Origin of the sequence: Salipiger mangrovisoli (assembly GCF_015223355.1) — a bacterium.
GTDB lineage: Bacteria > Pseudomonadota > Alphaproteobacteria > Rhodobacterales > Rhodobacteraceae > Salipiger > Salipiger mangrovisoli.
Map to the genome: position 1 here is coordinate 113,649 of NZ_JADFFK010000010.1, position 55,597 is coordinate 169,245.

A 55,597-nucleotide genomic window follows, 5' to 3' on the forward strand; every position below is an offset into this window, starting at 1 on the left:
CCTTCATGCGAGTCATCTCCAGTTGCGCGCGACCACTTCCGTCAGCGCGCCGGACAGCACCGCGCCGGCGATCATCAGGCCGATGAACCCTCCGTCGATCAGATGCGCACCGAAATCAAGGAAGAGTTGGAACACCGCCATGACCGCCTCCATCATGCTGTCGTACCTGTGGCGCATGGCCAGGCGGAACATCTCGTTGAGCGCCTGGACCATCACCCCCCAGAACACCAGCGTCGCCGTCGCGGTGATCCCCGCCGAGATGCCATTCGCCATGCCGCGCCCGGCCCGCGCGCCGAGCACCCGCCAGCCGCACACCAGACCCAGCATCACGTTCACCCACAGGAAATAGCCGAACACCGTGGTGTCGGGCATCAGCGAGGTCATGATGTACCGCGAGGCGATGAAGGCCAGCAGCGCGAGGCACAGAGCGGCGACGAGGCGCGCAGCGGTGGTCATACGGAGGCCCTCCGAACCCTAAGCAATTGTTAACCGGTAGCTAACGCCGCCGCGCGGAAGGATGCAAGACAGAGACCGCCGAAGCGGCGCTGACGTCACCCGTCTGCGTCCTCCCGGTCAACAATGCGCGCAGGCCTCCGGGCTGCGCGCGGGATCAGAACTCGCGCTGCTCGTAGGCCGCAAGCGCCGCCGCACGGCCTTCCTGCGCGGAGACCACGGGCGCGGGGTACTCCGCCGCGGGGTCCAGCTGCCAGCTGCGCGGCACCGCCGCAAAATAGTCCAGCGCGCTCTGCGGCGGCTGCGCCTGCCCCTCCGCGATCCATGTTCGGCGATAGGCCCCCTCGGGGTCGAATTTCTCGGCCTGGGTCTCGGGATTGAAGACGCGGAAATAGGGCGCCGCATCCGGCCCGCAGCCCGCCACCCATTGCCAGCCCATCGCGTTGGCCGCCGGGTCCCAGTCGATCAGGCAGTCATCGAACCAGGCCTGCCCGATGCGCCAGTGCACCATCAGGTGCTTGGTCAGGTAGCTCGCCACGATCATCCGGGCGCGGTTGTGCATGTAGCCGGTGACATACATCTCGCGCAGCGCCGCATCGACCACCGCCATGCCGGTGCGCGCCTGTTCCCACAGCCGCACCTCGCGCAGCCGCCGGTCCTCCTTCCAGGGGAAGGCCCGCCATTCCTCGCGCCAGTTCTCCTCGAGGATATGGGGCGTGTGCCACATCAGGTGATAGGCAAACTCGCGCCACGCCAGTTCCGAGAGAAATTTTCCCGCACCTGCCTTGCCCTCGGCCTGCGCCCGCAGCCCCGCGTGCCAGCAGCGCGCCGGGCTGATCTCGCCAAGGCTGAGATATTCGGACATCCGCGAGGTGCCTTGCTGGTCGAGACGGTCGCGCCTCTCGCCGTACTCCGCCACCCCGTCACGCATGAAGGTTCCAAGCCGCGCCTGCGCCGCCGCCTCGCCCGGCAACACATGGCCCGACAACACCGTCGCGCCTCGGTTCATCGCCGCGCCGAGGTGCCAATCCGCCAGCGCCGCGCTCTCCGGCCAGTCCCGCGGCACCGGGATCTTCGCCGGCGCGGCCACCGGCGCCGCCACCTCGCGGTCCTTCACCGCGCGCCAGTAGGGGCTGTAGACCTTGTAGTAGGCCCCCTGCTTGGTCTCGACGCTCCACGGCTCGAACAGCAGGTGCCCGCTGAAGCTCTCCGCCGCGATCTCCGCCGCCCTGAGGTCCGACTTCACGTCCGTGTCGCGTGCAACCGAGGCGGGATCATAGGCGCGCTGCCAGTAGACCGCGCCGGCACCGGTCTCGCGCACCAGCTCGGGGATCACCTCGCGCGCCGGCCCGGCGCGCAGGATCAGCCGCGACCCCTTCTCCTCCAGCGCCGCGATGAAGGCCTCGAGCCCCTGCTCCAGCCGCCATTTCGGCGCCGCACCCAAAGCGTCCACGGTATGGTCTCGCACGAAGACCGGGATCACCGGCCCGCCGCGCGCCACCGCCGCGCTCAGCGCGGCATGGTCCGACAGGCGCAGATCGCGCCGGATCCAGAGCAACGTGGGGGAAACATCGGCCATGCGGGCACCTCCTTGACTGACGCAAAACTGTCCCGCCGCGGCGCGAGGTCAAGCCCGGTGCCGCGGCGGCGGCAGGGCCGCAGCCTGCCGCTTCTTCTCTTTCCAAATACGCACATCCGGCGGTGCCGGAGGCGCCCAGCTCAGAGCACCGCGTCGAGCGCCTCCAGCAGCTTGGTCATCTCGTCCTGCGAGGTGTAATGGGTGAACGACAGCCGCAGCACGCCCTTTTCCGGGTCGACCCGCTGCGCCTCGAGCGCCCGCACCGCGTAGAAATCGCCGCCTCCCGCCATGATGCCGTGCCCGGCCAGCGCCTCGGCCAGCTCGAGCCCCGGTCGGGCGTGTTCCAGCGCGATGGTCGGAGCGCGGCGTTCGGCGTCGGCCGTGCCCAGCACCCGCACCGAGTTGCGCCCGGCGAGGTAGTCGAGCAGCGGCTGCGTCAGCGCCACTTCCTGCGCCCGCATCAGCGCCGCGACGCCGCGCGCGTCGGTGCCGTGATGGGCGGCCTGCGCATCGATGTAATCGGCCATGCCGGCGCAGGCGGCGACCTGCGCGTGGTCCGGCCCCGCCGGGGTGAAGCGCTTGTAGAGCGTGCCGCCGTTGAAATAGTGCCCCTGGTTCGGAAGTTCTTCGCCAAGCGTCCGCCGGATCACCATCAGCCCCTGGTGCGGACCATAGGTCTTGTAGGCCGAGAAGAGATAGATGTCGGCCCCGAGCGCATCCACGTCCGGAAAGCCGTGCGGCGCGTAGCTGACGCCATCGACGCAGGCAAAGGCCCCGGCGGCGTGGACCATCGTGCAGATCTCGGCGACGGGGTTGATCTCGCCCACCACGTTCGAGCAATGCGGGAAGCACACCAGCCGCACCTTCGCGTCGAGCAGATCCGCAAGCGCCGCCGGGTCAAGATGGCCGGTCTCGGGATCCATCCGCCATTCGCGGATCTCGATGCCCTCCTCGGCCAACCGCCGCCACGGACCGGAATTGGCCTCATGGTCCTGGTTGGTGACGATGATGGCCTCGCCCGGCTTCAGGAACCGGCGGAAGGCATTGGCCAGCACGAAGGTGTTGGCGCTGGTCGAGGGACCGAAGCTGAGCTCGTCGGTGTCCACGCCCAGAAGCGCCGCCATGCGAACCCGCGCCTCGTCCATCTCGGCGCCGCCATCGCGGGCGGGCGCGTAGGGCCCGTAGGGCTGCATCTTGCGCGCATGGTAAAAGCGCGTCAGCCGATCGATCACCGGCGCACAGGTATAGGAGCCGCCCGCGTTCTCGAAAAACGCCAGGCCCTGCAACGACGGCTCGGCAAAGGCGGGAAACAGGCTGCGGGTGTAATCGACGTCTAGCATTTCGGCTCCTTGAGGTTTCGGCGCAGAAAAGCGCTGGCGGCGCGCAGGGTCAAGGCGCCCATCTCGCGCAGGTCGGCGCGCGTGCCGGAACGCCATGTGCCGCGCCCTGCGCATCGCCCGCCTGCATGTGAAACCTTCCCGGATGTGGGAAGCCTGGCCTGCACGTTCCTCGATCGCCGCCTCGGGATCCCTGAGGTGACCTGCATCGCACAAGATGGCATGATCGCCGCGAAGGGCTCGCGCGAGCCATTCCCGATGCCGTGGCGCAAGCGGATCACCGCTGGCGCGTCCGGCAGCGCCGGGCGTTTCCCCGAGCGCGGGCGGTGCCCGTGCCGAACATTGTGAGTGAGGAGGAGCACCATGCACATCAGGACCGAGGGACCGGAGGAGACCGAGGCGATTTCTGCCCTTACCACGCACGCCTTCGCCAGCGCCACCCATGCCGAGGGCACCGAGGCCGCCATCGTGGAAAGACTGCGTGCCGCGGGGGCGCTGACCGTCTCGCTGGTGGCCGAGGAAGAGGGCGCCCTGCTCGGGCATGTGGCCGTTTCGCCGGTCGAGGTCGCCGGGCATCACGGCTGGCAGGGGCTCGGGCCGATCTCGGTCACCCCCGAACGCCAGCGCTCGGGGATCGGCACGGCGCTGATGCGCGCGGCGCTGGCCGAGCTGCGGGCCTCGCATTGCAAGGGCGTGGTGCTGGTGGGAAACCCCGAGTTCTACCGGCATTTCGGCTTCCGGCAGGCACCGGGACTGACCGTCGAGGGCATTCCCCCCGAGGTGGTCCTCGCCCTGCCCTTCGGCCCCGACCTGCCCGAGGGTGCGTTGCGCTTTCATCCGGCCTTCGGTCTGGACTGAGCCGCAGATAAAGAAGCGCGGGCCCCGAGGGGGCCCGCGCCTGTACCGTTCCGCCTGCGCCTCAGGCGCGGCGCTCTGCCTGCAATCCGCGCCAGATCGCCAGGCACATCACCAGAAGCACCAGCGTGAATGGCAGCCCGGTCGAGATCACCATCGACTGGAGAGACGACAGTCCCCCGGCCGAAAGCAGCAGCACGATCGCCACCGCGCCCTCGAAACAGGCCCAGAACACCCGCTGCGGCACCGGCGCATCGACCTTGCCGCCCGCGGTGATCGTGTCGATGACCAGCGAGCCGGAGTCCGAGGAGGTGACGAAGAACACGATCACCAGCACCACCGCGAGCACAGAGGTGATCGACGACATCGGCAGCGCCTCGAGCATCGCGAAGAGCGACAGCGGCGGGTTGTAGCTGTCGATGACATTGGCCTTCACCATGCTGGTCGCCGGATCGCTCAGTACCTGATCGATGGCAACACCGCCGAAGACCGCCATCCACAGCACGCAGACGAGGCTCGGGATGATCAGCACGCAGGTGATGAACTCGCGCACCGTGCGGCCACGGCTGACGCGGGCGATGAACATGCCGACGAAGGGTGACCAGCTGATCCACCACGCCCAGTAGAACGAGGTCCAGCCCTGCACGAAGTCGGTGTCCTCGCGGCCCACCGGGTTCGACAGCGGCACGAGATCGACCATATAGGCCCAGAGCCCGCTGGCGAAATCGCTGAAGATCAGCATCGTCGGTCCGACGATCAGCACGAAGAGCAGCAGCGCGGCAGCCAGCACCATGTTGATCTCGGAAAGCACCTTCACCCCGCCATCAAGACCGCGCACCACCGAGATCAGCGCGACCGCGGTGATGCCTGTGATGATCAGCACCTGCATGGTCGGCCCGATCGGCAGGCCGAAGACATGGTTGAGCCCGGCGTTGACCTGCTGCGCTCCGAAGCCAAGCGAGGTGGCCAGGCCGAAGAGCGTCGCAAACACCGCGAGAATGTCGATGATATGGCCCCACCAGCCCCAGACCCGCTCGCCCAGCAGCGGGTAGAAAGCCGAGCGCACGGTCAGCGGCAGACCCTTGTTGTAGGAAAACAGCGCCAGCGCCAGCGCCATCACCGCGTAGATCGCCCAGGGGTGCAGCCCCCAGTGGAAGATCGTTGCCGCTAGGCCCATGGCCTTGGCGGCCTCGACGTTCTCGGGAATGAGATTGCCGTCGGCATCAAACGGCGAGGGCACGCCCAGAGGTGAGCTGACCGCCATGTGGTACACCGGTTCGAGCACCCCGAAGAACATCAGGCCGATGCCCATGCCGGCGGCAAACAGCATGGCGAACCAGCCTGCGTAACCGTAATCCGGCGTCGCCTCGGCGCCGCCGAGCCGCACCGATCCCATCGGCGTGACGATCAGCAGCAGGCAGAAGATGACGAAGATGTTGGCCGCGCCGAGGAAGAACCAGTCGAAGGTCTTCGTGGCGAAGGAGAACAGCCAGGTAAAGATGCTGCCGGCCTGTTCGGGCAGCGCCAGCGTATAGAACACGAAGGCAACGACAACCGCCCCAGAGATCACGAAGACCGGGTTGTGAATGTCGAGCCCGAACGGTCCGAACTGCGCCTCGATATTGTCCTGACCGATCTCGTAGTCGGTCTCGATGATCTCCGATGCACCCTCTGGAGCAGGGATCCCCAGGTCCGTGGTATCAGTATCCGGTGTGTCACTCACGCGTGGACCCTCCTTTTCTTCTTACGTTTATTTTCAGTGTCTTGTGTTGCATCGCCGGCCGAACGTCACCGAACCACCATCACCGAGACCTTCGCCCGCGCCGCGATCGTGCCGCCGTTGGACGGCCAGAAATGCTCTGCCAGTCCGGGAATGTGGCTGGCCATCACCACCAGGTCGGCACCGGTCTCCTCGACCGCCTTGATCAGCGCCGGATCAAGATCGACAGCCGGATCATGGGTCACCACCGGATGGGCCGAGGCCTCGGCCCCGACAGCGAGCCCCTGCGCCTTGGCGAAGCTGGCGAGCCTTTCGCCATATTCCTGCGGGGTATGCGCAATGGCCGAGGGTGTCGCGGCGGTCACCCCAACGTAGACCAGCCGCGCACCGAAATGCGCGGCAAGCTCACCCGCCACTTTCAACGCCTTCGCGAGCCGATCCGCATGAGTCAGATCGACCGGAACCATGATGCAGTTGAACATGGACCCCTCCGTCTTTGGCAGCCCGGAACTCCCGGACCTATGTGATTGTTTTATTTAGAGGTCTCTGCAAGTAGACACCTGCGAACACCCCTAGGTGCCAGACCGTGGACGAGCGGGACCTGCCCTGCTCACCACCACCCGACACCCGGCAACGCGCGCCGCCCAAGGGCCGCGGACCTGCGATGACAAGGGGTGACCTAGCGCACGATCGCGTGAGGGAAAGGCTTCTGATACAAGAAAAACCGGACTTCCGTGCCCCGCCTCGTCCGCCCAGCCCTGACAGAACCGCCTCCCGGAGCAACGGCAAGCGCAACGCCCACTTGACCGGCGCGGCTGGAATGGTACTCAGGCCACAAGGTGGGCCTGTAGCTCAATTGGTTAGAGCAGGGCGCTCATAACGCCTTGGTTGCGGGTTCAAGTCCTGCCGGGCCTACCAAATCCCCCTCATACCACGGCAGAGCGTCCCCCGTCCCCGGCGGACCCGCGCCGCCTTGGATCCTGCCAATTTTGTTGCCCTCCAGACGACAACCAGTCGGCAGACTGTCGCGTTGACGACATTCGACCACATCTCTTCAACAATTCCGGATCGACATGGGCGATTTGACCCATTTCCGCCACAGTTCAATCACAGTTTTTCCCCGCCCTCGCTCTAACAATTCATTAACCAAGATCGCGACGCGCCGCCCCTCAACGGGGCTGACCGCGCAGCGCGGTCCGGGCCGAGTAGTGAATGAGAGAAAGGGTAACCAATGCCAGATCGCCTTGATCGACACCCGAAAATGAATACGACCTTTCTCGGAATCCTAGGCTTCGTGCTGGTCACCGCAACCGCCGCGGCAATCTTCGGCATCCGGTGGCAGGCGCAGGAATATCAGGTGCAGCTCCAGCGCGAGCTCGGCCTGCGCGGTGCGCAGGCGCTGGCACAGACCTTCAACAAGGCCATAAGCCGGGAATGGGACTCGCTGCGTGCCGTCGCCTCCCGCACCGCTTATGCCGAAGCCCCCGAGATGCAGGAATTCGCCAATGCCGTGGTGCGTGCCGGTGGTCAGATCGCCTGGGTCGGGTTCGCCTCGCCGGACGGGGTGATCATCGCCGGGTCACGTGGCGAGCGCCTCGGCGACGACGTCTCGCAGCGCAACTGGTTCCGGGCAGGGTTCAGCGGCGAGACCGTCGGCTCCGCCTATACGAAAAACGAGGGCACCGAAGAGGAAGTCAGCCTGATCAACCTGTCGATGCCGGTCAAGGACAGCTTCGGCGACACCCAGGCCGTCGCGGTCTACAGCGTGCGCATCTCCTGGGTCGCGGAGTACATGGAGCAGGCCGCACAGGAACTCGACCTCAGCGCGATTATCCGTGACCGCAAGGGCCAGACACTGGTCGACACCCGCCCCGAGGCCGGCACCGATCTGCCCGCGCGGGTCGAGGGAATGATCCTTGCCGGACGCCCCGACGCCGACCGCACGCGCCTGCACCGCAGCGACGCCGGGCACCTCTATGCCGTGCTGCCGAACTTCACGCTCGATACCATGCCCGGCTTCGGCTGGACGCTCATCGTCGATGTGCGCGCGGATGCCTTCGGCTCGGCCTTCCCGCAGTTCCTGCGCAACATCAACCTCATCCTGATGACCATCGGGCTCGGCGTGCTGCTCTCGACCTTGCTGCTCTTCCATCACCTTACGCGGCCGTTCCTGCGCCTCATCCGGACCGCGACGGCGCTGGCCGACGGTCAGATGGTCTACCCCCGCGAGGAGCAGGCCACGCGCGAAAGCATGTTGCTGTCGGCGGTTCTGGCGCGGCTTCAGACGCAGATACAGTCGCTGCGCGCCAAGCCCTAGGCCCGGCGCACAGCACGATGCAGACTTCAGGCGCAGCGTTCGGTCGCTGCGCCTTTTTCCTGTCCAAGCACCTCGGCGGCGATCTCGAAGCTGCGCAGCCGCGCCGCGTGGTCGTGGATCATCCCGGTGAGGATCAACTCGTCCGGCTGGTAGCGCGCGACCAGCGCCTCAAGCTCGGCGCCGACCTTGTCACGGTCGCCCGCCGCCGAGATGCTCAGCGCCGAATTGGCCGCCGCGAGAAAGCGCGGATCGGTCTGCGCCGCGATATCGGCCACCGGGCGCGGCAGCCGTCCCGGACGCCCGGTGCGCAGGTTGATGAAGGCTTGTTGCTGCGAGGACTTGAGCCTCAGCGCCTCTTCGGTGGTTTCGGCCGCCCAGACGTTGGCGGCGAGCATGAAGCGCGGCGCGCGGGTGACACCGGGCTGGAAGCGCGTGCGGTAGACCTCGATCGCCTGCTCGAGCGCGTCGGGCGCGAAATGCGAGGCAAAGGCATAGGGCAGCCCCAGATGCGCGGCCAGCTGCGCGCCGTAGAGCGACGAGCCGAGAATCCAGACCGGCACTTGCGTGCCCTCACCCGGCACCGCGATCACGGCCTGATGGTCCTCGGCCTCCTGGAAGTAGCCCAGCAGCTCGATGACGTCCTCGGGGAAACGGTCGGCGGCGGAATTGAGATTGCGACGCAACGCCATGGCGGTCACCTGGTCCGAACCCGGCGCGCGGCCGAGACCGAGGTCGATACGGCCGGGGAAGAGCGTCTCGAGCGTGCCGAACTGCTCGGCGATGACCAGCGGTGCGTGGTTGGGCAGCATGATGCCGCCCGCACCGACGCGGATGGTCTTCGTCGCCGCCGCCACCTGTCCGATCACCAGAGACGTCGCCGCCGAGGCGATGCCGCGCATGTTGTGGTGCTCCGCCAGCCAGTAGCGCTCATAGCCCCAGCGCTCCGCGTGCTGCGCAAGATCGAGCGTGTTGGCCAGCGCCTCTGCCGGCGTGCTGCCCTCGGGGACCGGGGAAAGGTCGAGCAGGCTGAAGGGAATGCGGGTCATGCGGCACCTCTTGTTCCGTGTTGACCCCGATATAGGTCCCGCCTGCCCGCACCGTCACCCTGCGCAGACGCACAAAGCAGCTCTCACCCTGTGCACCTGCACAAACCGGCTCAGCGCGCCGCCATGCGGATCGCGCCGTCGAGCCGGATCACCTCGCCGTTGAGCATGGAGTTCTCGATGATGTGCTGGACCAATGCGGCATATTCCGCCGGATCGCCAAGCCGCGCCGGGAAGGGCACCTGCTGGCCCAGGCTGTCCTGCACCTCCTGCGGCAACCCCTGCATCATCGGCGTCAGGAACAGACCCGGCGCGATGGCGCAGACACGGATCCCCAGGCTCGCCAGATCCCGCGCCATCGGCAGCGTCATGCCCACGACGCCGCCCTTCGACGCGGCATAGGCCACCTGCCCCACCTGCCCCTCGTAGGCTGCGACCGAGGCGGTGTTGACGATCACACCGCGATTGCCGTCGGCGTCGAGAGGCGCGTTCTTCGCCATCAGCGCCGCCGCCTGCGAGGCGACGTTGAAGGTGCCCGTGAGGTTGATGGCGATGGCGCGGGCAAAGAGCGCCGGATCATGCGGCTCGCCGCGCGAGACGGTCTTGGCCCCCGGCGCGATCCCGGCGCAGCTCACCGCCACATGCAGCGCGCCTTCGGCCCCGTGCACCTGCGCCAGCGCCGCGGCGACGCTCGCCGGATCCGTCACGTCGGTCTCGATGAACCGCCCGCCGATCTCCGCCGCGGTCACCGGCCCGCGCTCGGCATCGCGGTCGAGCAGCGTGACCTTGGCACCCAGCGCCGCAAGACGTGTCGCCGTGGCAGCCCCCAGCCCGGACGCACCGCCCGACACCACGGCCACAAGGTTTGCACCGATCTGCATGATACTCCTCCCGATTTATCCTCGGGGCGGAGTTGAACCGCAGGCGCCGTGCCCCGTCCAGCGCAGCGGCGCGGAACGTTGCGTCAGGGCGTGCTCAGGCGAGGGTGCTGCGCTCTGCGGCATCGAGCACCGGGGTGGCAAGCGCGCCATAGAGGATCATCACCACCGCCCGGCTCGGCGCTTCCTTGAGCGCCTCTCCCAGTTCCGCCACGGTCGAGGACACCATGCGCTGGCCCTCCTTGCTGACGTTCTCCGCCATCAGCGCGGGGGTCTCGGGCGGCATCCCCGCCGCGATCAGCCGCTCGGCCAGCTTCGAGAAGGTGCGCCGCCCCATGTAAAGGCAGGTGACCGCCTCGGGATCCGCCAGCGCGGCCATGTTCATCTGTTCGGGCAGCGCTCCCGTTACGTCATGGCCGGTGACGAATTGCAGGCGGCGCGCGGTGAGCCTGCGGGTCAGCGGCATCGCGGCGGCGGCGGCGGCGGCAGACGCGGAGGTCACGCCCGGCACCACCTCGAAGGGAATACCCGCTGCGGTCACCGCGGCGATCTCTTCCTCGAGCCGTCCGAAAATCCCCGCATCGCCCGACTTCAGCCGCACCACATGCTGACCGGCCAGCGCGTGATCCACCAGCAGCGCGCTGACGAACTCCTGCTTCGGCGACGGGCAGCCAGCGCGCTTGCCGACGGCCACCATCTCGGTCCCGGCTGCGCAAAGCTCGAGGATCGGCCCCGAGGCAAGATCGTCGTAGAGCACCGCATCGGCCTTTTGCAGGCATTTGAGCGCCCGCACGGTCAGAAGCTCGGGATCTCCGGGACCGGAGGAGACGAAACTGACAAAGCCGGACATGGGGCCTCCGCGATCGGGTCAAGAATGCGTCCCGTGCTACGCCGCGCGCCGCGGCAGCGCAAGCAAGGCATCGCGCCATCCACCGGGAATCGCGCGTGAACTCGCGAAAATGCAAACGCCCCGCACCTTGCGGCACGGGGCGTCGAACGTTCGACCTGAGGTCAGGAAATCACAGGCGCGAGGCCACGTTTTCCCAGTTCACCAGGTTGTCGAGGAAGTTCGCCAGGTAGGCCGGGCGCTTGTTGCGGAAGTCGATGTAGTAGGAGTGCTCCCATACGTCGCAGCCCAGCAGCGCGGTCTGGCCGAAGCACAGCGGGTTCACGCCGTTTTCGGTCTTGGTGATCTTCAGGCCACCGTCGGTGTCCTTGACCAGCCACGCCCAGCCCGAGCCGAACTGGCCGGCGCCGGCGGCGGCGAAGTCTTCCTTGAACTTGTCGAAGGTGCCGAAGGACTCGGCGATCGCCTTCTCCAGCTCACCCGGCATGGCGTTCTCGCCCGGGCCCATCATTTCCCAGAACTGGGTGTGGTTCCAGTGCTGCGAGGCGTTGTTGAAGATGCCGTTCTGGGCAACCGCGCCGGCCTGGTAGGTGCCCTTGACGATCTCTTCCAGCGACTTGCCGGCCCACTCGGTGCCCTCGACCAGCTTGTTCAGCGTGGTGACATAGGCGTTGTGGTGCAGGTCGTGGTGATACTCCAGCGTTTCCTTGGACATGCCCTTGGACGCGAGCGCATCGTGGGCATAGGGAAGATCGGGAAGTTCAAAGGACATATGCGTTTCCTTTCGCCTGTCGGTAAAGTTTGGGTGTATTCCTAGACCTGCCACACGCGAGGTCAAGCGAAGTCTGGTGTACCATCGCACTCAGGGCTGTGCGGAAAGCTCGTCGAGAGGTTGTGCCTCGCACCGGCCATCTGCTTGAAACACCGAATCAAATCCGGCGGGGATGGCGGTGACGGTGACCTTCCCGCTCGCCTTGTCGATCCCCGCCCGGTAGAGCATCCTGCGGGTCTGCTGGCTGCCCGCTCCGACCGGGTAATCCCAGGTGAAACTGACCCGCGCCGTGCTCTCCGAGGCAACCTTGCCCCGGACCGGCAGTCCCGCGTTGTGATAAAGCGCCACCGGGTCCGAGATCACCACGCGCCCGGTCTCGGGATCATGGGCGATGAACAGGACGGGCGGCACCCAGCGCTGGCTGTAGGCCACGCGCAGCTGGCACAGGTAGCCCACTGCCTTGTCCGAGATCGACTCTGCCGCCGCCTGATCGCCGACCTGATCGCCCACCAGCTTCAGCGCATCGGGCGCCGGGCTCGCAGCCGCCGGGGCCAACTGCAGGGCAACGCCCAGCGTGATGGCCACGGCACGTGCCAAACCTCTCATCCAAGCACCCCTCTTGCGCACATTCACCAAGCTGACGCTACGGGTGCCCGCCCGTCGGCGCAATGCGAAGTCATTCAGAAATACCCGAAATCCGGAGCATTTCTCGCCGCACCGCCGAGCAGCCGGAAGGCGTAGTCGGCAACCGAACGGAAACAGAGAACCTCTGCCTCCTCCTCCGAGATCACCCGGATCGCGGCCGCGGTCTGAGCGATCCGCGTCCGCCGCAGGCTGCCCGGTGCGAGCATCGCTGGCGACATGTCCACCGGGGTCAGCCGCGCCAGCGCCTCGCGCATCTGCGGTCCTGTCAGCAGCAGCCGCACCCGCATGTCCGATACATCCTGCACCAGCGCGTGCACAGCCCGCCCGTCAAGCTCGGCCTGAAGCCTTGGTGCGGCCTGCCGCGCCTCGGCATAGGGCAAGAGCAGCAGCAGCTCGTCCGGCGCCATCCACAGCAGCGTGCGGCCGTCGCCGCCGCGCGCCTGCCAGACTGTCGGAAGCGGGCACCCCGCCAGCGCGGCGACAGGCCCGGTGAACGCGGGATCGGACAGATCGCCGCGCAGGGCGATCATCCCCGTCGGGCCCGCCTCGCGCACGGTCAGCGCCCCCTCGGAAGACGCGCCCATGAGCGGGCTGACCGGCTCAGGATAGCTCTCAGACATCGTTCCTTGCCCCCTCGGCATCGTAGAAGACCGGGCTCACGATCGTCGCCGTGAGCGTTGTCTTCGCCTCGTCGGCCGCGTCGTAATCGTCGGTGGTGAAGGTCAGTTCCTCGCCGATGCGCTGCGGCCCGTCCAGCACCAGCGCCATGGCGATGCCACGCCCCAGCGTCGGCGAGAAGTAGGACGAGGTCACCCGGCCCTGCGTGTTGCGCTGGCCGTTGGCGTTCTTGCCGGGTGCCAGCGCCAGCGCCCCCGTGGGCAGCACGCCGCCATCGGGGGTTTGCAGCCCGACCAGCTTCCAGCGGTTCGGATCGGCCATGTGCACGCGCTCCTGCGCCCGCTTGCCGAGGAAGTCCTCTTTCTTTTTTGAAATCGCCCAGCCAAGGTTCAGGTCCTGCGGGATCACCGTGCCGTCGGTCTCGTCGCCGATCATGATGAAGCCCTTCTCGGCCCGCATCACGTGCAGCGCCTCGGTGCCGTAGGGCGTGACGTCCCATTCGGCGCCGAGTTCGAGCAATTTGCCCCAGAAGGCGCGCCCGAGGTTCGCCGGAACCGCCACCTCGTAGCTCAGCTCGCCCGAGAAGGAGATCCGGTAGACCCGCGCCGGGAAACCGCCAAGCGTGCCCTCGGCGAAAGTCATGAAGGGCAGCACCTCGCGGCTGAGGTCCATGCCGCCGAGCTTTTCCAGCAGCCTGCGCGCCTCGGGTCCGACAACCGCGACCTGCGCGTATTGCTCGGTGATGTTGGCGGTGTAGACTCGCCAGTCAAACCATTCACATTGCAGCCAGTCTTCCATGTGAGCATGGATGCGTTCGGCACCGCCGGTGGTGGTGTGACAGAGCCAGCTGTCCTCGGACAGGCGTGCGACGACCCCGTCGTCGATCAGGAAGCCATTCTCGTTGCACATCAGCCCGTACCGGCATTTCCCGAGCGGCAGCGTGCTCATCATGTTGGTATAGAGCATGTCGAGGAAGCGCCCCGCGTCCGGCCCCTTCACCACGATCTTGCCAAGCGTCGAGGCGTCGAGCAGCCCGAGGCTGCGGCGGGTGGCGAGGATCTCTCGGTTCACCGCCATCTCGGTGGTCTCGCCCGGACGGCGGTAGCAATAGGGTCTGCGCCAATGCCCGACAGGTTCCCATTGCGCCCCATTGGCGTCATGCCAGGCGTCCATCGGCGTGCGCCGCAGCGGCTGGAACAGCGCGCCGCGGGCCTCGCCGGTGATCGCGCCGAATGAGATCGGCGTGTAGGGCGGCCGGAAGGTGGTGGTGCCGACCTGCGGGATCGGCTCACCCAACGCATCAGAAAGAACCGCAAGTCCATTGATATTGCTGAGTTTACCCTGATCCGTGGCCATGCCGAGCGTGGTATAGCGCTTGGCGTGTTCGACGCTTTCGTAGCCCTCGCGCGCGGCGAGTTGCAGGTCAGAGACCTTTACGTCGTTCTGATAGTCGAGGAAGGCTTTCATGCGCAGGTCGGGCGTCGCCCTGGCAGGCACGATCCACAGCGGCATGAGCGCGGACTCGGCGACCTCCTGCCCCAGCGGCACGCGGATATCGCCGACCTCACACCCAACTTTAAGAGCCGCGCTTTTTCCTGCCTTCACCGCATCTTGCAGCAAGTTCCTCAGCGTCAACTCGCCATTCGCAGAGCCGGCGGGGACTACCATGGCCTGCCCATCGGCACCGGTCGGCGGGCGCGCGGGATCGGGGCGGAAGAAGGCCCCCGCCTCGTCCCAGCGCAGCTTGCCGCCGCAATGCGACCAGAGATGCACCACCGGTGACCAGCCGCCGGACATGGCCACCGCGTCGCAGGGGATGTCCTCGAGCACGTTGCCCGTGCCGTCAGCGAGACAGCTGTGCACCGTCCGCACCCGCTTGCCGCCGCTGACCCTGGCGATGGCGCGGCCGGGATCGACGCGGATGCCCTTCTCGCGCACCTGGACCATCAGCGCGCCGCCCCCCATCTGCCGCGCATCGAGCACGCGCACCACCTCGACCCCGGCCTCCGCCAGCACCAGCGCCGTGCGATAGCCGTCGTCGTTGTTGGTCACCAGCACCACGCGCTGGCCCGGTGTCACACCGTAGTTGACCACGTAATCGCGCATCGCCGAAGCCAGCATGACCCCCGGCACATCATTGCCCGCGAAGCTCAGCGGGCGTTCGATGGCACCGGTCGCGGTGACGATCTGCCGGGCGCGGATGCGCCAGAGCCGGTGGCGGGGCCCGATGCTGCCCGGTGCGTGGTCGGTCAGCCGCTCGTAGCCAAGCACATAGCCATGGTCCTGCACCGCAGCGCCCATGCAGCGCGCGATGCGGCGCAGGTTGGGCAGCGCGTCAAGCGCGCCGAGGGTCTTCTCGACCCACTCCTCCGTAGAAACTCCGTCAATCGTGCCGCCATCGACCGGCGCGCGGCCGCCCCAATGCGCCGACTGCTCGATCAGCAAAACCTGCGCGCCGCTTTCGGCCGCGACCTTCGCCGCTTGAAGCCCGGCGACGCCGCCCCCGATCACCAGCACGTCCACATGGACATGGAAATGCTCGTAGGTGTCGGCATCGCGGCTTTCCGGGTGCGGCGCCTTGCCGAGACCGGCGGCGCGGCGGATGACCGGCTCGTAGAGGTGTTTCCAGAACGCGCGCGGCCAGAGGAAGGTCTTGTAGTAGAACCCCGCCGGCAGGACGCGCGAGAGCGCCGCGTTCACCGCACCGACATCCTGCTCGAGGCTTGGCCAGCGGTTCTGGCTCTCGGCGGTCAGCCCGTCGAAAAGCTCGGTGGTTGTGGCGCGCTGGTTCGGCTCGAAGCGCGGGCCGGTGCCGAGCCCGACCAGCGCGTTCGGCTCCTCGGCGCCCGAGGCGACCACGCCGCGCGGGCGGTGATACTTGAAACTGCGCCCGACCAGCAGGCGGTCGTTGGCGAGCAGCGCCGAGGCGAGCGTGTCGCCGGGATGGGCGCTCATCGACTCGCCGTCGAAGGTGAAGCGGATCTTGCGCGTGCGGTCGAGGAAGCGGCCGCCGCCGGCCAGACGGGTACTCATCTGCGGAACCTCGTGCACGTGGACCCGGCGGCGTCCCCGGTGGCGGGGCCCTGCGCGGGCGTATTTGGAAAGAGAAGAAGGCTCATGCGGGCACCTGCCAATCGGGGTGACGGGCGCGGATGCGGGCGATGATCTCCTCGGGCGGCTGCGGCAGGCGCGCGGCATAGGTGCCGTAGACCTCCATAGTCACGCTGTCGCGCGCGGCGAGGAACCACTTGCCGCAGCCATAGGCGTGGCGCCAGCGTTCCAGCACCGGGCCCTTGGCCGCGTGGCGGTTGAACAGGTAGCCCTCGAACTCGGCGTCGCTGCTGCCGGGACCAAAGCGTTTCAGATGCGCCTCGCCGCCGGGGGCGAGCTCGATCTCCGCGGCCTCGAGGCCGCAGCAGGGACAGGGGAGGATCAGCATCGGATTGCTCCGTTTCGGGGGGTGGGCGCCGGGCACGCAAAAGGCCCGGCCACCGCTGCGGGGCCGGGCCTTCCAGTGAGGCTGGACGTCGCGCCGGGGACGGCGCGGCGCGGGTCAGTTGCCGCCGTTGGTCGTGTCGGTTGCGGCACCATCGGCCGGGGCCGTCTCGACGGGTGCGGCATCGCTCGGAGCGGCCTCGGGAGCGGTTTCGACCGGAGCTGCGGGCTCGGCCGGAGCGGTCTCGACCGGGGCTGCGCCGGCATCGGGTGCGCTGCCGTCCTGGATGGTGACGTTGACGTCATCGGCCGGGGCCGGCGCGCTGTCGTCGCTGCCGCCGAACATTGCCCAGGCCAGAACGGCCAGGACCACGACAACGATGCCGAGGATGAAGGCCATGCCGGCGCCGGCGCCGCTCTTCGTGGTGGTCGTGGTCGTGGTTGTCGTGTGATCGCGCGCCGGACGCGACTCGAGGCGGGGATCGCGCGGGGTGCGGGTGTCGGTGGTGTAATCGGACATTTCTCTTCTCCAGTGCATAGCGTGACTGGGGAGAGAACGCGGCTTGGCTGACGGCAGTTCCGGAAGCCCTGCGCCATGCTCCATTTTCCGCCTAGCGATGAGGCAGCGACGGTGGTTCGCCGCCTCAAATCGCGGCGCAAGCGGTAATTACACGCGGATGTCAGCACTGCGATGTCGCAGAACAATGGAGCGGGCCGCACGGGACCTATCCTGAGGGACCCAAGGGCGCATCCCGGCCCAGACGCGCCCGACACCAAGGAGGCCCCATGAGCAGACTTCTGACCCTGACCCTGACCAGCCGTCGCGGACGCCGCTACCCGCTGGAGCTGTTCACCCGCGACACCGAGCTTGCCGAGGAAGGCGCGGTCTACATGCTGCTGCGCCTGCCCGAGGGCCGCGCCGTGCAGGCGCAAATCCTCTACGTCGGCGAGACCTGCGCGCTCGGCACGCAGCTCGAGCGCGACAAGCTGCCCGGCGGAGCCTGGGCGCGGGCGAACGAGCTGGGGTTCGACACCATCGGGGCGGTCGCCCTGGCGCGCCCCGAGGACCGTCACGCCGTGGCGCTGGAATTCATCCAGAGCTGGCACCCGCCGTGCAACGACGGACAGGGCAGCCAGGCCGGTCTCATGGAGCTGGCCGCGCCGCTGCCGGTGACGCTGCCGCGCGGCAGCACCCGCCACTGACGGCGCATATCGGGGGCGTCGCGCGGTCAATGCGCCACCCCGGCCGCGACGCTCTCATCGATGAAGCGGCCCTCGCGGAAGCGGTCGAGCCCGAACTCGGCGGTCAGCGGTGAATGCCCCTTGACCATCAGCTCGGCGAACCCCCAGCCCGAGCCGGGGATCGCCTTGAAGCCGCCGGTGCCCCAGCCGCAGTTCAGGAAGCAGTTCTCGAGCGGCGTCTTCGACAGGATTGGCGAGCGGTCGCCGGTGACATCGACGATGCCGCCCCATTGCCGCAGCATCTTGAGGCGGCTGATCATCGGGAAGGTCTCGGTCAGCGCGCGCACGGTTTCCTCGATGTGCTGGAAAGAGCCGCGCTGCGTGTAGTTGACGAAGCCGTCGGTGCCGCCGCCGATCACCATCTCGCCCTTGTCGGACTGGCTCATGTAGCCGTGCACCGTGTTGGCCATGACCACCACGTCCATGCAGGGCTTGATCGGCTCCGACACCAGCGCCTGCAGCGCGACGGATTCGATCGGCAGCCGGAAGCCCGCCTTCTCGGCCATCACGCCGGAATGCCCGGCGACGACGATGCCGAGCTTGTCGCAGTCGATCTCGCCCCTGCTGGTGGTCACGCCCTGGACCTTGCCGCCCTCGGCGCGCACGGCGGTGACCTCGCAGTTCTGGAGGATGTCCATGCCCATGTCCGAGCAGGCCCGCGCGTAGCCCCAGGCCACGGCGTCATGCCGCGCGGTGCCGCCGCGCGCCTGCCAGAGAGCGCCGAGCACCGGGTAGCGCGGCCCCTCGATGTTCATGATCGGGCAGAGCCGCTTCACCTCGCGCGGGCCGATCATCTCGGTCTCGATGCCCTGGAGGCGGTTGGCGTGCACCGTGCGCTGGTAGCCGCGCAGCTCGTGTTCCGTCTGCGCCAGCATCATCACGCCGCGCGGGCTGAACATGACGTTGTAGTTGAGGTCCTGGCTCAGCCCCTCGTAGAGCGAGCGCGCCTTCTCGTAGATCGCGGCGGAAGGATCCTGCAGGTAGTTCGAGCGAATGATCGTGGTGTTGCGCCCGGTGTTGCCGCCGCCGAGCCAGCCCTTCTCGAGGATCGCCACATCGGTGATGCCGAAGTTTTTACCAAGGTAATAGGCGGTCGCGAGCCCGTGCCCGCCCGCACCGACGATCACCACCTGGTAACGGCGCTTCGGCTCGGGCTTGCGCCAGGCGCGGGCCCAGCCGGTGTGATAGCGTGCCGCCTCGCGGGCGATGGCAAAGACCGAATAGCGTTTCATTTTGATCGAATCCGCCTCTGTTGACCCCAAGGGTACCCCGATACCTGCACGGCCCGCGCCCGGCTGCAACCACCCCCTTGGTGTCGCCACGCCGGATCGGCAGAAACCGCCCGACGCCGCCGCGCCACGCAGGCGGGACGGCAGGCCAAATGCCGCGCCCCTTGCCTCTTTTGTCCCGCGCCTCTCCCGGTTACACAATCCCTGGAACGGGAGAGTTTTAATGACCACATTCTGGATCGTGACCGCGCTGGCGGTGCTGGCCGTCTCGGCGCCGCTGCTCCTGGCGCTTCTGCGCGCACGGACCGAGATCGCCGGGGCCGAGGCCTTCGACCTCAAGGTCTATCGCGACCAGCTTTCCGAGATCGACCGCGACCGTGCCCGCGGCACCATCGGCGAGGCCGAGGCCGAACGCCTGCGCACCGAGGTCTCGCGCCGCATTCTCGCCGCCGACAGCCGGGCGCATCAGCCCGGCACGGGGCGGGTTGGCCGGGGCCCGCGCCGCGTCGCCGCCGTGCTGGTGCTGCTGGCGCTGCTCGGTGGCAGCTACGCGCTCTACCTGCGGCTTGGCGCGCCGGGCTATGGCGATCTGTCGCTCGGCACCCGGATTTCCGCCGCCGAGGAACTGCGCGCCACGCGCCCGAGCCAGGCCGAAGCCGAAGCGGCGGTCAGCGAAGCACCGCCCTCCCAGGCCCCGGCGGAATACATGCAGCTTGTCACCCGCCTGCGCGAGGCAGTGGCCAGCCGCCCCGACGATCTTCAGGGCCAGGCCCTGCTTGCCCGCTCCGAGGCGGCGCTCGGAAATTACCGCGCCGCCTATGCGGCGCAGCGCCAGGTGATCACGCTTCGCGGTGATGGTGCGAGCGCGGCGGATTTTGCCGATCTGGCGGACATGATGGTGCTCGCCGCCGGAGGCTATGTCTCGCCCGAGGCAGAGGCGGCGCTCGACGAGGTGATGGCGCGCGATCCGCACAACGGCGTGGCGCGCTACTACGGCGGGCTGATGATGGCCCAGACCGGCCGCCCCGATTCCGCCTTCCGCATCTGGGACAGCCTGCTGCGCCAGAGCGAGCCGGGCGCGCCCTGGATCCCGGCCATCGCCGGGCAGATGCCCGAACTGGCGCGGCGCGCCGGGGTCAATGACTACGCCCTGCCCGAGATTGCCAGCGCCGCGCTCAAGGGAGAGGTCCCGCCCGCCCTGCCCGGCCCCAGCACCGAGGACATGCAGGCCGCCTCTGAAATGTCCGACACCGACCGCCAGGCGATGATCGAGGGCATGGTCGACAACCTGTCCGAGCGGCTCGCCAGCCAGGGCGGCAGCCCCGAGGAATGGGCGCGCCTGCTGACCGCGCTCGGCGTGCTTGGACAGACCGACCGCGCCGCCGCGATCTGGACCGAGGCGCAGCAGGTTTTCGCCAGCCGCCCCGAGGCGCTGGACACGGTCCGCGACGGCGCCGCCCGAGCCGGGCTCGTCACCGACTGACGTGCGGCAGCTGGGGCGCGGGCCCCGCGCACGGCCTCTTGCGGGCGTCCATCCGCGAGGCTAACGCAGGCAATGGCGTCCCCTGCGAACGTCGTCGCCGGAAAGGTCCTCAGCGTGATTCTCCGCAAGCGCCCCAGTATCCTTGGTCTTTTCCTGGTTCTCCGGGGGTCGGTGATCCAGGTGATCTGGAAACAGCTGCTGCTGGTCATGGCGGTCGCGCTTGCCGTGGTCTGGGCACATGGCGCGCTGCCGCAGGTCGTCGTTGCGCTGGATTTCGCCCCTTTCGGTCTGATCGGCATCGCGCTTTCTGTCTTCCTCAGCTTCCGCAACGGCGCCTGCTACGACCGCTGGTGGGAAGCACGCAAGCTCTGGGGGCTTATGATCCAGACCGCGCGCGACATGGTGCGCCAGACCATCGTTCTTGAGGATACCCCGGAGCGGCGCCAGATCCTGATGGCGCTCGTGCAGTTCGGACATCGCGCCGCCAAGCAGCTGCGCGGCCAGCCCCCCGCCGACAGCGCTGACGCCGCGCTGATCGAGGCCGGGCGCAGTGTCTCGCGGCTGGAACGCGACGGGCGGCTCACCGGCACCGAGGCGCTGGTGCTGCACGAGAGCCTTGCGCGGATGGCGGGCGCGCTGCTTGGCTGCGAGCGGCTGGCCCATACGCCGGTGCCCTTCGCCTACACGCTGCTGCTGCACCGTACCGCCTATCTGTTCTGCATCATGCTGCCCTTCGGCTTCGTGGACGAACTCGGCTGGGCGACGCCGCTCGCCGCGGGGCTGGTCGCCTATGCCTTCTTCGGCCTCGACGCGCTGGCGGACGAGCTGGAGATGCCCTTCTCGCACAACCAGAACGCCATGCCGCTGACCACATATGCCACGGCGATGGAGATCGCGCTGCGCGGCGCGCTCGGCGACAGCGACCTGCCGGAGCTGCCGAAGCCGGTGAACTACCTGCTGACCTGAGGCACCGGCCGGGGTGCAGCCGCCTTCCCTCGCGCGCGCAGCTGCGGTAGGGACATCGCGACACCCCAGAGGACAGGACCGATGATCCAGGAAGACATCGCCGAATTCGCCGCCGCGCTGCCGCCGATGCGCGCCATTGCCGGGCTCGACCTTGGCACCAAGACCATCGGCGTGGCGCTCTCGGACCGGCTGCTGTCCGTCGCGACGCCGGTGGAAACGATCAAGCGCAAGAAATTCACCCTCGACGCCGAGGCGCTCTTGAAGATCGTCCGGGATCGCGAGGTCGGCGGCATCATCCTCGGCCTGCCGCGCAACATGGACGGATCGGAGGGACCGCGCGCCCAGTCCACCCGCGCCTTCGCCCGCAACCTCTCGGCGCTCTGGGACGGGCCGATCGGCTATTGGGACGAGCGCCTATCCACCGTTGCCGCCGAGCGCGCGCTGCTCGAGGCCGACACCTCGCGCAAGAGGCGTGCGGAACTGATCGACCACGTTGCGGCGAGCTTCATCCTTCAGGGCGCGCTCGATCGGCTGCGGCACCTGCGGACCGGCTGATGAGCGGGCCCATCGAAAGCCCCTGCGTGAACATCTGCGTGGTGCACCGCGAGAGCGGCCTCTGCACCGGCTGCCTGCGCACCCTTGACGAGATCGCCGGCTGGTCGGGCTACACCGCCGAGCAACGCCGCGCCATCATGGAGGCCCTGCCCGAGCGCAAGGCGGTGTTGCGCCAGCGCCGCGGCGGGCGCGCAGGGCGGATGAACCGCGAGCGCTGAGGCGCGCAGGGAGAGGCAACCTGCGTGGGTCGGCCCCGGGGCCGACTCCGGGACGGCGCTCAGGCGGCCTCGCGCATCCGCCCCAGCGCCTCGTCCAGCACCTCCGTGCCCGCGCCATCGCGCGAGGCTTTCTCCGACAGGACCTGCCGCCACTTGCGCGCGCCCGGACGGCCCGCGAAGAGCCCCAGCATGTGCCGTGTGACCTGGTGCAGGCGGCCGCCCGCCGCGATGTGCCGCTCGATATAGGGCACCATGGCGGCGACGGCCTCATCCGGCGAGACGGTGGCGCGCTCGCTGCCGTAGATGCGTGCATCGGCCTCGGCCAGCACATCCCACGGCGTGTGATAGGCCGAACGCCCGATCATCACCCCGTCGAGCCCGCGCGCCAGATGCGCCTCGGCCTCGTCAAGGCTCTGCACCCCGCCGTTGATCGAGACGTGCAGCTGCGGGAACGCCGCCTTCATCGCGTGCACGAGCTCGTAGTCGAGCGGCGGGACATCGCGGTTCTCCTTGGGACTGAGACCCTTCAGCCAGGCCTTGCGGGCGTGGATGGCCACCCGCGCGCAGCCCGCCGCGGCGATCTTCTCAAGGAAATCCGGCAGGATTTCTTGCGGCTCCTGTTCGTCGACCCCGATGCGGCATTTCACCGTCACCTCGACATCGACCGCCTCGCGCATGGCGGCGACGCACTCGGCGACCAGCTCGGGGTGCTTCATCAGCACCGCGCCGAAGGTGCCCGACTGCACGCGGTCCGAGGGGCAGCCGCAATTGAGGTTGATCTCGTCGTAGCCCGCCTCGGCCCCCAGTTTCGCCGCCTGCGCCAGTTCGAGGGGGTCCGAGCCGCCCAGTTGCAGGGCCAACGGGTGCTCGGAGGGATCATGCGCCAGCAGGTGCAGCGCTCCGCCCCGCACCAGCGCGGGCGACGTCACCATCTCGGTATAGAGCAGCGTCTGCCGCGAAAGGATGCGATGCAGGTAGCGGCAATGCCGGTCGGTCCAGTCCATCATCGGGGCGACGCTCAGGCGGGCGGCCCTGGGAAGCCCTGAAACCCCTTGCTTTTCTGGCTTTTCCGTCATCAGCATCAAACCTGTCTTCGCTCATTTGGGGGCCTTTTGCCCCCGTTTTCCGGGGTGGTGCAACAGAATGTTGCACCGAATCCGAATTGTGTCACCGCCCCGCGAAGTCTCGCCTTTCCGCCGCGAAGGCGAGGTCTCCGCCGGGTCTGTCGTGAGGAGATATCGAACCTTGATCAAAGGTCCGACCGGCACGTCCGACCTTCGAACCATCGGCAATCGTCTCGCGAAGGGAGACCCGAGTGGGTACCATTTTGGAGCGCCAGACGGAAGACGGCGCAAAGAGCTTCTCAGCGGTGCTCCGCAAGAAGGAAGGCGGCAAGGTTGTCCTCTCCTACTTTCGTCACAGGTTTCAGGCTGATCTGCGGCGCATGGTCGTGATCGCTTGCGAGCGACCGCCGCGCGGGCCGGTGCCACCTCAAACCCTCCGCACCGCGCTTTCGCGGACCTGAGGGGGAAGAAGCTGTTCACGGGCATTGCTCACGATGCTCCATGTTCCTCGGGGGGTGCAGCCTCCGGCAAACTTGCAGCGGTTCAGGGGGACGGCCTAGCCGCCGAGACCCGACAAATCCAGCGCATCGCTGTCCTTCAGCGTCTTCAGCACGAAATCCGAACGGACCTGCGCGATGTCGGGCCGCAGCAGCAGTCGCTCGTGCAGGAAGTTCGAGAAACTCTCGAGATCGCGCGCCCGCACGTGCAGAACATAGTCGGCATCACCCGAGACCGAGAACGCCGCCTGGATCTCGGGCTGGCGCTCGATCCACGCTGAAAAATCCATGTCGGCGGTCTTGGCGTGGGTGCGCAGGTTGACCCGCACCACCACCCGGATCCCCAGCCCCAGCTTTCCGGCATTGAGCCGGGCACGATAGCCCTCGATCACCCCCTCGGCCTCCAGCGCGGCGCGGCGGCGCGAGCATTGCGAGGCCGAGAGGTTCACCCGCTCCGAGAGCTGCGCATTGGTGAGCGCACCGTCCTTCTGGAGCGCGTCGAGGATCAGGCGGTCGTAGCGGTCGAGCGGCATTCGGCGTCCTTCATGCAGAGGCAAGCAATTACATGCACGATTCACGCATAAATTTCGTTGTCGCGCACATCTTGATGCATAGCTCGCGCGTGGCTTGCATGCAATTGCACACCTTTTGCAGCCCCGTCGCGCTATCCTGCTCGAAAGACATACGGGAGTGAGACCATGTACGACGCCGGCCCCATTCATGTGCATCAGGCCATCGCCCAGGCGGTGCGCGATCACGGGATCGACACGATGTTCGGCCTGATGGGCGATGCCAACCTGTTCATTGCCGACCATTTCGTACGGGGCTGCGGCGGCCGCTTCGTCCCGGCCGCGCATGAGGGAAGCTCGGTGCTGATGGCGCTGGCCTACGCGCATGTCGCCGGAAAGATCGGCGTCGCCACGGTCACCCACGGCCCGGCCCTGACCAATTGCGTCACCGCGCTGACCGAGGGCGCGCGCGGCCAGATCCCGATGGTGCTGCTCGCGGGCGACACGCCCGTCGCCAATCCGCGCCACCTGCAGGGCATCGACCAGCGCGCCGTGGTCATGTCCACCGGCGCAGGCTTCGAACAGATGCGCTCGCCCGAGCTGGCGGTGCGCGACGTCGCCCGTGCCTTCTACCGCGCCCGTGTCGAGCGGCGCCCAATCGTGCTCAACATGCCCGCCGAATTCATGTGGCAGGAGGCACCCTATGCCCCCTACGTGCTCAGCGTCTTCGAGACCCGCAGCTTCGTGCCCGAAGGCGAGGCGCTCGACGAGGCGATCGGCATGATCGCCAGCGCCCGCCGCCCGATGATCCTCGCCGGAGCCGGCGCCTACGGAGCGCGTGAGCAGATCATCCGTCTTGCCGACCGGCTCGAAGCGCCGCTGGCCACCACGCTCAAGGCCAAGGGGCTGTTCAGCGGTCATCCGCATGACATCGACATCTTCGGCACGCTCAGCACCCCCGCCGCCTATGACGTCATCGGCAAGTCGGACTGCATCATCAGCTTCGGCGCGGCGCTGCACGAGTTCACCACCGACCGCGGCAAGCTGCTGACCGGCAAGCGCCTCGTGCAGATCGACAGCGACCGCAGCGCCATCGGACGCACCGTGCATCCAGATGCCGCATTGGTGGCCGATGCCGGGCTGACCGCCGACAACTTCGTGCATTGGCTCGACGAGGCGGAGATTCCCGGCAGCGGCTTCACCCGCGAGTTGAACGGGGCCGAGCTGCGCCGCCATCCGCCCGCGCGCAGCAACAAGACCCCCGAGAGCAGCGTCAATTACGTCGCGGCGCTGGAGCGGCTGGAGCAGGCGCTGCCGAAGGACCGCATCCTCGTCACCGACGGCGGGCGCTTCATGACCGAGGTCTGGTGCCGGATCTCGGCGCCGGATCCGCGCAGCTTCGTGGTCACCGCCAACTTCGGCTCGATCGGGCTGGGTCTGCAAGAGGCGATCGGTGCCGCAGTTGCTGCGCCGGATCGGCCGGTGGTGCTGTTTTCCGGAGACGGCGGCTTCATGATGGGCGGGCTTGGCGAGTTCAACACCGCGGTCCGGCTGCGACAGGACATGGTGGTGATCCTGTGCAACGACAGCGCCTATGGCGCCGAGCACATCCAGTTCATCGACCGCAAGATGGATCCGGGGCTGACCCAGTTCGACTGGCCCTGCTTTGCCGAGGTGGCGACCTCGCTCGGCGGCAAGGGCATCCTCGTGCGCTCGGACGACGAGCTTCAGGCTGCGCTCGACGCCATCGAGACCCGCGACCGCCCGCTGCTGATCGAATTGCGGCTCGACCCGAACGACGTTCCGCGCATGCGGATCTGACACCTCGTCGCGGGGCGCGCCATAGCGCGGCCCCCGTTCGCACCGCTTCCGCGCGTTCCGGGGCCGCGCGGAAGCGGCGAGCCTGCCGGGCGGACTTCCCTCGCGCCCGGCAGGGTTCCATCGGGACGGTCATCATGGCCGGAGCCCGACCGGGCCCGCACCCGCAAGAGGCTGCTGCCCAAAGAAAACGATTCACTTCTGCCGTATTTTTGCGCAGTCGGTGCCGGTCCGGAGAAACCTCCGGGCAACGATTTCAATCGCAAGTCTGTTTCGAAGCGCACCATGTCGCATCCAGCCCTCAGAATCGTCGCAGGCAGGATATTCCTAACGCCAGATTGCCGGTTTCGGCCCGGCCTTCGCCCTGCCTTTGCAGGGGCAAGCGGGTCGGGCGGGCAGCACGCACAACCGCGGGGACAGGTCGCGAACCGACCGTGTCTCCATAAGAGACCCGCACGGGCCCCGTGCCCGACCTACGGAGTTCGGCCATGACCGCTGACGCCACGACCCTTGACCTTCTGAGCCACCGCAAGCCCGGCTATGCCCTCGAGCAGGCCTTCTACACCGATCCCGGCATTTTTGCGCAGGATCTCGAGCAGATCTGGTACCGCGAGTGGCTGTTTGCCACGCCCGTGGCGGCGCTGCCGAAGACCGGCAGCTACGTGACGCAGAAGGTCGGCCCCTACCGCGTTGTGATCGTGCGCGGGCCGGACGGGTCGGTGCGCGCCTTCCACAACACCTGCCGTCACCGCGGCTCAGTGATCTGCAAGGCCGCCTCGGGTCAGGTTGCCAAGCTGGTCTGCCCTTACCACCAGTGGACCTACGAGCTTGATGGCCGCCTGCTCTGGGCGCGCGACATGGGCAGCGATTTCGACCCCTCGGCGCATGGGCTCAAGCCGGTGCACTGCCGCGAGCTGTCTGGGCTGGTCTATATCTGCCTGGCCGATGAGGCGCCGGATTTCGACGCCTTCGCCAAGATGACAGAGCCCTATCTCGCGGTTCACGACCTGCGCGAGGCCAAGGTCGCGCATCAGTCGACGATCATCGAGAACGGCAACTGGAAGCTGGTGTGGGAAAACAACCGCGAGTGCTACCACTGCGCCGGCAACCACCCCTCGCTGTGCCGCACCTACCCCGAGGATCCCACCATCACCGGCGTTTCGGCCGATGGCACCTTCCCGCCCAAGGTCGAGGAACATTTCAACCGGCTCGAGGGCGCAGGCGCGCCGTCGCGCTTCCGGATCTCGGATGACGGCCAGTACCGGGTCGCGCGCATGCCGCTGCTCGACGGCGCCGAAAGCTACACGATGAACGGCAAGATCGCGGTGCAGAAGCGCCTCGGCCGGGTGCCCTTCCTCGACGCCGGCACACTGCTGAAGTTCCACTACCCGACCACCTGGAACCACTTCCTGTCGGACCATTCGATCACCTTCCGCGTGACCCCGATCAGCCCGACCGAGACCGAGGTGCAGACCACCTGGCTCGTGCACAAGGACGCGGTCGAGGGCGTGGATTACGATCTGGAGAACCTCACCACCGTCTGGGAACACACCAACGACGAGGACCGCCGCGTCGTCGAGGACAACCAGCAGGGCATCAACTCGCCTGCCTATGTGCCGGGCCCCTACTCGACCACGCATGAAGACGGCGTGAACCAGTTCGTGGACTGGTATTGCGCCACCATGTCCAAGCGCCTGGCACCTGCGCGGATGGCAGCAGAATAATGACGGCGGCAAGCTCCATGCCCTCCGCCGCGGTGCGCTACTGGAAGGATGACGAGATGCTGGAATGCGTCTCGGTCATCCCCGAGGCGCCGAACGTGTCGACCTTCTGTTTCGCCGCGCCCTCGGGCGCCCTGTTCGACTATCTGCCCGGTCAGTTCGTCACGCTTGAACTGCCGGTGCCGGGCGGGCCGCTCTACCGCACCTACACGATCTCCTCCTCGCCCTCGCGGCCGCTGTCGATCACCGTGACGGTGAAGGCGCAGCCGAATTCGATCGGCACCCGCTGGATGCTCGACAACCTGCGGCCGGGGATGCGGATGAAGGCGATGGGCCCGGCCGGGCACTTCACCTCGCATCACCATCCGGCCGAGAAATACCTGTTCATCTCGGCGGGGTCGGGCATCACCCCGATGATGTCGATGGTCACCTACATGTACGACCTCGGCCGCACGCCGGACGTGGTCTTCGTCAATTGCGCCAAGCGTCCCTCCGAGATCGTCTTCCGCGAACGGCTCGAGCATATCGCCAGCCGCATCGACGGGGTCGCGCTGCGCTGGGTCGTCGAAGAGGGCGACCGCTTCCAGCCCTGGACCGGCTATCAGGGCATGTTCAACCAGCTGATGCTGGGCCTCACGGCGCCCGACTACCTGGAGCGCGAGGTGTTCTGCTGCGGCCCCGAGCCCTTCATGCGGGCAGTGCGCGACGCGCTGGCGGGTCTCGGCTTCGACATGGACCACTACCACCAGGAGAGCTTCCAGCCCTCCGTCGAGGAAGAAGACCGCGACGCCACCGAGGGCGACGTGGTGCCCGAGGATGCCAAGGCCGAGGTCAACTTCCTCGACTCCGGCATCGTCCAGACCTGCAAGGAGACCGACACGATCCTCGCCACCGCGCGGGCGGCCGGGCTCAACATCCCCTCGGGCTGCACCTTCGGCGTCTGCGGCACCTGCAAGATCAAGAAGAAGTCCGGCCAGGTGCACATGGTGCACAACGGCGGGATCACCGACGACGACATCGCCGAGGGCTACGTGCTGGCCTGCTGCTCGCACCCGATCGGCAAGGTCGAGGTCGAGGCCTGAGGGCCTCCACTTCCCGGAAATGACGAGGCCGCCGCGAGGGTATCGCGGCGGCCTTTTCTGTTTCCGGACGGCCACTTGGCCTGCAAACCTCATGCCTGGTGCCGGGCGCCCTGACGCCCGGCCACCGCTGTCACCTTACTCTGCCGCCACCGTCTGCACGCCGCCCGGCACGTAGTTGAGGATCGGCGCGAGCCAGCGCTCGACCTCCTCGACCGTCATGCCCTTGCGCACGGCGTAATCCTCGACCTGGTCGCGCTCGACCTTGGCGACGCCGAAATAGTAGCTCTCGGGGTGGCCGATATAGAGCCCCGAAACCGACGAGCCCGGCCACATGGCGTAGCTCTCGGTCAGCTCGACGCCGGTGGCATTGGTCGCGTCCAGCAGCTCGAAGAGCGTGGTCTTCTCGGTGTGGTCGGGCTGCGCGGGATAGCCCGGCGCGGGGCGGATGCCGGCGTATTTCTCGGCGATCAGTTCCGCGTTGGTCCGATCCTCGTCCGCCGCGTAGCCCCAGAGTTCCTTGCGCACCACCTCGTGCATGCGCTCGGCGAAGGCCTCGGCGAAACGGTCGGCCAGCGCCTTCACGAGGATCGACGAATAGTCGTCGTGCTTGGCCTCGAACTCCTTGGCGATGCGCTCTTCCTCGATCCCCGCGGTCACCACGAAGCCGCCGACGTAATCCGGCGTGCCCTCGGGCGCGACGAAGTCCGAGAGCGCCACGTTGGGCCGGCCGTCGCGCTTGGCGGTCTGCTGGCGCAGGGTGAAGAAGGTGGCCACTTCCTCGGCCCGGCTCTCATCCTTGAACAGGCGGATATCGTCGCCCACCGCGTTGGCGGGCCAGAAGCCGACCACGGCGCGCGGGTTGAACCACTTCTCGTCGATGATCTTCTTCAGCATCGCCTGCGCGTCGGCGAAGAGCGCGCGCGCCGCCTCGCCCTGCTTCTCGTCCTCGAGGATCTTGGGATAGACGCCGCGCAGCTCCCATGTCTGGAAGAAAGGCGTCCAGTCGATGTAACGCGCCAGTTCCGCCAGATCCCAGTCGTCGTAGGACTTGGTGCCAAGGAAGCTCGGCGCATGCTGCGGCTTGAACTCCAGCGTCAGCGCGTTGGAACGCGCGGTCTCCAGCGGCAGGCGCTTCTTGGCCAGTTCGGCGCGGGCGTGCTTCTCGGCCACGTCGGCGTATTCGCTCTGCACGTTGGCGACATAGCCCGGCTTCTGCACCGGCGAGAGCAGCGACGAGACCACCCCCACGGCGCGCGAGGCGTCATTGACATGCACCGCCTGCCCGGCGCCGTAGCGCGGGTGGATCTTCACCGCCGTGTGCACGCGGCTGGTGGTCGCGCCGCCGATCAGCAGCGGGATGTCGAAGCCCTGCCGCTCCATCTCGGAGGCGACATGCACCATCTCGTCGAGCGACGGGGTGATGAGACCCGAAAGGCCGATCACGTCCACGTTCTGCTCGCGCGCGGTGGCGAGGATCTTCTCGGCCGGAACCATGACGCCAAGGTCGATGATCTCGTAGTTGTTGCAGGCCAGCACGACGCCGACGATGTTCTTGCCGATGTCGTGCACATCGCCCTTCACGGTCGCCATCAGCACCTTGCCGGCGCTTTCGCGGCCATCGCCGCCGTTCAGGCGCTTTTCCTCTTCCATGTAGGGCAGCAGCACGGCCACGGCCTGCTTCATGACGCGGGCGGACTTCACCACCTGCGGCAGGAACATCTTGCCCGCGCCGAAGAGGTCGCCGACCACGTTCATCCCGGCCATCAGCGGCCCCTCGATGACGTGCAGCGGGCGCTCGGCGGCCTGCCGGGCTTCCTCGGTGTCGGCGTCGATGAACTCGGTGATGCCGTTGACCAGCGCGTGTTCGAGCCGCTTGTCGACCGGCAGCTCGCGCCAGCTCATGTCCTTCTCGCGGCCCTTCGAGCCGCCCTGACCGCGGTATTCCTCGGCGATCTCGAGCATGTTCTCGGTCGCCGTGCCGCCATTGGCGGGCGCGCGGTTCAGCACCACGTCCTCGCAGGCCTCGCGCAGCTTGGCGTCGATCTGGTCGTAGACCGCCAGCTGCCCGGCGTTGACGATGCCCATGTCCATGCCGTTCTGGATGGCGTGGTAGAGGAACACCGCGTGCATCGCCTCGCGCACCGGCTCGTTGCCGCGGAACGAGAACGACAGGTTCGACACGCCGCCCGAGATGTGCACATGCGGGCAGGTCTCGGTGATGCGCTTGGTGGCCTCGATGAAATCGACGCCGTAGTTGTCATGCTCCTCGATGCCGGTGGCGACGGCAAAGACGTTGGGGTCGAAGATGATGTCCTCGGGCGGGAAGCCGACCTGCTCGGTCAGCACCTTGTAGGCGCGCTGGCAGATCGCGACCTTGCGGTCCTCGGTGTCGGCCTGACCCGTCTCGTCGAAGGCCATGACCACCACGGCGGCCCCATAGGCGCGGCAGAGGCGTGCCTGATGCAGGAAGGCCTCTTCGCCTTCCTTCAGCGAGATCGAGTTGACGATCGGCTTGCCCTGCACGCATTTCAGCCCGGCCTCGATCACCTCCCACTTGGAGCTGTCGATCATGATCGGCACACGGGCGATGTCGGGCTCGGCGGCGATCAGGTTGAGGAACTCGATCATCGCCTGCTTGGAGTCGATGAGCCCCTCGTCCATGTTGATGTCGATCACCTGCGCGCCGTTCTCGACCTGCTGACGCGCCACGTCGAGCGCGGCGGCGTAATCGGCATTGGTGATCAGCTTGCGGAACTTGGCAGAGCCGGTGACGTTGGTGCGCTCGCCGACGTTGACGAAGGGGATCTCGGTGGTCAGCGTGAAGGGCTCGAGGCCCGAGAGTTTCATCAGCTTGGGCTGCTCGGGGATGGCGCGCGGCGCGCAGCCGGCGACCGCCTTGGCGATGGCACGGATGTGATGATAGGTCGAGCCGCAGCAGCCTCCGACGATGTTCACCAGCCCGTCGCGGGCGAAACCGGCGACCTGCTCGGCCATCTGCTCGGGGGTCTCGTCGTATTCGCCCATCTCGTTGGGCAGACCGGCGTTAGGATAGGCGCAGATCAGCGTGTCGGCCACCGACGAGAGCTCGGCGAGGTGCGGGCGCATGGCGTTGGCCCCGAGCGCGCAGTTCAGACCGATGGTCAGCGGCTCGGCATGGCGCACCGAATGCCAGAAGGCGGTCGGCGTCTGACCCGAGAGCGTCCGGCCCGAAAGGTCGGTGATCGTGCCCGAGATCATCACCGGCAGCCGCTCGCCGCGCTCGGAGAAGACCTCCTCGCAGGCGAAGATCGCGGCCTTGGCGTTGAGCGTGTCGAAGATCGTCTCGATCAGCAGGATGTCGACGCCGCCGTCGATCAGCGCCCGCGCCTGCTGGGCATAGGCCTCGCGCAGCTGGTCGAAGGTCACGGCGCGGTAGCCGGGGTTGTTCACGTCGGGGCTGATCGAGGCGGTGCGGTTGGTCGGCCCGAGCGCGCCGGCGACGAAGCGCGCGCGCCCGTCCTCGGCCTCGGCCCGGTCCATCGCCTTGCGCGCCAGCCGCGCGCCCTCGAAGTTCAGGTCATAGACCGCCGCCTGCATGTCGTAATCGGCCTGCGCGATGGTGGTCGACGAGAAGGTGTTGGTCTCGGCGATATCCGCGCCGGCCATGGCGTACTGGTAGTGGATTTCCTCGATCGCCTCGGGGCGCGTCAGGTTCAGCAGGTCGTTGTTGCCCTGCTGCGGCTTGTCGGACGCATGCGGCAGGTGGCAGCTGCAGGCGCCGCCGCCGCAGCCCTGGAAGTCGCCCTCCGAAAGGCCGAGCTTCTGGATCTGCGTGCCCATGGCGCCGTCGAGGATCAGGATGCGCTCGCGCGCGGCGGCCTCGAGGCGGGCAAAGACCGGGGAGCGGGTCGGGAGGGAAGCGGACATGACGGACTCCGGGCGTGGGGCAAGCTGAGAATTGACCCTCTCTACCGATCCGGGCCGCTGAAGGCCATCTCATAATAATCATCGTTTTCATGAGTCCGGCTCACATGGTGGGCAAAAGCCTTCGAAGGCTTTTGCAAATCTCTTCGAAGAGATTTGCCCCTGCCAACGCAAAGGGGCGGACCTTGCGGCCCGCCCCCTGCTGTCTCATCCCTGCCCGATCAGTTCGGGATCAGGTCCGGCACGATGGTCACGATGCCCGGCGCGAACCACAGCAGCGCAAGTCCTGCCACCTGGATCAGCACGAAGGGGATCACGCCGCGGTAGATATGGCCGGTGGTCACCGAGGCCGGTGCCACGCCGCGCAGGTAGAACAGCGCGAAGCCGAACGGCGGCGTGAGGAACGAGGTCTGCAGGTTGACCGCGATCATGATGGTCACCCACTTCGGATCGAAGCTGCCGCCGTAGATCACCGGGCCGACGATCGGCACCACGATGTAGATGATCTCGAGGAAGTCGAGCACGAAGCCGAGGATGAACAGCACCAGCATGACGATCAGGAAGACCTTGTGCTCGTCATCGAAGCTTTTCAGGAAGCTCTGGATGTAGTGCTCGCCGCCGAAGGAGATCACCACGAGGTTCAGCAGCTGCGAGGCCACCAGGATGGTGAAGACCATCGAGGTCACCTTTGCCGTCTCGCGCACCGCCGGGGTCAGCACCCCTGCCTTGTAGAGCACGTAGCAGGCAAAGAGCAGCCCGAAGAGCGCGTAGAGATAGGCTGCCTGAGCCACCATGAAGGCGATCCAGGTGTCCGCGCCCGCGCCCTCGGTGCCGACCCGCAGGTCGAAGTTCACCCCGATGAGGATCATGATCGCCACCGCGAAGGTGGACATCAGGATGATCTTCGGCGAACGGCCGTCCTCGTTCAGCTTGCGGTAGGCCGCCAGCATGATGGCACCGGCCGCGCCAAGCGCCGCGGCGGGCGTCGGGTTGGTGATGCCGCCGAGGATCGAGCCGAGCACCGCGACGATCAGCACCAGCGGCGGGAAGACCACCCGGATGAGATCGTTGTGTGCCAGCCGCCCCGCCGCCTTGCCGGCGGCCCAGAGCGCGATCGCCCAGGGGATCAGCATCATCAGCACGGTGGCCATGGACGAGGTGTTCGGATGGATGAACAGCACGTCGACCAAAATGCCAAGCGCCAGGCCCGCCGCGCCGATCAGCAGCGGCTTGGGGTCCGACGAGGGCGAGACCGCCCGCGCCCAGGCCAGCACGATGCCGATCAGCACGGCGATGACCGCGATGCCGGTGCCGATGGGCGCCGCATTCTCGATCTTGGCCGCGCGCAGGGTCTCGATCTCTTCCGCGGTCAGCTTGTGCGACTGCTCGACACCGCCGGCCTCGTCGATGACCTTCTGTTCGGCCTCGGCCTTGTCCCAGGCCGCCTGACCGTGCAGGTCGATCATCGCCGCCTTGCACTCGGGTCCGACATTGGTGCGCAGCGACGCCATCTGGCCGCTGTCGGAGTAGCTGTCGACATGGGTCGACTGCGAGCCCACGAGACCCACCTGCCCCAGCACGATGGTGCCGACGATCAGCAGCGCCGGAACGCCGAGATACCAGGTGAAGGCCTCGCCACGGGTCACCGGCTCACCGGTGCTCGGACCGAACTGCACCGGCGGGGCCGACTGCGGGCGGAACATGGCGAAGCCGAAGGCATAGAGGCCGTAGAGCACGGCCAGCAGGATGCCCGGCAGCAGCGCCGCCTGGAAGAGCGTGCCCACAGAGACCACCGCAGGCTCGCCCAGCAGGGTCAGCGCGTCGGTGCAGCCGGCGAGCTGCGCGCGGTCTTCCTGGGCGGTGGCATAGAGGTCACCCGCCAGCGTGCCGAGCAGAACGATCACGATCGACGGCGGGATGATCTGCCCCAGCGTGCCCGAGGCCGCAATGACGCCGGTCGCCAGTTCCGGCGAGTAGTTGTTGCGCAGCATGGTCGGCAGGGCCAGCAGGCCCATGGTGACCACGGTCGCGCCGACGATGCCGGTCGAGGCCGCAAGGAAGGCGCCCACGACCACGATCGACACGGCCAGACCGCCCGGGAGCGGGCCGAAGACGCGCGCCATGGTGGTCAGCAGGTCGTTGGCGATCTTCGAGCGCTCGAGCACGATGCCCATCATCACGAACATCAGCACGGCGAGCAGCGTCTCGATGGACTGGCCCGCGATGACCCGCTCGTTGATGCGGTTGACGATGAAGGAGACGTTGCGGTCCAGCGCCACTTCCCAGCCCCGCTCGAAGACCGGCATCGCGTAGCGTGGCAGGTCCGGATAGCGGAAGATGGATATGGCGTCGTCCCGCACGCCGCTCGCGACCAGCGCCCGATAGGCCTCGGAGCCGGTGTCGATGGCCTGGTGCACCAGAAGCCCGGCGCTGTCGAGCGCCGCGATGATGAAGAACGAGATCACCCCCGCGCCACCGATGGCAAAGGCCACCGGGAAGCCAGAGAGGATCGCGCCGAAAAGCGTGAGAAAGACGATGATCAGGCCGATCTCGACGCCATCGAGTCCGAATAACATTACCCCAGGTCCTTCTCAGAATTCCGCGTGGTCGTAGGCTTCTTCGCCTGCCTCGACCCGGTCGTGATCGTGATATTTGCCTTCGCTCTCGGGGCCTTCCTTCCATTCGAGGTAGGAGCGCCAGAAGAACACGACCCCCTGCAGGAAGATGAAGCCGCACATCAGCACGATCAGGATCTTGAACAGGAAGTAGGCGGAAAAGCCGTTGGGGCTGAAGCCGATGGTCTCGACGTTCCACTTCAGCGCGCGCGCCTTCATGACCAGCCGCTCAAGGCCTTCCGAGGCCGAGGGCTTGGGCACGATCAGGTGGCGCCACAGGAAGTACCAGGAGTAGAGCCAGACCAGCGCGGCCATCGGCATCATGAAGAACAGGCTGCCGAACATGTCGATGAGCTTCTTCGTGCGGTAGCTTGCCGGCGAATAGAGCAGGTCGACCCGCACGTGCCCGCCCTGCACGAAAGTGTAGGCCAGGCAGAGCGCCACGACGATGGAGTTGTAGAGCTTGAGTTCCTCGGACCACCAGCTGACGTCGAAGGTCACCGGCACGCCGAAGCCGAACGACAGGTCAGGCCGGGCGAAGACACGCTGCACCAGGATGATGACCACCTGCTGCAGCACCATGATCAGGCCTGCCCAGGCGGCGATGCGACCGATGCTGTTGTGGAACGCCTCGAGACCGCGCACCATCCCCCACATGAAGCTGTGACGCCACATGCCGATGGCGGTGAGCACCAGGAAGGTGGTCAGCACCACGAAGAACAATTCCAGCGATGCGCCGTAGTAGACGAAGCGCATCACCGCCTCGTTGTCCGTCCAGTTCAGCCAGCTCGACGGGTGCGTCACAGCGTAGCCGAGGTTCCAGAAGGACATGGCGATATTGCCGAAGAACCAGGTCAGGCCGTCCAGTATCGCACCGAACGCCCCACCCGAGGCCGTCTCTTCCATGACCTGTGCCCCCTTTTGTCTCTTGTTGATCTTGTTGGGTACCCGGCCCGCCCCGCGTTTCCTGCGGTCTGGGGCTGAGTTGTGTCTTCAAAGCAGTTGCGCCCCCGCGAAACGCGGGGGCGACTGACGCGATCGATGCCTGATCAGAGGCCCATGACGCGGTTACGCTGTGCCGAGAAGGCGCCTTCCGAGCGGGAGATCCACTGCGCGGAGGACTTCAGCGAGGCGTAGTAGCTGTCGTAGCACTTCTTGTAGATCTCGTCGCCCATGGGCTCCTCGACCACTTCCTTGGCTGCCGCGCCGAAGGCGTCCCAGACGCTGTCGGGGAACTCCACCAGCTTCACGCCGCCGGACTGCAGGCGCTGCAGCGCCGCCGAGTTGTTCGCCATGAACAGCGACATGGTCCACAGGTTCGACGCGCGCGCCACCTGCTCGACGATCTTCTGCTGCGAGGGCGTCAGGCTCTCGAAGACTTCGAGGTTCATCGTCAGGTTCAGGTTCGGACCCGGCTCGTGGAAGCCCGCGGTGTAATATGTCTTGGTGATTTCCTGGAAACCGGCCTTCTCGTCCGCCCAGGGACCGATCCACTCGGTGCCGTCGATCGCGCCCGAGGACAGCGCCTGGTACACTTCCGCGCCGGGCAGGTTCTGGACGCTCGCGCCCAGCTTGCCGAGCACCTGGCCACCCTGGCCGGGCATGCGGAACTTCAGGCCCTGGAAGTCTTCGGGCGAGTTGATCTCTTTCTTGAACCAGCCGCCCGACTGCGGACCGGTGTTGCCGGCCGCAAAGGCTTTCAGGCCGAAGATCGAGTAGAGCTCGTCCGCCAGCTCGTTGCCGCCCTCATGGTAGATCCAGTTGGAGTATTCCATGAAGTTCATGCCGAACGGCACCTGGCTGAAGAACGACAGCGCGGGATGCTGGCCGAGGAAGTAGTAGTCGACGCCGTGGTACATGTCGGCCTGGCCGGCGGACACCGCGTCGAACACCTCGAAGGCACCGACGAGTTCGCCCGCGGCCTTCAGCTCGACGGTCAGCTCGCCATCGGTGGCTGCGGTGATCTGGTCTGCGCAGTACTGCGCGCTGTCATGCACACCGGCGAGGCCGCGGCCCCAGGTGGTCACGAGGGTGAGGGTGCGGCGACCCTGCGCGATGGCCGGTGCGGCAAGCGCGGTCGCAGCGGCAGCAGCGCCGCCCGCGGTGGAGGCCCTCAGAAAAGAACGACGATCCATGTAAATCCTCCCATAGATTATTCTGCGCGGGGTCGTCTCCTCCGTCCCCGCGCGGATCGTTACAGTGCGGGCACCCTAAGACAGATAATTGCGCAAACGAAATACCCATCACTGCGTAGAATTGGACATAATCTTGCCCATGACGTCAGGGAACTGCGACTTCCCCTTGCCTTCCGTGGGGTTAATCCTAACGAAATGCAGCCTCTCGACTTCCCAAGACGCCGAATCGTGACGTAATCCGCAGGGGATGGGCGCAATTTTACGAAACCTCAGGCAGACCCTCAGGCTCAGCTACGGACAGAAGCTCTTCCTTCTGGCCTCGGTGCCGCTCATTCTGGCCTGCGCCGCCATTGCCCTGCTCGTTGCCTTCCAATCGCGCATGCTGGCCGAGCGCGAGATCCGTCAACTCGAAAACGAATTGCTGGAAGCCAAGAAGCAGGAATTGCGCAACTACGTCACCCAGGCGCGCAACGGCTTCTATTTCATCTACGGTGCCGCCGCTCCCGATGACGAGGCGGCAAAGACCCAGGTGGCGCAGATCCTCGCGGCGATGATCTACGGCGAGGACGGCTCGTTCTTCGTCTACGACTATGACGGCACCAACCTCGTCTCGCCGCGGCAGACCGACATGATCGGCCGCAACTGGTCGGGACTCACCGACAGCGCGGGCACGCCGGTCGTTGATCCGATCATCGAGATCGCGCGGCAAGGATCGGGCTACCTGTCGTTCCTCTGGCCCAAGCCCTCGACCGGCGAAGAGGCCGAGATGATCGCCTTCGTGCTCGGCTTTCAGGATTGGCAATGGGCGGTGGGCACCGGGGTCTGGATCGACGACGTGCTGGCCACGGTGAGCGCCAGCCGCGCCGAGGTCAAGGCGCGCATCCGCCGCACTTTCCTCTACATCGGCGGCATCACCCTCGGCGCGCTCTTGGTGGTGTTCTTCTCCGGCCTTGCGATGAACCTGCGCGAGCGGCGGCTGGCGGATGCCAAGCTCAAGGAGCTGACCCAGCGCGTGTTCGACGCGCAGGAGGACGAGCGCCGCCGCGTCGCGCGCGAGTTGCACGACGGCATCAGCCAGATCCTCGTCGGGGTGAAATACGCGCTCGATATCACCCGGCGGCGGCTTGCGCAGAACGACCCGCGCGCCACCGACACGCTCGAGCGCGGCCACGAGGCGCTCACCGGCGCCATCCAGGAGGTCCGCCGCATCAGCCGCGACCTGCGCCCCGGCGTGCTCGACGACCTCGGGCTCGGTCCGGCGCTGAAGGCGCTGCTCGACGATTTCGAAGCCCGCACCGGCATCGTGAGCCGGCTCGAGACCGTGGTCTTCCGCAACCGTGTCGACCAGGAGGGGCGCATCGCGCTCTACCGCATCGCCCAGGAGGCGCTGACCAACATCGAGCGCCACTCCGGGGCCACCGAGGTCACGCTCGACCTGCGCGGCCACCGCCGCGGCGCGACGCTCAGGATCGAGGACAACGGCCGGGGCATCGACCCCGACAAGGTCCGCGGCCAGCGCGGCATCGGCCTGCGCAACATGCAGGAGCGCATGGACCAGCTTGGCGGCAGCCTGCGCATCTTGTCCTCGAAATCCGGCACGGTTATCGAGGCACAGATCCCGCTGTCGCACCTGCTTCCGCCCGAAGACGGCGCCCCCACCCCGAAAGCCAAGGCAAGCGCATGACCGAACCCACCAAAGTCGTCATCGTCGACGACCACCCGCTTGTCGCCGAGGGCATCGAGGCGCTGCTCGAAAGCTACGACGACATCCGCGTGCTCGCCACGGTGTCGGACGGGCAGCAGATGATAGACCGGCTCGACGAGCTTCTGCCCGACGTGATCCTGATGGACCTCAACATGCCGGGGCTGGGCGGGCTCTCGGCCACCGAGATGATCCTCGAACGCCGCCCCGAGACGCGGGTGCTGGTGCTCTCGATGCATGACACACCGCAATACATCACCACCGCGCTCGGCCATGGTGCCTCGGGCTACCTGCTCAAGGACGTGCCGACCGAGGAAATCAAGATCGCCATAGACACGGTGATGGCCGGCGAACGCTACCTCTGCACCGGCGCCGAGGGGGCGCTGGCACCGGTCCTGTCGAACGGCGGCGAACAACTCACCAACCGCGAGCAGACCATCCTGCTGCAACTGGCGCAGGGCAAGTCGAACAAGGAGGTTGCGCAGGTACTCGACATCTCGGTCCGCACGGTCGAGACCCACCGCAAGAACATCAAGCGCAAGCTCGGCATCAGCTCCACGGCCGGGCTCACGCGCTACGCGCTCGAGCATGGCGTGCTGCAGGGCACGGGCGTCAACAGCTGACGCAATCCTCGCGAAGCGGCTTTCTTTCCGGAAAGAGAATTTCTTCTAGGAAAAATATCCCGGGGGAGTCCGCGCCAGCGGACGGGGGCAGAGCCCCCGATGCCGCCGCCGGCGGCACGATACGGCCCGCGACCGGCGGGCCGAGACGGTCTCAGATCAGCGTGCCGACCCAGGCCATCACGTCACGCTCCGCCGCGCCGAGCGCCGCGGGAAGCACCTGGACCGCTTCGGGGTTTTTCAGACGCGCTTCTTCCTCGGGATCGCTCTCGAGTGTCGCAAGCGCCTGCGTCAAAACCAGCAAGCCGATCAGCGTCAGCGCCTTGATGACACCGAAATCGCGCGCCTGGCGATAGAACCGGTGATAATGCGCCATGATACCCTCCTGCGCAAAAAGTAAACCCTCGGGTTCAGTATTGCAGCGTAAGACATCCGGGGCAAATCACGACATCGCGTCTGCCGCCGCGAGATTTGAAACATTGCAGGACTCCGCCCCCGTCACGGGCAAATTTTCGCGAAAATGCGCGTTTGACCCCCAAGCGCGCAATAAATGCAAAATTTTCTCGCCCCCAGAGTATTTTTTCTGAGTCGATAGGTGTTGACCCTCCCTCCCCCTCAGCCTATGGTCCGCCCCACGCACGAAGGGAGTCCGCCAGATGGGCCTACTTGTAATTATCGTAGAGACATGGCGCATGGGCCGGTAACCGGAACCATAATGGACCCCCATGCGCCCCCGAAATCCTCGGGGGCTTTTTTGTGCGCAAACGAGAAGTAAAACCGAAATGACGTCTGGAACGGAGACCGCGATGACACGTCAGATGACCGGAGCGAAGATGGTGGTTCAAGCCCTGAAGGATCAGGGTGTGGACACGGTATTCGGCTATCCCGGTGGCGCGGTGCTACCGATTTACGACGAGATTTTCCAGCAGAACGACATCCGGCACATCCTCGTCCGGCACGAGCAGGCAGCGATCCACGCCGCCGAGGGCTATGCCCGCTCGACCGGCAAGCCGGGCGTTGCGCTGGTGACCTCGGGGCCCGGCGCCACCAATGCCGTGACCGGCCTCACCGACGCGCTGCTCGACTCGATCCCGATCGTCGTGCTCTCGGGCCAGGTGCCGACCTTCATGATCGGCTCGGACGCCTTCCAGGAGGCCGACACCGTCGGCATCACCCGGCCCTGCACCAAGCACAACTGGCTGGTGAAGGAGACCGACAAGCTGTCGGGCATCCTGCATCAGGCCTTCCACGTGGCGACCTCGGGCCGTCCCGGCCCGGTGCTGGTCGACATCCCCAAGGACGTGCAGTTCGCCACCGGTGACTACACGCCGAAGCCGCAGGCGCCGATCGGTCACTACCAGCCGCAGGTCAAGGGCGACATCGAGACGATCACCCAGCTCGTCGAGGCCATCGAGAGGGCCGAGAAGCCGGTCTTCTACACCGGCGGCGGCGTGATCAACTCGGGTCCGGGCGCGAGCCACCTGCTGCGCGAACTGGTCGAGGCCACGGGCTTCCCGATCACCTCGACGCTGATGGGCCTCGGTGCCTACCCTGCCTCGGGCAAGGCGTGGCTCGGAATGCTCGGCATGCACGGTCTCTACGAGGCCAACCTGGCGATGCACGGCTGCGATCTGATGATCAACATCGGCGCGCGCTTCGACGACCGCATCACCGGCCGGCTCGATGCCTTCTCGCCGCGCTCGAAGAAGGCGCATATCGACATCGACCCGTCGTCGATCAACAAGGTGATCAAGGCGGACATGCCGATCGTCGGCGACGTCGGACACGTGCTGGAAGACGTGCTGAAGATCTGGAAGGCGCGCGGCCGCAAGGTCAACCGTGAGGCGATCGCCAAGTGGTGGCAGCAGATCGAGGAGTGGAAGAAGGTCAAGTGCCTGACCTACAAGCAGTCCGAGACCGTCATCAAGCCGCAGTACGCGCTCGAGCGGCTCGAGGCGCTGACCAAGGGCCGCGACCGCTACATCACCACCGAGGTGGGCCAGCACCAGATGTGGGCCGCGCAATACCTCGGCTTCGAGGATCCGAACCGCTGGATGACCTCCGGCGGGCTCGGCACCATGGGCTACGGCTTCCCGGCCTCGGTCGGCGTGCAGGTGGCCCACCCCGAGGCGCTGGTGATCAACGTCGCGGGCGAAGCCTCGTGGCTGATGAACATGCAGGAGATGGGCACCGCGGTGCAGTTCAACCTGCCGGTGAAGCAGTTCATCCTCAACAACGAGCGTCTGGGCATGGTGCGCCAGTGGCAGCAGCTGCTGCACGGCGAGCGCTATTCGCAGAGCTGGTCCGAGGCGCTGCCTGATTTCGTCAAGCTGGCAGAGGCCTTCGGCGCCAAGGGCATCATCTGCAAGGATCCCAAGGATCTGGACGATGCGATCATGGAGATGCTTGATCACGACGGTCCGGTGATCTTCGACTGCCTGGTCGAGAAGCACGAGAACTGCTTCCCGATGATCCCGTCGGGCGAGCCGCACAACAAGATGCTGCTCGGCGACGCGCAGGCCACCAACGCCATCGCCGGCAAGGGCGCGGTGCTGGTCTGAGGACGGCGCGGAGGGGTTCGCCCCTCCGCCCCCGCAGATCGCCATCCCCAGAAAAGTTTACAGGAGCTGCAACCCATGTCCGCGCTACAGATCAAGAAAGGCTCGTCCAAGCATTCGGCCTACAACCTACGGCCCACCTTCTCGGACGTTCAGGAAACCCACACCATCACCGTTCTTGTCGAGAACGAACCGGGCGTGCTGGCCCGTGTCATCGGCCTGTTCTCGGGCCGGGGCTACAACATCGACAGCCTCACCGTGGCCGAGGTGGACCACGAGGGGCACCTGTCGCGCATCACCATCGTCACCACCGGCACGCCGCAGGTGATCGAGCAGATTAAGGCCCAGCTCGGCCGCATCGTCTCGGTGCGCGATGTGCACGACCTCACCGCCGAGGGGAGCTCGGTCGAACGCGAATTGGCGCTGCTGAAGGTTGCCAGCACCGGTGACAAGCGCGTCGAGGCGCTGCGCCTCGCCGACATCTTCCGCGCGCAGGTGGTGGACAGCACGCTGGAGAGCTTCGTCTTCCAGCTGACCGGCACCCCCGACAAGATCGACGCCTTCGCCGAGCTGATGCGCCCGCTGGGTCTGGTGCAGGTGGCGCGCACCGGCGTCGCCGCGCTTGCCCGCGGCAAGGCCTGACGCCGGTTCAGCCGTCGGAGCAGCTTTTTCCGAATGCACCTTGAAGACGGGCCCGATCCTTGGACGGGCCCGTTTCTGTTTGCCCAAATACGCCGGATCAAGGGGCCGGCCCCCGGAGCAAGGGCTGCTCAGGCCACGTTTCTTTCGCGCGGCGGCGTGCCGGGAAAGCTGATCACCCGGCTTTCGGCAGGGCGGAGACCCCGCGCGAGCTCCGCCGCATCTCCGGCCGCGTGAAGGCTCTGGACGAGCCCAAAAAATTGATTTGATTCCAGGCGTTGCGGGTTCATCGCAAGGCGCAGACTGTCGCTGCCCGCCATGTCGAATTGCACGAGATCACCGACCTCGAGCACATCCCCTCCATGCACGCTGGGCTCGGGATCGTGCCAGTAAGCCAGCTCGCCGTGATCTTCGCACCAGATCACGGCCTTCTGATCCATCTGATCAGCCCAGAGTACGACGCCCACCATCTGTGACATGCAATCCCCCGCACCTCATCACCGTTAGAGTGACGCAGATACGCGTCTGCTCACATGCGACGAAACGTGACGTGCGCTTGCTTTTTGTGTCAATTTCGATCAGGCTTGTCTCCATATAGCATCTAACATGACGCTATTTAGCTACAACAAGAAGTTCACAGGGAGGGCAAACACGTATGGACGGCGTCGCCTTGGAAAGAACTGTCGCGAAACAGAAAGAAAACGGGATGCTCACGGCGCGAAAGGACTTGGCGCATCAGCCCAGTCCGGCGGAATTGCGCAGCGTCTTCGGTGCCAATCTCCGGAAACTCGGAAGTCACGCGGCATCAATCTCGGCCCTGTGCCGGGATCTTGGCATCAACAGGACTCAATTCAACAGGTATCTCGCGGGGGAGTCGTTCCCGAGGCCGGATGTGCTCCACCGCATCTGCAGCTTCTTCGAGGTCGATGCGCGCATCCTGCTCGAACCTGTGGAAGAGATACGTGAAACCCCGAGCAGCCTGCTCAGTCATCCCTTCATCGCCGATTTCGTCGGCGCGGGGGTCCTGGGGCTGAGCGAGGACGACTTTCCCTCCGGCTTCTACCGCTTTTCCCGCGCGGCATTTTCCGAGGAATCGCGCTTCGTGGTCGGCGTGGTGCAGATCAGCCGCCGGGACGGGATGACCTTCCTGCGCGGCTTCGAGCCGAAAGAGGCGCTCACCATGTATGACCTGCCCACCGATGCCGCCTCGCGCGAGTATCGCGGGCTGGTGCTGCAACAGGCCGAGGGGATCGCCGCGCTGGTCAGCCGCAAGGGCGCGGTGACCACCTCGTTCAACTACCTGTCGAAGGCGGGCGGTCTCGCCAACCATTTCTGGGTCGGCTACGCGGTCCGGACCACACCCGAGAATCATTCTGGCCGTCGCGCGGCGCGTCTGGTCTACGAATATCTCGGCTTCGACACCCACAAGGTGCTCGCCGCGGCACGCGGCAGCGGCTACCGAACCGCGAAGGAACTCGTCCCCTTCCACCGCCAGCAACTGCGGGTCGACGAAGAGTTCCGCTGACCCCGCGCCCCGGCACCGCCCGCGCGGTGCCGGTTTGCCTCAGGCCTCTTCCGGGATGCGCAGCTGGTCATAGAGATGCCAGGTCGCATGGCCGAGCACGGGCAGCGCCGCGAACAGGCCCAGGAAGAACGGCAGCATCGCCACGAAGGTCGCCAGCGCCAGGAAGGCCCCCCAGGCCAGCATCGGCAGCGGATGGCGCTGCACGTAGCCGAAAGAGGTGATCATCGCCGTGACGAAGTCGACGTCGCGATCCAGCAGCAGGGGCAGCGCCAGCACGGTGATCATGTAGAGCAACAGCGCGAATCCCGCGCCTACCACGGTGCCCACCGCCAGCATGGTCAGCCCGTTCGGGGTCAGGAAGACATCGAGGCTCGAGCTGACATTGGTCATCGGCGACAGCCCGAGGAACAGCGCGAAGATCATGTGCCCAAGGAAGAACCAGAACAGGAAGACGATGACGATCACCGCGCAGAGTGACGGCAACTGGCGTTTCGACTGGCGCAGGATGACGCTGAAGACCTGCATCCAGTCGAGCGGCTGGCCGCGTTCCAGCCTGCGCGAGACTTCGTAGAAGCCCACCGCCGCGAAGGGGCTGAACAGGGGAAAGCCGATCGCCGCCAGCACCAGCCAGTAGCTCGTGCCAGTGGCCATGGTCAGCCATGTCAGGAAGAGGCCCGCGAGCACGTAGACCCCGCCGAAAACCAATGCAAAGCCGGGCGCGAAGATCAGATCGCTCAGCCCGAGGCGCAGCGCCTTGCCGAGCGTGGCGAAGGTGACGTCGGAGAACTCCGGCACCCCCTGCTGCGGCGCGTCGTCATGAATGACGCTTTCCATGGCTTCTCTCCCTCAAATCCCCTCTTTGCAGGGATTTAAGCCGGGAAGATGGACCTGTGGCAAGGCTTGGCGCGGATCGGGCGGCGGGGCGGCCAGCTTGGCCGCGCCGGGATCAGTCCTCGCGCGCGTCGGCGCGGGACTTGCCCGAGACCTGCTGCGCCAGCGTCGCGCCCATGAACGGGTCGAGATCGCCGTCGAGCACGCCCTGGGTGTCCGAGGTCTCGTGGCTGGTGCGCAGGTCCTTCACCATCTGGTAGGGCTGCAGCACGTAGGAGCGGATCTGGTTGCCCCAGCCCGCCGAACCCTTGTTCTCATGCGCCTCGTTGATCGCCGCGTTCCGCTTGTCGAGCTCGAGCTGGTAGAGTCGCGATTTCAGCGCTTTCATGGCGATGTCACGGTTCTGGTGCTGCGATTTCTCGGACGAGGTCACCACGATGCCCGTGGGATGGTGGGTGATCCGCACCGCAGAGTCGGTGGTGTTGACGTGCTGGCCGCCCGCACCGGACGAGCGATAGGTGTCGACACGGATGTCGGCGGGGTTCACCTCGATCTCGATGTTGTCGTCCACCACAGGGTAGACCCAGACCGAGGCGAAAGAGGTCTCGCGCGTGCCCTTGCCGAAGGGCGAGATGCGCACCAGCCGGTGCACGCCGCTTTCCGACTTCAGCCAGCCATAGGCGTTGAGGCCGGAGATCTTGTAGGCGCAGGACTTGATGCCCGCCTCGGCGCCGGCTTCTTCCGACTGCAGCTCGACCTCGTAGCCGCGCTTTTCGGCCCAGCGGACATACATGCGCTGCAGCATCGCGGCCCAGTCGCAGGCCTCGGTGCCGCCAGCGCCTGCGTTGATCTCGAGGAAGGTGTCGTTGCTGTCGGCCTCGCCGTCGAGCAACGCTTCGAGTTCCTTGGTGCCCGCGGTCTCGGCCAGCGCCTTGAGCGACGCCTCCGCCTCGCCGACCACTTCGGCGTCGTCTTCCATCTCGCCAAGCTCGATCAGCTCGATCTGGTCGGCCAGCTCCTGCTTGATCGACTTGTAGGTGTCGATGGCATCGACCAGCTGCTGACGCTCGCGCATCAGCTTTTGCGCGGCGGCAGGATCGTCCCAGAGGTTCGGATCCTCGACGCGCGCGTTGAACTCCTCGAGCCGGAACTCCGCCGTCTCCCAGTCGAGCCGCTGCTCCAGCAGGCCCAGGGACTTGCGGATTTTCTCGACGGTGTTCTGGGTCTCGGCGCGCATGCGGGTGTTCCTGCGAATGGGACGTCTTGGTTCCGGGGGGACATAAACCAGCGCAGGGGCGCCTTCAAGCTCGGAGGCGCGGCGAGCGGTCCGGCGCGTGGTCAAACGCACCGGGGGCGCCACGCTGGCGCCCCGCCTGTCATCCCGTCCTTGATGTGGTCTTAGCCCGTCGCCCCGCCCGCGTAGACAGTCAGGGTCGGCAGGTCGGTCAGCGGCGCGCCGATGAGCCGCATCGCGGGCAGCGAGATGCGGCTGCCCCCCGAGGCCGGGCCCTCTATGGGGCGCAGCTCGACCTGCGCCGATTTTCCGGTGGCCGGGTAAACCACCCTGCCCTTGGTCACGCTCGAGACCATCGGCGTCTCCAGCCAGAAGCCGGGATCAGCCGGATCGCCCAGCGAGGCGACGGTACTCCCCAGCTTGCGCTCGGAGGCCGCGGGTGCCGCCGCAGCCGCGCTGCGTTCGGCGGCGCTGGTGGTGTCGAACTGCTCTTGCGTGCGCGCGCTCGTCGGCGGACGCAACGCCGCCCCCGACGCCGCGGAGGAGGCCGGAGCCGCCACCGGGGCGGCCGCCTGCTGGCCCTGCTGGGCGCAGGCGGCAAGCAGGACGGGCAGAAGAAGGGCGGGAAGGGGTGCTATCACTCTCATGGCGATGAAGCTAGGCCGCGCGCCCCTCTCTGGCAATTGCGCAGATGCTTGTCCCGGCAGGGTTTCGCGCATACATTCGCTTCATGACCTCGCTCATCACATCCGCAAGCGCCCCTTTGGTCGATCCGTTCCTGCGGCCGATCTCCTACCTGCGCGTCTCGGTGACGGACCGCTGCGATTTCCGCTGTGTCTACTGCATGTCAGAGAACATGAGCTTCCTGCCCAAGAAGGAGCTGCTGACGCTTGAGGAACTGGACCGGCTGTGTTCGGCCTTCGTCGGACTCGGCGTCGAGAAGCTGCGCATCACCGGCGGCGAGCCTTTGGTGCGACGGGACATCATGACCTTCTTCGGAGCCATGACGCGCCACCTCGAGTCTGGCGCGCTGAAGGAGCTGACGCTGACCACGAACGGCTCGCAGCTCGAACGCTTCGCCCAGCCGCTCTGGGATGCCGGCGTGCGCCGGGTCAACGTCTCGCTCGACACGCTCGACGAGGGCAAGTTCGCCGAGATCACCCGCTGGGGCCGCCTGCCCCAGGTGCTGCGCGGCATCGACGCGGCGCAGCAGGTCGGCATGCGCGTGAAGCTCAATGCCGTGGCGCTGAAGGGCTTCAACGAGGATGAGCTCTTCGCGATGACGGAATGGTGCGCCGCCCGCGACATTGATCTTACCTGGATCGAGGTCATGCCGATGGGCGACATCGGCAACGAGGACCGGCTTGGGCAGTACTGGAAGCTTTCCGACGTGCGTGCCAAGCTCGCCGAGCAGTACACGCTCACCGACCTGCCCGAGAGCACCGGCGGCCCGGCCCGTTACGTGCGGCTGGAAGAAACCGGCCAGAAGATCGGCTTCATCACACCGCTCACCCATAATTTCTGCGAAAGCTGCAACCGTGTCCGGCTGACCTGCACCGGCGAGCTGTTCATGTGCCTGGGCCAGGAAGACAACGCCGACCTGCGCGCGCCGCTGCGCAACCATCCGGGCACCGACGCTCCGCTGGAAGAGGCGATCCGCGCTGCCATCGCGCGCAAGCCCAAGGGGCATGACTTCGACTATTCGCGCCAGTCGGTGGATGGGCGCGTCTCGCGCCACATGAGCCACACCGGCGGCTGATCGCCCCCGGGATCCGATCGCTCACCCGTCCGCCAGAAGTGCCCGGCCCGCTCCCGAGGGGACCGCGCGCCGTGGCCTCCCGGCCCGTTTGCAGGGGCTTTTGTGCGGCCCCGCGGCGCTATCTGCTTTCACAAGGCCCCGCGACCCACTAGGCAGCGCTATCGACGCGAGCAAGGGACCTGTCATGGCGCAAAAATCCACCATCTACAAAGTTGAACTTTCCGTCTCGGACATGGACCGCCACTATTACGAGACGCACAAGCTGACCGTCGCGAAACATCCCTCCGAGACCGACGAAAGGCTGATGGTGCGCCTGCTGGCCTTTGCGCTCAACGCCGACGAGCAGCTCGAGCTCACCAAGGGCCTGTCGACGGATGACGAGCCCGACATTTGGCAGAAGAGCCTGAGCGGCGAACTTGATCTCTGGGTGGCTCTGGGCTTGCCGAGCGACAAGGTGGTGCGCCAGTCCTGCGCCAAGGCCGCGAAGGTCATCGTCTATTCCTACGGCGGCAGGCCCGCCGAGGTCTGGTGGGACAAGATCAAGGGCAGCACCACAAGGTTCGACAACCTGCAGGTGATGAATTTCTCGGATGAGGCGACCCGTGATCTGGCGGACATGGCGAGCCGCTCGATGAAGCTGCAGGTGAATATCCAGGACGGCGACGTCATGGTCAGTGCCGACGACCGCATTGCCTATGTCACGCCGGTCCGCTGGAAGGATATTGCGTAAAGGGGGAGCGCGCTTTCCCCGCCGAATGCTCGGCCAAGGGGGCGCTGCCCCCTCGCCATGCGGGCTCACCCCCGGCGTATTTTTCGAGAGAAGACGCTCTCAAGATGCAGCGCCCGCCCGGAGTGACCGGGCGGGCGCCTTTGCTTGCTTCGCGCTCGAGCGCCTGGCGGCCGATCAGCTGCCCTGCAGCAGCGGCGTGATGCGGCGCACGGCGGCGCGGCGGTTTTCGCGCTCGTCGGCCTGGGTCTGCACGGCAAGGTCGCTCTCGCCGTAGCCCTGCAGCACCATGTTCTCGGGCGGCACATCGAAATATTCGCTGAGCGCCAGCGCCACCGATTCCGCGCGGCGGTCAGAGAGGGCGAGGTTGTAGCTCGCCGCACCCGTTGCGTCGGTGTGGCCCTCGATCAGGAAGACCTCGCCGGGGTTCTGCTCGATCATCCGCTTCATGGCGTTGCCAAGCGCCGCCAGTTCCTCGGCCTCGCCGGGACGGATCGCCGCCGAGTTGGTTTGGAAGGTCACCGTGTCCACCGAGATCTCGGGCACCAGATGACGCACGCGGTCGATGTTGCGGATCTGATTGAGCGAGAAGGCACGGTTCACGCCCTGGGCTTCCTGTGCGGAGAGCGCGGCAGCAAGTTCCTCGCCATCCATCTCGCGGAAGTTCAGACGCTGGGTGTTGGCCTGCGGCAGCTCGCTGACCACCACCTGCTGGGCGCTCTGCGTGTCGTCGAAGAGCACCACGCGCTGGCCGTCGGGCAGGATGCGCGTGCGGCGCAGCACGCGGCCATCGGAGGTTTTCACCGTCTCGACGGTGTTGCCGTCGTCATAGGCGACAACCGTGCGGGTCGAGCCGTCGTTGTAGCGATAGGTCTTCACCTCGGACCCCGGCTGGCGCAGCAGCACGTCGTCGTTGCGCAGCACGCGGTACTGGCCATCCTGCTCGACCACCACGCGGTCGCCGGTGTTCTGCACCACCTGCGCGCCGTCGTCGAGGATCTGGCTCAGCGCGAAGGTGCCGAGACCGACCAGAGCCGCCTTCTCGAAGTTGCTCAGACCGTCCTCGTCGTCATCCTTCTTCGCCTTCTTGGCTTCGGCCGCAGCGGCAGCCTGTTGTTCTGCCGTGGCCTGCGCGCGCAGGTCGGTGGCAAAGTCCTCGTCCGAAGTGCGCACGTCGGCCTCGGTCAGGGTTTCCTCGACCAGCTCGGCATCGTCGGGGGTTTCTTCCGAAGATGCGGCAGCTGCGGCAGCGGCGGTCTGCTGCTGTTCTTCCTCGCGGGCAACGGCCTCGGCCTGCTGCTCGGCGCTCGGCGCCTCGGGCTCGGCGGCGGGTTCCGCGGCGGCCTCGGCTTCGGCTGCCGGAGTTTCGGCACCCGCGGTCGGTTCGGCATCCGCGGTCGCTTCGGACTCGGCGGTGGCTTCGGCCTCAGTCTGCGCCTCGGGGGTGACCTGTGCGGTACCCTCGCCCTCGGCGGCCTGCTGCGCTTCGAGCGCCTGCTTCAGCTCGTCCGTGCCTTCGGTCTCGCCAGCGGTTTCGGCCTGCATCTCCGGGGCGTCCGTCGGCTCGGGTGCCGCGGTGGGTTCGGCCGTGGTCTCGGCGGCCTGTTCCTCGGCCTGTTCCTCGGGCTGTGCCTCGGGCTCGGCACCGCGTTCCGCGGTGGCGTCTGCCGAAGCCTCGGGAGCCGCGGTATCGCCGGCCTGCTCCGCTTCGAGCTGCTGTTTCAGCTCATCCGCTGCAACGGCGTCACCTTCGGGTGCCGTCGCCTCGGCGTCTGCGGTGGCGGCGGGAGCCTCTGCCTCGGCCTTCGGCGCGGGGGCAGGCTCGGTTGCGGTCACCTCCGGTTGCGTCTCGACGGGCGCGGCCTCGCCGCCCTCGGCCTGGGCCTCGGCGTCCATCTGCGCCTCGGGCGCGGGTTCGGCGGGGGCAGCCTGCGCGGCCGCCTCTGCTGCCGGCTGCTCGGGCTGGACCGGCGCGGCGCTTTCGGCGGTTGCTTCGGGCGCTGCCTCGGCACCACCGGCCGCGCCGGTTTCAGCCTGCGCGTCGGCCTGGGCCTCGGCTTCGGCGGTCACACCGGTTTCTGCCGCGGATGCCTCCGGCTCGGCTGCGGTCGCCTGCTTGCCCTTCGCCTTCGGCGCCGCGTCGAGGCACGCCTTGGCGTCGGGGGTCTGCGCGCAGTCAGCCTTGTCCTGCTGGTTCTGAGCGGCAACGGGCATGGCGAGGCTGGCAGCCAGGGCGAGCATCGTCGTCGATTTCAGAAGACCTCTGGTCATTCGTTACATCCTTCTGCTTTTCCGCATCGCGCGGCATGGGAGGGCAACGACGCGGGGTGCAAAAAGGTTCATTCAAAATGCGTAATAAATAAGCGGAAATGTGCTGGCCCGGCGCTAGGAACCGGTCAGCAGCGTCATCAACCGCATCTTCTCGCCGCTGTCCCGCGCGCTGGAAATAACCTCTGCGAGATCCTCGAGCGAGGCGATACTATGCCCGGCGCGGAAGCTGTCGACATGCGGCAGCATGGCGCGGATCCCGGCGGCCTTCGGCGCGAAACCGTCCCAGCGCAACAAGGGGTTGAGCCAGATCAACCGCCGCGCGGAGAGATGCAGCCGCTGCATCTCGCGCTCCAGCAGAACCGTGTCGTCGCGGTCGAGCCCGTCGGTGATCAGCAGCACCACCGCGCCCTGCCCCATGACCCGGCGCGACCAATCGCGGTTGAAGGCATGCAGACATTGCCCGATGCGGGTGCCGCCCTCCCAGTCCTGCGCCTCGGCCCCGGCGGCCTTCAGCGCGGCATCGACGTCTCGGGCTGCAAGATGGCGGGTGATATTGGTGAGCCGCGTGCCGAAGGTGAAGGCATGCACCCTCGCCCAGCCTGCGCCGCGCCGGCCCGCCACCGCATGCAGGAAATGCAGCACCATCCGGGAGTACTGGCTCATCGAGCCCGAGATGTCGCAGAGCACCACGAGGTTGGGCCATTTCTCGCGCGGGGCAAGATGGGCAAGCCCGCGGATCTCGCCCCCCTGCCGCATCGCCGCGCGCAACGTGCGCCGCCAATCGAGCCGCCGCCCCTGCGCCGAAGCCTTGCCGCGCCGCGATGGCAGGGGCTTTACCGGAAGCTCGAGCCGGGCCAGCATGCGCTTCGCCTCGGCCACCTCCGCGAGCGACATCTGCTCGAAGTCGAGCTTTTTCAGCCGTTCCTCGCGCGAGGTCGTGAACGAGGCATCGACCTCGATCCTGGTGTCCTCCTCCGCCTGCTCGGCGGCCGGGACCTCGGGCATCTGGTCGCCCAGCAACGCCTGCGCGGCGCGCTTCTCGGCCGATTGCGCCAGCTTCTCTTCCTGCACGCCGCGGATCGCCGGCAGCATCATCGACATCATGTGCTCGAGATAGCGCGGGTCGCGCCAGTAGAGCCGGAACACCTGCGCAAAGACCACGCGCTGATCTGGGCGCGAGACGAAACAGGCGTGCAGCGTCCAGTAGAAATCCATCCGGTCGGTGAAGCCCGCCGCCTCGACCGCGCGCACCGCGTCGACCACCCGCCCCGGACCCACCGGGAGCCCGGCGCGGCGCAGGGCGCGGGCGAAATGCAGGATGTTTTGCGCCAGCCGCGGGTGCTCGGGGAGCGTGAGGGGGATTTGCTCGGCCATCAGGCGCGGAATGCCACTGGCGGGAAGGGCTTTCGGGGGCGCTGCCCCCGGACCCCCGGGATATTTGGACCTAGAAGAAACATCAGGCGGGTTCGAGGGAGGCCCGCGCCTCGTCGAGCAGCCGCTTGGCCTCGCTGCCCTGGATCTTGGCGATGTCGTCCTGGTATTTCAGGATGGCGCCAAGCGTGTCGGAGATCACCTCGGGCGAAAGATCGATGACGTCGAGCGCCAGCAGGCACTTGGCCCAGTCGATGGTCTCGGCGACGCCGGGTTTCTTGAACAGATCCTCGGTGCGCAGGCGCTGCACGAAGGCGACGATCTGGCGCGACAGCGCCTCGGCCACCTCTGGCGCGCGGGCGTTCAGGATCTCGAGCTCGCGGGCGAAGTCGGGGTAATCGACCCAGTGGTAGAGGCAGCGGCGCTTCAGCGCGTCATGCACCTCGCGCGTGCGGTTCGAGGTGAGGATCACCGTCGGCGGCTCGGGGGCGCTGATCGTGCCGAGCTCGGGGATGGTGACCTGGAAATCGCTCAGCGCCTCGAGCAGGAAGGCCTCGAACGGCTCGTCGGTGCGGTCAAGCTCGTCGATCAGCAGGATCGGCGCGCCCGCCTCATCGGGGCGCATGGCCTGCAGAAGCGGGCGCTCGATCAGGAAATCGGGGCCGAAGAGATCGTGCCGGAGCCGCCCGCGGTCGGCCTCGCCGGCCGCCTCCGCGGCGCGGATGGCGATCATCTGCGCCGGGAAATTCCACTCGTAGACCGCCGAGCCCGCGTCGAGCCCCTCGTAGCATTGCAGGCGGATCAGCCGCCGGCCGGTGGCCAGCGCCAGCGCCTTGGCGATCTCGGTCTTGCCGACGCCCGCCTCGCCCTCGAGGAACAGCGGCCGGCCGAGCCGCAACGACAGAAACAGCACCGTGGCGAGCGGGCGGGGACAGACATAGCCGGTGCCCGCCAGCAGCGCCTGCACCGCGTCGATCGAGCTGGGTTCTTGCATCAAGGTCTCCTCCTGCCTGAATTGCTGCCCGCCCGAGGCGGTGCGGTCAAGGGCCAAGCGTGGCCCGGCGGCCCGCCCGCGTTGACGCGCCGAAGGCAAGATGCGAAGGTTTTGCGGCAGGATAACCGGGGCACAGCCCGGACGGCTACGGGCAGCGGTATGAGTAAAGAAGACGGGACCTTGCCGCGCATCTGCGCGGTCACCTGCGTGAAGAACGAGGGCCCCTTCGTGGTGGAGTGGGTGGCCTACAACCGTGCTCTCGGCGTAAGCGACTTTCTTTTCTACTCCAACGATTGCGACGATGGCACCGATGCGCTGCTCGACGCGCTGGCGCCCGCCGGTGTCGTGCATCTTGCCAACCCCGCCGCCGGCCGCAATTACCAGATGGAGGCGCTGAAGGACGCCGCCCGTCAGGAGGTGGTGCGCCGCGCCGACTGGGTCTGGGTGGCCGATGTCGACGAGTTCCTCAACGTGCATGTCGGCGATCACCGCCTGCCCGCCCTGATCGCCGCCTGCGGCGCACCGCAGGCCATCTCGGTCAGCTTCCAGTTCTTCGCCAACGGCGGCGTCTTGGGCTTCGAGGATGCGCCGGTCATCGGCCAGTTCACCCGGACCCACAACCCGGATCTCTGGTGCGACCAGAGCGCCATCGAGGTGAAGACGCTGGTCCGCAGCGACTTCCCGCTGCAGTATTTCGGCGCGCACAGACCGTTCATCCGCAAGCGCCTGCCTGACGGTAAGCCGCCGCGCTGGACCGATGGCAGCGGGCGCCCGGTGCCCGCGTCCTTCCTTGCCGCCGACCGGCCGCGCCGGATGCGCAAATTCCCTGCCGCCGGAGCCCGGCGCCTTGCCACGCTCAACCATTATGCACTGCGCTCGCTCGACAGCTATCTGGTCAAGACCGAGCGCGGCGACGTCAACCGCGAGGGGCGCGTCTTCGACGAGCGCTATTGGCAGGAACGCAACGACAGCGCCTGGGAAGAGCGCTCGATCCTGCGCATGCTGCCCGCGGTCCAGGCGGGCATCGCGGCGCTGCGCGCCCTGCCCGGTGTCGCCCGGCTGCACGAGCTGTCGGTGCAGGCGCATCGTGCCAAGGTGGGAATGCTGCGTGCGCAGCCGCAGATCGCCGCCCGCGCCGCGCATCTCGCCGCGCTTCCGGCGCTGCCGCCCGGAGAGGCGGAACTCGTGACCCGGCTCGGACTGGCGGAGGGCGCGGCGTGATCGTCGTCAACCTCGGCCTGCCGAAGAGCGGCACCACCACGCTTGGCCTTGCGCTGGAACGGGCCGGGCTCACGGTGGCCGACCACAGGCTGCGGCGGGGCAAGTGCCCCAATCCGGCGCTTGCCGGCAGCTATGTCGCGCGGCAGCTCTACGACGGCTATTTCCGCTCCGGCGATCCTCTGCAACGCCTCGGCGGGATCGACGCGCTTGCCGAGATCAGCGTTCTGAACACCCGGCTCAACCTCTGGCCGCAGACCGATTTCGGGCTGATCGAGGCGCTGCGGCAGCATCACCCCGAGTTGAAGTTCGTCGCCTCGATGCGTGACCCGCAGGCCATGGCGCAATCCATGCTGCGCTGGTCCGACCTTGGCGCCAACCGGCTGCCGCGCCACGCGATCCCCGGCCTTCCGGCGGGCTACGGAGAGACCCGCCTGGAGCGCGCCCAGTGGATCGCCGCACATCAGGCATTCCTTCGCCGCATCTTCGCGGGCGATCCGCGCTTCCTGGCCTATGACATCGCGGACCCGCAGGCCCCGGCGCTGATCTCGGCGCATCTGGGCATTGCGCTGCCTTGGTGGGGCAAGGCGAACGAGAACACCGGCGGCCGCG

50 protein-coding genes and 1 tRNA gene (2 of these 51 only partly in view) are annotated in these 55,597 nt (G+C 67.0%); 21 read left to right on the forward strand and 30 right to left on the reverse strand.

Annotation, left to right across the window (positions count from 1 at the left end; all coding sequences use genetic code 11):
* The 4 genes from IQ782_RS14645 to IQ782_RS14660 form a co-directional block, all read right to left on the reverse strand.
* On the reverse strand, nt 1-7 hold the start of the coding sequence (locus tag IQ782_RS14645) for an NUDIX domain-containing protein (RefSeq protein WP_240989303.1). Its footprint begins 1,100 nt before the window's first position; 7 of the gene's 1,107 nt are visible here — the first part of the coding sequence; the start codon lies at nt 5-7; its stop codon lies beyond the left edge, outside the window.
* Nucleotides 8-12: 5 nt separating this feature from the next.
* The gene (locus IQ782_RS14650; protein WP_194135406.1) at nt 13-456 is read right to left on the reverse strand and encodes a TrgA family protein; all 444 of its coding nucleotides are present in this window, start codon (nt 454-456) and stop codon (nt 13-15) included.
* A gap of 154 nt (nt 457-610) precedes the next feature.
* The gene (locus IQ782_RS14655; RefSeq protein WP_194135407.1) at nt 611-2,032 is read right to left on the reverse strand and encodes a cryptochrome/photolyase family protein; all 1,422 of its coding nucleotides are present in this window, start codon (nt 2,030-2,032) and stop codon (nt 611-613) included.
* Nucleotides 2,033-2,172: 140 nt separating this feature from the next.
* The gene (locus IQ782_RS14660) at nt 2,173-3,372 is read right to left on the reverse strand and encodes an aminotransferase class V-fold PLP-dependent enzyme (RefSeq protein WP_194135408.1); all 1,200 of its coding nucleotides are present in this window, start codon (nt 3,370-3,372) and stop codon (nt 2,173-2,175) included.
* 360 nt (nt 3,373-3,732) lie between these two features.
* Between IQ782_RS14660 and IQ782_RS14665 the strand changes: the two genes are divergently transcribed.
* Complete coding sequence (locus IQ782_RS14665) at nt 3,733-4,227, forward strand: GNAT family N-acetyltransferase (RefSeq protein ID WP_194135409.1); 495 nt, start codon at nt 3,733-3,735, stop codon at nt 4,225-4,227.
* Nucleotides 4,228-4,288: 61 nt separating this feature from the next.
* Here IQ782_RS14665 and IQ782_RS14670 read toward each other — a convergent pair whose 3' ends face one another.
* Both IQ782_RS14670 and IQ782_RS14675 read right to left on the reverse strand, forming a co-directional pair.
* Nucleotides 4,289-5,947 carry a BCCT family transporter gene (locus IQ782_RS14670; RefSeq protein ID WP_194135410.1) on the reverse strand — a complete coding sequence of 553 codons (1,659 nt, stop codon included), beginning with the start codon at nt 5,945-5,947 and terminating at the stop codon, nt 4,289-4,291.
* Nucleotides 5,948-6,012: 65 nt separating this feature from the next.
* The gene (locus tag IQ782_RS14675; RefSeq protein WP_194135411.1) at nt 6,013-6,426 is read right to left on the reverse strand and encodes a universal stress protein; all 414 of its coding nucleotides are present in this window, start codon (nt 6,424-6,426) and stop codon (nt 6,013-6,015) included.
* A gap of 359 nt (nt 6,427-6,785) precedes the next feature.
* On the opposite strand from IQ782_RS14675, the gene IQ782_RS14680 reads away from it, so the two are divergent.
* A tRNA-Ile gene (locus IQ782_RS14680) sits at nt 6,786-6,862 on the forward strand.
* Nucleotides 6,863-7,205: 343 nt separating this feature from the next.
* Nucleotides 7,206-8,261: a cache domain-containing protein gene (locus IQ782_RS14685; protein WP_194135412.1), complete on the forward strand. Its 1,056-nt coding sequence runs from the start codon at nt 7,206-7,208 to the stop codon at nt 8,259-8,261.
* A gap of 26 nt (nt 8,262-8,287) precedes the next feature.
* Here IQ782_RS14685 and IQ782_RS14690 read toward each other — a convergent pair whose 3' ends face one another.
* The 9 genes from IQ782_RS14690 to IQ782_RS29785 form a co-directional block, all read right to left on the reverse strand.
* On the reverse strand, nt 8,288-9,307 hold the full coding sequence (locus IQ782_RS14690) for an LLM class flavin-dependent oxidoreductase (RefSeq protein ID WP_194135413.1): 1,020 nt from the start codon (nt 9,305-9,307) through the stop codon (nt 8,288-8,290).
* A 110-nt stretch (nt 9,308-9,417) separates the two neighbouring features.
* Complete coding sequence (locus tag IQ782_RS14695; RefSeq protein WP_194135414.1) at nt 9,418-10,185, reverse strand: SDR family NAD(P)-dependent oxidoreductase; 768 nt, start codon at nt 10,183-10,185, stop codon at nt 9,418-9,420.
* A gap of 94 nt (nt 10,186-10,279) precedes the next feature.
* Complete coding sequence (cobA, locus tag IQ782_RS14700) at nt 10,280-11,032, reverse strand: uroporphyrinogen-III C-methyltransferase (RefSeq protein ID WP_194135415.1); 753 nt, start codon at nt 11,030-11,032, stop codon at nt 10,280-10,282.
* A gap of 169 nt (nt 11,033-11,201) precedes the next feature.
* Entirely contained in the window at nt 11,202-11,801 is a 600-nt protein-coding gene (locus tag IQ782_RS14705) for a superoxide dismutase (RefSeq protein WP_194135416.1), read from the reverse strand.
* Between the two features lie 90 nt (nt 11,802-11,891).
* Nucleotides 11,892-12,407, reverse strand: coding sequence for a hypothetical protein (locus tag IQ782_RS14710; protein ID WP_194135417.1), 516 nt, complete (start codon nt 12,405-12,407; stop codon nt 11,892-11,894).
* A 74-nt stretch (nt 12,408-12,481) separates the two neighbouring features.
* On the reverse strand, nt 12,482-13,066 hold the full coding sequence (locus IQ782_RS14715) for a sarcosine oxidase subunit gamma (protein ID WP_194135418.1): 585 nt from the start codon (nt 13,064-13,066) through the stop codon (nt 12,482-12,484).
* A complete protein-coding gene (locus tag IQ782_RS14720) occupies nt 13,059-16,097 on the reverse strand; it encodes a sarcosine oxidase subunit alpha family protein (RefSeq protein ID WP_194135419.1) in 3,039 nt (1,012 codons plus the stop codon). Before IQ782_RS14720 ends, IQ782_RS14715 begins: the two co-directional genes overlap by 8 nt.
* Nucleotides 16,098-16,179: 82 nt before the next feature.
* Nucleotides 16,180-16,503: a sarcosine oxidase subunit delta gene (locus IQ782_RS14725; RefSeq protein WP_194135420.1), complete on the reverse strand. Its 324-nt coding sequence runs from the start codon at nt 16,501-16,503 to the stop codon at nt 16,180-16,182.
* A 114-nt stretch (nt 16,504-16,617) separates the two neighbouring features.
* Nucleotides 16,618-17,019: a hypothetical protein gene (locus IQ782_RS29785; protein ID WP_240989304.1), complete on the reverse strand. Its 402-nt coding sequence runs from the start codon at nt 17,017-17,019 to the stop codon at nt 16,618-16,620.
* Between the two features lie 266 nt (nt 17,020-17,285).
* On the opposite strand from IQ782_RS29785, the gene IQ782_RS14735 reads away from it, so the two are divergent.
* Nucleotides 17,286-17,702 carry a hypothetical protein gene (locus IQ782_RS14735; RefSeq protein WP_194135421.1) on the forward strand — a complete coding sequence of 139 codons (417 nt, stop codon included), beginning with the start codon at nt 17,286-17,288 and terminating at the stop codon, nt 17,700-17,702.
* Nucleotides 17,703-17,728: 26 nt separating this feature from the next.
* On the opposite strand, the gene IQ782_RS14740 is transcribed toward IQ782_RS14735, so the two are convergent.
* Nucleotides 17,729-18,973 carry a sarcosine oxidase subunit beta family protein gene (locus IQ782_RS14740; protein ID WP_194135422.1) on the reverse strand — a complete coding sequence of 415 codons (1,245 nt, stop codon included), beginning with the start codon at nt 18,971-18,973 and terminating at the stop codon, nt 17,729-17,731.
* Nucleotides 18,974-19,193: 220 nt separating this feature from the next.
* Here IQ782_RS14740 and ccmI point away from each other — a divergent pair, with 220 nt between their 5' ends.
* The 4 genes from ccmI (at nt 19,194) to IQ782_RS14760 (ending at nt 22,192) form a co-directional block, all read left to right on the forward strand.
* Nucleotides 19,194-20,453: a c-type cytochrome biogenesis protein CcmI gene (gene ccmI, locus IQ782_RS14745; RefSeq protein ID WP_194135423.1), complete on the forward strand. Its 1,260-nt coding sequence runs from the start codon at nt 19,194-19,196 to the stop codon at nt 20,451-20,453.
* A gap of 72 nt (nt 20,454-20,525) precedes the next feature.
* Nucleotides 20,526-21,419 (forward strand): bestrophin family protein, encoded by an 894-nt coding sequence (locus tag IQ782_RS14750; RefSeq protein ID WP_240989305.1) that lies wholly within the window; start codon nt 20,526-20,528, stop codon nt 21,417-21,419.
* An 81-nt stretch (nt 21,420-21,500) separates the two neighbouring features.
* A complete protein-coding gene (gene ruvX, locus IQ782_RS14755) occupies nt 21,501-21,974 on the forward strand; it encodes a Holliday junction resolvase RuvX (RefSeq protein WP_194135425.1) in 474 nt (157 codons plus the stop codon).
* Entirely contained in the window at nt 21,974-22,192 is a 219-nt protein-coding gene (locus tag IQ782_RS14760; protein WP_194135426.1) for a DUF1289 domain-containing protein, read from the forward strand. Before ruvX ends, IQ782_RS14760 begins: the two co-directional genes overlap by 1 nt.
* 59 nt (nt 22,193-22,251) lie before the next feature.
* Here the strand turns inward: IQ782_RS14760 and dusA are convergent, their stop codons facing one another.
* On the reverse strand, nt 22,252-23,268 hold the full coding sequence (gene dusA, locus IQ782_RS14765) for a tRNA dihydrouridine(20/20a) synthase DusA (protein WP_194135479.1): 1,017 nt from the start codon (nt 23,266-23,268) through the stop codon (nt 22,252-22,254).
* A gap of 239 nt (nt 23,269-23,507) precedes the next feature.
* On the opposite strand from dusA, the gene IQ782_RS14770 reads away from it, so the two are divergent.
* Nucleotides 23,508-23,717, forward strand: a complete 210-nt coding sequence (locus tag IQ782_RS14770; RefSeq protein ID WP_194135427.1) for a hypothetical protein — start codon at nt 23,508-23,510, stop codon at nt 23,715-23,717.
* A gap of 95 nt (nt 23,718-23,812) precedes the next feature.
* Here IQ782_RS14770 and IQ782_RS14775 read toward each other — a convergent pair whose 3' ends face one another.
* Complete coding sequence (locus IQ782_RS14775) at nt 23,813-24,286, reverse strand: Lrp/AsnC family transcriptional regulator (protein ID WP_194135428.1); 474 nt, start codon at nt 24,284-24,286, stop codon at nt 23,813-23,815.
* A gap of 165 nt (nt 24,287-24,451) precedes the next feature.
* Between IQ782_RS14775 and IQ782_RS14780 the strand changes: the two genes are divergently transcribed.
* The 3 genes from IQ782_RS14780 to IQ782_RS14790 all read left to right on the forward strand — a co-directional run bounded on the left by IQ782_RS14780 (nt 24,452) and on the right by IQ782_RS14790 (nt 28,883).
* On the forward strand, nt 24,452-26,083 hold the full coding sequence (locus IQ782_RS14780) for a thiamine pyrophosphate-binding protein (protein WP_194135429.1): 1,632 nt from the start codon (nt 24,452-24,454) through the stop codon (nt 26,081-26,083).
* 485 nt (nt 26,084-26,568) lie between these two features.
* On the forward strand, nt 26,569-27,804 hold the full coding sequence (locus tag IQ782_RS14785) for an aromatic ring-hydroxylating oxygenase subunit alpha (protein WP_194135430.1): 1,236 nt from the start codon (nt 26,569-26,571) through the stop codon (nt 27,802-27,804).
* On the forward strand, nt 27,804-28,883 hold the full coding sequence (locus IQ782_RS14790; RefSeq protein WP_194135431.1) for an FAD-binding oxidoreductase: 1,080 nt from the start codon (nt 27,804-27,806) through the stop codon (nt 28,881-28,883). Before IQ782_RS14785 ends, IQ782_RS14790 begins: the two co-directional genes overlap by 1 nt.
* Before the next feature lie 135 nt (nt 28,884-29,018).
* Here the strand turns inward: IQ782_RS14790 and metH are convergent, their stop codons facing one another.
* The 4 genes from metH to IQ782_RS14810 form a co-directional block, all read right to left on the reverse strand.
* The gene (metH, locus tag IQ782_RS14795) at nt 29,019-32,789 is read right to left on the reverse strand and encodes a methionine synthase (protein WP_194135432.1); all 3,771 of its coding nucleotides are present in this window, start codon (nt 32,787-32,789) and stop codon (nt 29,019-29,021) included.
* 218 nt (nt 32,790-33,007) lie between these two features.
* The gene (locus IQ782_RS14800; protein WP_194135433.1) at nt 33,008-35,362 is read right to left on the reverse strand and encodes a TRAP transporter large permease; all 2,355 of its coding nucleotides are present in this window, start codon (nt 35,360-35,362) and stop codon (nt 33,008-33,010) included.
* 15 nt (nt 35,363-35,377) lie between these two features.
* Nucleotides 35,378-36,307 (reverse strand): TRAP transporter small permease subunit, encoded by a 930-nt coding sequence (locus IQ782_RS14805; RefSeq protein WP_194135434.1) that lies wholly within the window; start codon nt 36,305-36,307, stop codon nt 35,378-35,380.
* 143 nt (nt 36,308-36,450) lie between these two features.
* Nucleotides 36,451-37,536 (reverse strand): TRAP transporter substrate-binding protein, encoded by a 1,086-nt coding sequence (locus IQ782_RS14810; protein ID WP_194135435.1) that lies wholly within the window; start codon nt 37,534-37,536, stop codon nt 36,451-36,453.
* A gap of 247 nt (nt 37,537-37,783) precedes the next feature.
* On the opposite strand from IQ782_RS14810, the gene IQ782_RS14815 reads away from it, so the two are divergent.
* Nucleotides 37,784-39,220 (forward strand): cache domain-containing protein, encoded by a 1,437-nt coding sequence (locus IQ782_RS14815; RefSeq protein WP_194135436.1) that lies wholly within the window; start codon nt 37,784-37,786, stop codon nt 39,218-39,220.
* Entirely contained in the window at nt 39,217-39,861 is a 645-nt protein-coding gene (locus IQ782_RS14820) for a response regulator transcription factor (RefSeq protein ID WP_194135437.1), read from the forward strand. Before IQ782_RS14815 ends, IQ782_RS14820 begins: the two co-directional genes overlap by 4 nt.
* 151 nt (nt 39,862-40,012) lie before the next feature.
* On the opposite strand, the gene IQ782_RS14825 is transcribed toward IQ782_RS14820, so the two are convergent.
* Entirely contained in the window at nt 40,013-40,234 is a 222-nt protein-coding gene (locus IQ782_RS14825) for a hypothetical protein (RefSeq protein WP_194135438.1), read from the reverse strand.
* A gap of 430 nt (nt 40,235-40,664) precedes the next feature.
* Here IQ782_RS14825 and IQ782_RS14830 point away from each other — a divergent pair, with 430 nt between their 5' ends.
* Complete coding sequence (locus IQ782_RS14830; protein WP_194135439.1) at nt 40,665-42,419, forward strand: acetolactate synthase 3 large subunit; 1,755 nt, start codon at nt 40,665-40,667, stop codon at nt 42,417-42,419.
* A gap of 75 nt (nt 42,420-42,494) precedes the next feature.
* Complete coding sequence (ilvN, locus tag IQ782_RS14835; protein WP_108965297.1) at nt 42,495-43,058, forward strand: acetolactate synthase small subunit; 564 nt, start codon at nt 42,495-42,497, stop codon at nt 43,056-43,058.
* Between the two features lie 128 nt (nt 43,059-43,186).
* Here the strand turns inward: ilvN and IQ782_RS14840 are convergent, their stop codons facing one another.
* Nucleotides 43,187-43,534, reverse strand: coding sequence for a hypothetical protein (locus IQ782_RS14840; protein WP_194135440.1), 348 nt, complete (start codon nt 43,532-43,534; stop codon nt 43,187-43,189).
* A 227-nt stretch (nt 43,535-43,761) separates the two neighbouring features.
* Between IQ782_RS14840 and IQ782_RS14845 the strand changes: the two genes are divergently transcribed.
* A complete protein-coding gene (locus IQ782_RS14845; RefSeq protein ID WP_194135441.1) occupies nt 43,762-44,580 on the forward strand; it encodes a helix-turn-helix domain-containing protein in 819 nt (272 codons plus the stop codon).
* 39 nt (nt 44,581-44,619) lie between these two features.
* On the opposite strand, the gene IQ782_RS14850 is transcribed toward IQ782_RS14845, so the two are convergent.
* The 3 genes from IQ782_RS14850 to IQ782_RS14860 all read right to left on the reverse strand — a co-directional run bounded on the left by IQ782_RS14850 (nt 44,620) and on the right by IQ782_RS14860 (nt 47,292).
* Nucleotides 44,620-45,414 (reverse strand): DUF2189 domain-containing protein, encoded by a 795-nt coding sequence (locus IQ782_RS14850; RefSeq protein ID WP_194135442.1) that lies wholly within the window; start codon nt 45,412-45,414, stop codon nt 44,620-44,622.
* Between the two features lie 112 nt (nt 45,415-45,526).
* The gene (prfB, locus tag IQ782_RS14855; RefSeq protein ID WP_194135443.1) at nt 45,527-46,648 is read right to left on the reverse strand and encodes a peptide chain release factor 2; all 1,122 of its coding nucleotides are present in this window, start codon (nt 46,646-46,648) and stop codon (nt 45,527-45,529) included.
* Nucleotides 46,649-46,809: 161 nt separating this feature from the next.
* Complete coding sequence (locus tag IQ782_RS14860; protein ID WP_194135444.1) at nt 46,810-47,292, reverse strand: hypothetical protein; 483 nt, start codon at nt 47,290-47,292, stop codon at nt 46,810-46,812.
* Between the two features lie 83 nt (nt 47,293-47,375).
* Between IQ782_RS14860 and moaA the strand changes: the two genes are divergently transcribed.
* Both moaA and IQ782_RS14870 read left to right on the forward strand, forming a co-directional pair.
* On the forward strand, nt 47,376-48,404 hold the full coding sequence (gene moaA, locus IQ782_RS14865) for a GTP 3',8-cyclase MoaA (RefSeq protein ID WP_194135445.1): 1,029 nt from the start codon (nt 47,376-47,378) through the stop codon (nt 48,402-48,404).
* Nucleotides 48,405-48,588: 184 nt separating this feature from the next.
* The gene (locus IQ782_RS14870) at nt 48,589-49,134 is read left to right on the forward strand and encodes a YaeQ family protein (protein WP_194135446.1); all 546 of its coding nucleotides are present in this window, start codon (nt 48,589-48,591) and stop codon (nt 49,132-49,134) included.
* 174 nt (nt 49,135-49,308) lie between these two features.
* Here the strand turns inward: IQ782_RS14870 and IQ782_RS14875 are convergent, their stop codons facing one another.
* From IQ782_RS14875 to IQ782_RS14885, 3 genes are all read right to left on the reverse strand, one after another.
* Entirely contained in the window at nt 49,309-51,402 is a 2,094-nt protein-coding gene (locus IQ782_RS14875) for an OmpA family protein (RefSeq protein ID WP_194135447.1), read from the reverse strand.
* A gap of 114 nt (nt 51,403-51,516) precedes the next feature.
* Nucleotides 51,517-52,776: a vWA domain-containing protein gene (locus IQ782_RS14880; RefSeq protein WP_194135448.1), complete on the reverse strand. Its 1,260-nt coding sequence runs from the start codon at nt 52,774-52,776 to the stop codon at nt 51,517-51,519.
* Nucleotides 52,777-52,858: 82 nt separating this feature from the next.
* Complete coding sequence (locus tag IQ782_RS14885; RefSeq protein WP_194135449.1) at nt 52,859-53,767, reverse strand: AAA family ATPase; 909 nt, start codon at nt 53,765-53,767, stop codon at nt 52,859-52,861.
* A gap of 159 nt (nt 53,768-53,926) precedes the next feature.
* Between IQ782_RS14885 and IQ782_RS14890 the strand changes: the two genes are divergently transcribed.
* Together IQ782_RS14890 and IQ782_RS14895 are read left to right on the forward strand one after the other, a co-directional pair.
* Nucleotides 53,927-54,988 (forward strand): glycosyltransferase family 2 protein, encoded by a 1,062-nt coding sequence (locus IQ782_RS14890; protein WP_194135450.1) that lies wholly within the window; start codon nt 53,927-53,929, stop codon nt 54,986-54,988.
* On the forward strand, nt 54,985-55,597 hold the 5' portion of the coding sequence (locus tag IQ782_RS14895; RefSeq protein ID WP_194135451.1) for a sulfotransferase family protein. It continues 20 nt past the right edge of the window; 613 of the gene's 633 nt are visible here — the first part of the coding sequence; it begins with the start codon at nt 54,985-54,987; its stop codon lies off the right edge, out of view. Before IQ782_RS14890 ends, IQ782_RS14895 begins: the two co-directional genes overlap by 4 nt.

What these genes read in the sequence shown, in the direction of transcription:
- IQ782_RS14665 (WP_194135409.1), top strand. Translation starts at nt 3,733, where the DNA reads ATGCACATCAGGACCGAGGGACCGGAGGAGACCGAGGCGATTTCTGCC.
- IQ782_RS14750 (WP_240989305.1), top strand. Translation starts at nt 20,526, where the DNA reads ATGGCGTCCCCTGCGAACGTCGTCGCCGGAAAGGTCCTCAGCGTGATT.
- IQ782_RS14660 (WP_194135408.1), bottom strand. Translation starts at nt 3,372, where the DNA reads ATGCTAGACGTCGATTACACCCGCAGCCTGTTTCCCGCCTTTGCCGAG.
- IQ782_RS14780 (WP_194135429.1), top strand. Translation starts at nt 24,452, where the DNA reads ATGTACGACGCCGGCCCCATTCATGTGCATCAGGCCATCGCCCAGGCG.
- IQ782_RS14805 (WP_194135434.1), bottom strand. Translation starts at nt 36,307, where the DNA reads ATGGAAGAGACGGCCTCGGGTGGGGCGTTCGGTGCGATACTGGACGGC.
- IQ782_RS14820 (WP_194135437.1), top strand. Translation starts at nt 39,217, where the DNA reads ATGACCGAACCCACCAAAGTCGTCATCGTCGACGACCACCCGCTTGTC.
- ilvN (WP_108965297.1), top strand. Translation starts at nt 42,495, where the DNA reads ATGTCCGCGCTACAGATCAAGAAAGGCTCGTCCAAGCATTCGGCCTAC.
- cobA (WP_194135415.1), bottom strand. Translation starts at nt 11,032, where the DNA reads ATGTCCGGCTTTGTCAGTTTCGTCTCCTCCGGTCCCGGAGATCCCGAG.
- IQ782_RS14735 (WP_194135421.1), top strand. Translation starts at nt 17,286, where the DNA reads ATGAGCAGACTTCTGACCCTGACCCTGACCAGCCGTCGCGGACGCCGC.
- IQ782_RS14675 (WP_194135411.1), bottom strand. Translation starts at nt 6,426, where the DNA reads ATGTTCAACTGCATCATGGTTCCGGTCGATCTGACTCATGCGGATCGG.
- IQ782_RS14815 (WP_194135436.1), top strand. Translation starts at nt 37,784, where the DNA reads ATGGGCGCAATTTTACGAAACCTCAGGCAGACCCTCAGGCTCAGCTAC.
- IQ782_RS14690 (WP_194135413.1), bottom strand. Translation starts at nt 9,307, where the DNA reads ATGACCCGCATTCCCTTCAGCCTGCTCGACCTTTCCCCGGTCCCCGAG.
- IQ782_RS14810 (WP_194135435.1), bottom strand. Translation starts at nt 37,536, where the DNA reads ATGGATCGTCGTTCTTTTCTGAGGGCCTCCACCGCGGGCGGCGCTGCT.
- IQ782_RS14775 (WP_194135428.1), bottom strand. Translation starts at nt 24,286, where the DNA reads ATGCCGCTCGACCGCTACGACCGCCTGATCCTCGACGCGCTCCAGAAG.
- IQ782_RS14740 (WP_194135422.1), bottom strand. Translation starts at nt 18,973, where the DNA reads ATGAAACGCTATTCGGTCTTTGCCATCGCCCGCGAGGCGGCACGCTAT.
- ccmI (WP_194135423.1), top strand. Translation starts at nt 19,194, where the DNA reads ATGACCACATTCTGGATCGTGACCGCGCTGGCGGTGCTGGCCGTCTCG.
- IQ782_RS14760 (WP_194135426.1), top strand. Translation starts at nt 21,974, where the DNA reads ATGAGCGGGCCCATCGAAAGCCCCTGCGTGAACATCTGCGTGGTGCAC.
- dusA (WP_194135479.1), bottom strand. Translation starts at nt 23,268, where the DNA reads ATGACGGAAAAGCCAGAAAAGCAAGGGGTTTCAGGGCTTCCCAGGGCC.
- prfB (WP_194135443.1), bottom strand. Translation starts at nt 46,648, where the DNA reads ATGCGCGCCGAGACCCAGAACACCGTCGAGAAAATCCGCAAGTCCCTG.
- IQ782_RS14850 (WP_194135442.1), bottom strand. Translation starts at nt 45,414, where the DNA reads ATGGAAAGCGTCATTCATGACGACGCGCCGCAGCAGGGGGTGCCGGAG.
- IQ782_RS14830 (WP_194135439.1), top strand. Translation starts at nt 40,665, where the DNA reads ATGACACGTCAGATGACCGGAGCGAAGATGGTGGTTCAAGCCCTGAAG.
- IQ782_RS14860 (WP_194135444.1), bottom strand. Translation starts at nt 47,292, where the DNA reads ATGAGAGTGATAGCACCCCTTCCCGCCCTTCTTCTGCCCGTCCTGCTT.
- metH (WP_194135432.1), bottom strand. Translation starts at nt 32,789, where the DNA reads ATGTCCGCTTCCCTCCCGACCCGCTCCCCGGTCTTTGCCCGCCTCGAG.
- IQ782_RS14720 (WP_194135419.1), bottom strand. Translation starts at nt 16,097, where the DNA reads ATGAGTACCCGTCTGGCCGGCGGCGGCCGCTTCCTCGACCGCACGCGC.
- IQ782_RS14790 (WP_194135431.1), top strand. Translation starts at nt 27,804, where the DNA reads ATGACGGCGGCAAGCTCCATGCCCTCCGCCGCGGTGCGCTACTGGAAG.
- IQ782_RS29785 (WP_240989304.1), bottom strand. Translation starts at nt 17,019, where the DNA reads ATGTCCGATTACACCACCGACACCCGCACCCCGCGCGATCCCCGCCTC.
- IQ782_RS14705 (WP_194135416.1), bottom strand. Translation starts at nt 11,801, where the DNA reads ATGTCCTTTGAACTTCCCGATCTTCCCTATGCCCACGATGCGCTCGCG.
- IQ782_RS14840 (WP_194135440.1), bottom strand. Translation starts at nt 43,534, where the DNA reads ATGTCACAGATGGTGGGCGTCGTACTCTGGGCTGATCAGATGGATCAG.
- IQ782_RS14785 (WP_194135430.1), top strand. Translation starts at nt 26,569, where the DNA reads ATGACCGCTGACGCCACGACCCTTGACCTTCTGAGCCACCGCAAGCCC.
- IQ782_RS14800 (WP_194135433.1), bottom strand. Translation starts at nt 35,362, where the DNA reads ATGTTATTCGGACTCGATGGCGTCGAGATCGGCCTGATCATCGTCTTT.
- IQ782_RS14725 (WP_194135420.1), bottom strand. Translation starts at nt 16,503, where the DNA reads ATGCTGATCCTCCCCTGTCCCTGCTGCGGCCTCGAGGCCGCGGAGATC.
- IQ782_RS14875 (WP_194135447.1), bottom strand. Translation starts at nt 51,402, where the DNA reads ATGACCAGAGGTCTTCTGAAATCGACGACGATGCTCGCCCTGGCTGCC.
- IQ782_RS14715 (WP_194135418.1), bottom strand. Translation starts at nt 13,066, where the DNA reads ATGTCTGAGAGCTATCCTGAGCCGGTCAGCCCGCTCATGGGCGCGTCT.
- IQ782_RS14845 (WP_194135441.1), top strand. Translation starts at nt 43,762, where the DNA reads ATGCTCACGGCGCGAAAGGACTTGGCGCATCAGCCCAGTCCGGCGGAA.
- IQ782_RS14870 (WP_194135446.1), top strand. Translation starts at nt 48,589, where the DNA reads ATGGCGCAAAAATCCACCATCTACAAAGTTGAACTTTCCGTCTCGGAC.
- IQ782_RS14710 (WP_194135417.1), bottom strand. Translation starts at nt 12,407, where the DNA reads ATGAGAGGTTTGGCACGTGCCGTGGCCATCACGCTGGGCGTTGCCCTG.
- IQ782_RS14880 (WP_194135448.1), bottom strand. Translation starts at nt 52,776, where the DNA reads ATGGCCGAGCAAATCCCCCTCACGCTCCCCGAGCACCCGCGGCTGGCG.
- IQ782_RS14890 (WP_194135450.1), top strand. Translation starts at nt 53,927, where the DNA reads ATGAGTAAAGAAGACGGGACCTTGCCGCGCATCTGCGCGGTCACCTGC.
- ruvX (WP_194135425.1), top strand. Translation starts at nt 21,501, where the DNA reads ATGATCCAGGAAGACATCGCCGAATTCGCCGCCGCGCTGCCGCCGATG.
- IQ782_RS14655 (WP_194135407.1), bottom strand. Translation starts at nt 2,032, where the DNA reads ATGGCCGATGTTTCCCCCACGTTGCTCTGGATCCGGCGCGATCTGCGC.
- IQ782_RS14825 (WP_194135438.1), bottom strand. Translation starts at nt 40,234, where the DNA reads ATGGCGCATTATCACCGGTTCTATCGCCAGGCGCGCGATTTCGGTGTC.
- IQ782_RS14650 (WP_194135406.1), bottom strand. Translation starts at nt 456, where the DNA reads ATGACCACCGCTGCGCGCCTCGTCGCCGCTCTGTGCCTCGCGCTGCTG.
- IQ782_RS14885 (WP_194135449.1), bottom strand. Translation starts at nt 53,767, where the DNA reads ATGCAAGAACCCAGCTCGATCGACGCGGTGCAGGCGCTGCTGGCGGGC.
- moaA (WP_194135445.1), top strand. Translation starts at nt 47,376, where the DNA reads ATGACCTCGCTCATCACATCCGCAAGCGCCCCTTTGGTCGATCCGTTC.
- IQ782_RS14685 (WP_194135412.1), top strand. Translation starts at nt 7,206, where the DNA reads ATGAATACGACCTTTCTCGGAATCCTAGGCTTCGTGCTGGTCACCGCA.
- IQ782_RS14695 (WP_194135414.1), bottom strand. Translation starts at nt 10,185, where the DNA reads ATGCAGATCGGTGCAAACCTTGTGGCCGTGGTGTCGGGCGGTGCGTCC.